This window comes from Nocardia carnea, assembly GCF_029868855.1.
Classification (GTDB): Bacteria; Actinomycetota; Actinomycetes; order Mycobacteriales; family Mycobacteriaceae; genus Nocardia; species Nocardia carnea_A.
This window is the reverse complement of record NZ_JARWOV010000040.1, coordinates 1-57,671: the sequence shown is the minus strand read 5'-3', so window position 1 is coordinate 57,671 and position 57,671 is coordinate 1. Positions and strand designations below refer to the sequence as shown.

45 protein-coding genes (1 of these 45 running past the window's edge) are annotated in these 57,671 nt (G+C 68.3%); 22 read left to right on the top strand and 23 right to left on the bottom strand.

Annotated elements, in window-relative coordinates; translation table 11 throughout:
* From QH195_RS03420 to QH195_RS03410, 3 genes are all read left to right on the top strand, one after another.
* Nucleotides 1-353 carry the 3' portion of a hypothetical protein gene (locus tag QH195_RS03420; RefSeq protein ID WP_280422830.1) on the top strand. The gene continues 103 nt to the left of window position 1, outside the view, so 353 of the gene's 456 nt are visible here — the last part of the coding sequence; its start codon lies off the left edge, out of view; its stop codon occupies nucleotides 351-353.
* Between the two features lie 67 nt (nucleotides 354-420).
* Nucleotides 421-1,305: an SAM-dependent methyltransferase gene (locus tag QH195_RS03415; protein WP_280422831.1), complete on the top strand. Its 885-nt coding sequence runs from the start codon at nucleotides 421-423 to the stop codon at nucleotides 1,303-1,305.
* Between the two features lie 246 nt (nucleotides 1,306-1,551).
* A complete protein-coding gene (locus QH195_RS03410) occupies nucleotides 1,552-2,394 on the top strand; it encodes an SAM-dependent methyltransferase (RefSeq protein ID WP_280422832.1) in 843 nt (280 codons plus the stop codon).
* A gap of 130 nt (nucleotides 2,395-2,524) precedes the next feature.
* On the opposite strand, the gene QH195_RS03405 is transcribed toward QH195_RS03410, so the two are convergent.
* On the bottom strand, nucleotides 2,525-2,851 hold the full coding sequence (locus tag QH195_RS03405; RefSeq protein WP_280422833.1) for a histone-like nucleoid-structuring protein Lsr2: 327 nt from the start codon (nucleotides 2,849-2,851) through the stop codon (nucleotides 2,525-2,527).
* Nucleotides 2,852-3,058: 207 nt separating this feature from the next.
* Here QH195_RS03405 and QH195_RS03400 point away from each other — a divergent pair, with 207 nt between their 5' ends.
* The 3 genes from QH195_RS03400 to QH195_RS03390 all read left to right on the top strand — a co-directional run bounded on the left by QH195_RS03400 (nucleotide 3,059) and on the right by QH195_RS03390 (nucleotide 6,206).
* Nucleotides 3,059-3,991 (top strand): alpha/beta fold hydrolase, encoded by a 933-nt coding sequence (locus QH195_RS03400; RefSeq protein ID WP_280434291.1) that lies wholly within the window; start codon nucleotides 3,059-3,061, stop codon nucleotides 3,989-3,991.
* A gap of 161 nt (nucleotides 3,992-4,152) precedes the next feature.
* Entirely contained in the window at nucleotides 4,153-4,635 is a 483-nt protein-coding gene (locus QH195_RS03395) for a MarR family winged helix-turn-helix transcriptional regulator (protein ID WP_280422835.1), read from the top strand.
* Nucleotides 4,632-6,206 carry a DHA2 family efflux MFS transporter permease subunit gene (locus tag QH195_RS03390; RefSeq protein ID WP_280434290.1) on the top strand — a complete coding sequence of 525 codons (1,575 nt, stop codon included), beginning with the start codon at nucleotides 4,632-4,634 and terminating at the stop codon, nucleotides 6,204-6,206. The genes QH195_RS03395 and QH195_RS03390 overlap by 4 nt, the downstream gene beginning before the upstream one ends.
* Before the next feature lie 43 nt (nucleotides 6,207-6,249).
* Here the strand turns inward: QH195_RS03390 and QH195_RS03385 are convergent, their stop codons facing one another.
* Nucleotides 6,250-7,455: an alpha/beta hydrolase gene (locus tag QH195_RS03385; RefSeq protein ID WP_280434289.1), complete on the bottom strand. Its 1,206-nt coding sequence runs from the start codon at nucleotides 7,453-7,455 to the stop codon at nucleotides 6,250-6,252.
* A 101-nt stretch (nucleotides 7,456-7,556) separates the two neighbouring features.
* On the opposite strand from QH195_RS03385, the gene QH195_RS03380 reads away from it, so the two are divergent.
* The 3 genes from QH195_RS03380 to QH195_RS03370 all read left to right on the top strand — a co-directional run bounded on the left by QH195_RS03380 (nucleotide 7,557) and on the right by QH195_RS03370 (nucleotide 9,458).
* On the top strand, nucleotides 7,557-7,763 hold the full coding sequence (locus QH195_RS03380) for a hypothetical protein (protein ID WP_280434288.1): 207 nt from the start codon (nucleotides 7,557-7,559) through the stop codon (nucleotides 7,761-7,763).
* Between the two features lie 61 nt (nucleotides 7,764-7,824).
* Complete coding sequence (locus QH195_RS03375; protein ID WP_280434287.1) at nucleotides 7,825-8,832, top strand: hypothetical protein; 1,008 nt, start codon at nucleotides 7,825-7,827, stop codon at nucleotides 8,830-8,832.
* Between the two features lie 248 nt (nucleotides 8,833-9,080).
* Nucleotides 9,081-9,458, top strand: a complete 378-nt coding sequence (locus QH195_RS03370; RefSeq protein ID WP_280422840.1) for a hypothetical protein — start codon at nucleotides 9,081-9,083, stop codon at nucleotides 9,456-9,458.
* A gap of 34 nt (nucleotides 9,459-9,492) precedes the next feature.
* On the opposite strand, the gene QH195_RS03365 is transcribed toward QH195_RS03370, so the two are convergent.
* Nucleotides 9,493-9,993: an SRPBCC family protein gene (locus tag QH195_RS03365; RefSeq protein WP_280422849.1), complete on the bottom strand. Its 501-nt coding sequence runs from the start codon at nucleotides 9,991-9,993 to the stop codon at nucleotides 9,493-9,495.
* 274 nt (nucleotides 9,994-10,267) lie between these two features.
* Here QH195_RS03365 and QH195_RS03360 point away from each other — a divergent pair, with 274 nt between their 5' ends.
* From QH195_RS03360 to QH195_RS03345, 4 genes are all read left to right on the top strand, one after another.
* Nucleotides 10,268-11,356 carry an alpha/beta hydrolase gene (locus tag QH195_RS03360; protein ID WP_280434286.1) on the top strand — a complete coding sequence of 363 codons (1,089 nt, stop codon included), beginning with the start codon at nucleotides 10,268-10,270 and terminating at the stop codon, nucleotides 11,354-11,356.
* Between the two features lie 200 nt (nucleotides 11,357-11,556).
* Entirely contained in the window at nucleotides 11,557-18,444 is a 6,888-nt protein-coding gene (locus QH195_RS03355) for a type I polyketide synthase (RefSeq protein WP_280434285.1), read from the top strand.
* Nucleotides 18,441-19,880, top strand: coding sequence for an MFS transporter (locus tag QH195_RS03350; protein ID WP_280434284.1), 1,440 nt, complete (start codon nucleotides 18,441-18,443; stop codon nucleotides 19,878-19,880). The genes QH195_RS03355 and QH195_RS03350 overlap by 4 nt, the downstream gene beginning before the upstream one ends.
* 10 nt (nucleotides 19,881-19,890) lie before the next feature.
* Complete coding sequence (locus tag QH195_RS03345; RefSeq protein ID WP_280434283.1) at nucleotides 19,891-21,285, top strand: condensation domain-containing protein; 1,395 nt, start codon at nucleotides 19,891-19,893, stop codon at nucleotides 21,283-21,285.
* Nucleotides 21,286-21,292: 7 nt separating this feature from the next.
* Here the strand turns inward: QH195_RS03345 and QH195_RS03340 are convergent, their stop codons facing one another.
* The 3 genes from QH195_RS03340 to QH195_RS03330 form a co-directional block, all read right to left on the bottom strand.
* A complete protein-coding gene (locus tag QH195_RS03340; protein WP_280434282.1) occupies nucleotides 21,293-23,788 on the bottom strand; it encodes an ABC transporter permease in 2,496 nt (831 codons plus the stop codon).
* Between the two features lie 295 nt (nucleotides 23,789-24,083).
* The gene (locus QH195_RS03335) at nucleotides 24,084-24,311 is read right to left on the bottom strand and encodes a hypothetical protein (protein WP_280422846.1); all 228 of its coding nucleotides are present in this window, start codon (nucleotides 24,309-24,311) and stop codon (nucleotides 24,084-24,086) included.
* Between the two features lie 29 nt (nucleotides 24,312-24,340).
* Nucleotides 24,341-25,339, bottom strand: a complete 999-nt coding sequence (locus QH195_RS03330; protein ID WP_280434281.1) for an alpha/beta hydrolase — start codon at nucleotides 25,337-25,339, stop codon at nucleotides 24,341-24,343.
* Nucleotides 25,340-25,607: 268 nt separating this feature from the next.
* Between QH195_RS03330 and gndA the strand changes: the two genes are divergently transcribed.
* Nucleotides 25,608-27,053 carry an NADP-dependent phosphogluconate dehydrogenase gene (gene gndA / locus QH195_RS03325; protein WP_280434280.1) on the top strand — a complete coding sequence of 482 codons (1,446 nt, stop codon included), beginning with the start codon at nucleotides 25,608-25,610 and terminating at the stop codon, nucleotides 27,051-27,053.
* Nucleotides 27,054-27,134: 81 nt separating this feature from the next.
* Nucleotides 27,135-28,880: an N-acyl-D-amino-acid deacylase family protein gene (locus QH195_RS03320; protein WP_280434279.1), complete on the top strand. Its 1,746-nt coding sequence runs from the start codon at nucleotides 27,135-27,137 to the stop codon at nucleotides 28,878-28,880.
* 22 nt (nucleotides 28,881-28,902) lie between these two features.
* On the opposite strand, the gene QH195_RS03315 is transcribed toward QH195_RS03320, so the two are convergent.
* The gene (locus tag QH195_RS03315) at nucleotides 28,903-29,859 is read right to left on the bottom strand and encodes an oxygenase MpaB family protein (protein ID WP_280434278.1); all 957 of its coding nucleotides are present in this window, start codon (nucleotides 29,857-29,859) and stop codon (nucleotides 28,903-28,905) included.
* Between the two features lie 132 nt (nucleotides 29,860-29,991).
* On the opposite strand from QH195_RS03315, the gene QH195_RS03310 reads away from it, so the two are divergent.
* Nucleotides 29,992-30,615, top strand: a complete 624-nt coding sequence (locus QH195_RS03310) for a TetR/AcrR family transcriptional regulator (protein WP_280434277.1) — start codon at nucleotides 29,992-29,994, stop codon at nucleotides 30,613-30,615.
* A gap of 11 nt (nucleotides 30,616-30,626) precedes the next feature.
* Here QH195_RS03310 and QH195_RS03305 read toward each other — a convergent pair whose 3' ends face one another.
* From QH195_RS03305 to QH195_RS03285, 5 genes are all read right to left on the bottom strand, one after another.
* Nucleotides 30,627-32,828 (bottom strand): molybdopterin oxidoreductase family protein, encoded by a 2,202-nt coding sequence (locus QH195_RS03305; RefSeq protein ID WP_280434276.1) that lies wholly within the window; start codon nucleotides 32,826-32,828, stop codon nucleotides 30,627-30,629.
* Between the two features lie 307 nt (nucleotides 32,829-33,135).
* Nucleotides 33,136-34,188 carry a Gfo/Idh/MocA family oxidoreductase gene (locus QH195_RS03300; RefSeq protein WP_280424742.1) on the bottom strand — a complete coding sequence of 351 codons (1,053 nt, stop codon included), beginning with the start codon at nucleotides 34,186-34,188 and terminating at the stop codon, nucleotides 33,136-33,138.
* Nucleotides 34,189-34,215: 27 nt separating this feature from the next.
* Nucleotides 34,216-34,629: a secondary thiamine-phosphate synthase enzyme YjbQ gene (locus tag QH195_RS03295; RefSeq protein WP_280424743.1), complete on the bottom strand. Its 414-nt coding sequence runs from the start codon at nucleotides 34,627-34,629 to the stop codon at nucleotides 34,216-34,218.
* A gap of 271 nt (nucleotides 34,630-34,900) precedes the next feature.
* A complete protein-coding gene (locus QH195_RS03290) occupies nucleotides 34,901-35,794 on the bottom strand; it encodes a Sir2 family NAD-dependent protein deacetylase (protein WP_280434275.1) in 894 nt (297 codons plus the stop codon).
* Between the two features lie 103 nt (nucleotides 35,795-35,897).
* Entirely contained in the window at nucleotides 35,898-36,128 is a 231-nt protein-coding gene (locus QH195_RS03285; protein WP_280424745.1) for a hypothetical protein, read from the bottom strand.
* Nucleotides 36,129-36,558: 430 nt separating this feature from the next.
* Between QH195_RS03285 and QH195_RS03280 the strand changes: the two genes are divergently transcribed.
* The 3 genes from QH195_RS03280 (at nucleotide 36,559) to QH195_RS03270 (ending at nucleotide 39,548) form a co-directional block, all read left to right on the top strand.
* Nucleotides 36,559-37,329 carry an MHYT domain-containing protein gene (locus QH195_RS03280; RefSeq protein ID WP_280434274.1) on the top strand — a complete coding sequence of 257 codons (771 nt, stop codon included), beginning with the start codon at nucleotides 36,559-36,561 and terminating at the stop codon, nucleotides 37,327-37,329.
* 220 nt (nucleotides 37,330-37,549) lie between these two features.
* Nucleotides 37,550-38,620, top strand: a complete 1,071-nt coding sequence (locus tag QH195_RS03275) for a nucleoside hydrolase (protein WP_280434273.1) — start codon at nucleotides 37,550-37,552, stop codon at nucleotides 38,618-38,620.
* Nucleotides 38,621-38,645: 25 nt separating this feature from the next.
* Nucleotides 38,646-39,548, top strand: coding sequence for an amidohydrolase family protein (locus tag QH195_RS03270; RefSeq protein WP_280424748.1), 903 nt, complete (start codon nucleotides 38,646-38,648; stop codon nucleotides 39,546-39,548).
* Nucleotides 39,549-39,681: 133 nt separating this feature from the next.
* On the opposite strand, the gene meaB is transcribed toward QH195_RS03270, so the two are convergent.
* From meaB to QH195_RS03255, 3 genes are read right to left on the bottom strand one after another with little or no spacing between them, the layout of a single operon-like run.
* Nucleotides 39,682-40,674 (bottom strand): methylmalonyl Co-A mutase-associated GTPase MeaB, encoded by a 993-nt coding sequence (gene meaB, locus QH195_RS03265; RefSeq protein WP_280424749.1) that lies wholly within the window; start codon nucleotides 40,672-40,674, stop codon nucleotides 39,682-39,684.
* Nucleotides 40,671-42,956 (bottom strand): methylmalonyl-CoA mutase, encoded by a 2,286-nt coding sequence (gene scpA / locus QH195_RS03260; RefSeq protein WP_280434272.1) that lies wholly within the window; start codon nucleotides 42,954-42,956, stop codon nucleotides 40,671-40,673. Before scpA ends, meaB begins: the two co-directional genes overlap by 4 nt.
* Nucleotides 42,956-44,830: a methylmalonyl-CoA mutase family protein gene (locus QH195_RS03255; RefSeq protein WP_280434271.1), complete on the bottom strand. Its 1,875-nt coding sequence runs from the start codon at nucleotides 44,828-44,830 to the stop codon at nucleotides 42,956-42,958. The genes scpA and QH195_RS03255 overlap by 1 nt, the downstream gene beginning before the upstream one ends.
* A gap of 319 nt (nucleotides 44,831-45,149) precedes the next feature.
* Here QH195_RS03255 and QH195_RS03250 point away from each other — a divergent pair, with 319 nt between their 5' ends.
* On the top strand, nucleotides 45,150-45,872 hold the full coding sequence (locus QH195_RS03250) for a TVP38/TMEM64 family protein (RefSeq protein ID WP_280434270.1): 723 nt from the start codon (nucleotides 45,150-45,152) through the stop codon (nucleotides 45,870-45,872).
* Between the two features lie 151 nt (nucleotides 45,873-46,023).
* Here QH195_RS03250 and QH195_RS03245 read toward each other — a convergent pair whose 3' ends face one another.
* The 5 genes from QH195_RS03245 to QH195_RS03225 all read right to left on the bottom strand — a co-directional run bounded on the left by QH195_RS03245 (nucleotide 46,024) and on the right by QH195_RS03225 (nucleotide 52,822).
* Nucleotides 46,024-47,820, bottom strand: coding sequence for a tetratricopeptide repeat protein (locus tag QH195_RS03245; protein WP_280434269.1), 1,797 nt, complete (start codon nucleotides 47,818-47,820; stop codon nucleotides 46,024-46,026).
* A complete protein-coding gene (locus QH195_RS03240; protein ID WP_280434268.1) occupies nucleotides 47,817-49,724 on the bottom strand; it encodes a hypothetical protein in 1,908 nt (635 codons plus the stop codon). The genes QH195_RS03245 and QH195_RS03240 overlap by 4 nt, the downstream gene beginning before the upstream one ends.
* On the bottom strand, nucleotides 49,721-51,004 hold the full coding sequence (locus tag QH195_RS03235; RefSeq protein ID WP_280434267.1) for an ABC transporter substrate-binding protein: 1,284 nt from the start codon (nucleotides 51,002-51,004) through the stop codon (nucleotides 49,721-49,723). The genes QH195_RS03240 and QH195_RS03235 overlap by 4 nt, the downstream gene beginning before the upstream one ends.
* Before the next feature lie 118 nt (nucleotides 51,005-51,122).
* The gene (locus QH195_RS03230) at nucleotides 51,123-52,391 is read right to left on the bottom strand and encodes an SPFH domain-containing protein (RefSeq protein ID WP_280434266.1); all 1,269 of its coding nucleotides are present in this window, start codon (nucleotides 52,389-52,391) and stop codon (nucleotides 51,123-51,125) included.
* On the bottom strand, nucleotides 52,391-52,822 hold the full coding sequence (locus QH195_RS03225; protein ID WP_280424761.1) for an NfeD family protein: 432 nt from the start codon (nucleotides 52,820-52,822) through the stop codon (nucleotides 52,391-52,393). The genes QH195_RS03230 and QH195_RS03225 overlap by 1 nt, the downstream gene beginning before the upstream one ends.
* 101 nt (nucleotides 52,823-52,923) lie before the next feature.
* On the opposite strand from QH195_RS03225, the gene QH195_RS03220 reads away from it, so the two are divergent.
* A complete protein-coding gene (locus QH195_RS03220; RefSeq protein WP_280434265.1) occupies nucleotides 52,924-53,751 on the top strand; it encodes a DUF3097 domain-containing protein in 828 nt (275 codons plus the stop codon).
* A 64-nt stretch (nucleotides 53,752-53,815) separates the two neighbouring features.
* Nucleotides 53,816-54,631: a hypothetical protein gene (locus QH195_RS03215; RefSeq protein ID WP_280424763.1), complete on the top strand. Its 816-nt coding sequence runs from the start codon at nucleotides 53,816-53,818 to the stop codon at nucleotides 54,629-54,631.
* A 101-nt stretch (nucleotides 54,632-54,732) separates the two neighbouring features.
* On the opposite strand, the gene QH195_RS03210 is transcribed toward QH195_RS03215, so the two are convergent.
* The 3 genes from QH195_RS03210 to fabG1 form a co-directional block, all read right to left on the bottom strand.
* Nucleotides 54,733-55,800: a ferrochelatase gene (locus tag QH195_RS03210; RefSeq protein ID WP_280434264.1), complete on the bottom strand. Its 1,068-nt coding sequence runs from the start codon at nucleotides 55,798-55,800 to the stop codon at nucleotides 54,733-54,735.
* 24 nt (nucleotides 55,801-55,824) lie between these two features.
* Nucleotides 55,825-56,658, bottom strand: coding sequence for an NADH-dependent enoyl-ACP reductase InhA (gene inhA / locus QH195_RS03205; RefSeq protein ID WP_280424765.1), 834 nt, complete (start codon nucleotides 56,656-56,658; stop codon nucleotides 55,825-55,827).
* Nucleotides 56,659-56,772: 114 nt separating this feature from the next.
* Nucleotides 56,773-57,489, bottom strand: coding sequence for a 3-oxoacyl-ACP reductase FabG1 (gene fabG1, locus QH195_RS03200; RefSeq protein WP_280424766.1), 717 nt, complete (start codon nucleotides 57,487-57,489; stop codon nucleotides 56,773-56,775).
* Nucleotides 57,490-57,671 lie beyond the last annotated feature (182 nt).

Here is a 57,671-nt window from a genome sequence, read left to right as displayed (position 1 = left end):
CGACCAGCGCGTTCTTCGCCAACCTCGACGAAGACCTCTTCCGCCTCACACTCATCCTCGAGAACAGCGGACGCACGCTGGATCAGCTCAGGGCCAACCCCAACGTAGGGGTGAAGGTCGTGCCGGGCGGTATCGCCGATCCGTTCGCGCAGGGCCTCGGCACGGTGACCCTGCGCGACGACAGCGAGCGCGACGAGACATTCCAGGCACTGCTGCGTAAAGAACCACAGGTCGAACCGTTCTTCGCCGCTCCCGTCACCGCGATCGTCATCGATATCGACTGGTGGCGGGTCACCCACCTGGGGGGCGGCTGGCTGCCGGGCAAGGTACTCGAACGCGGTAACGGAGCCTGAGCGCACGCCCGCTGCCGCACGGTCCTACCATCACGCTGTTCGATCGATAATGCAGAGAGAGGTTTTCATGGCCGAACCGGCTCCTCGGACGGGGGTTCGCGCACCGGTCGGGGTGGACACCACCCGGCCGAGTATCGCCCGCGTCTACGACTACAGCCTCGGCGGCAAGGACAACTACGACGTCGACCGTGCGGCGTTCGAGCAGATCCTGGAATACGCCCCGCGGCAGGGCGATGTCTCCCGGATGAACCGGCGCTGGCTGCATCGGGTCGTCAGATACCTGGCCGGGCCGGCCGGAATCGACCAGTTCCTCGATATCGGCGCCGGACTGCCGACCGTGGGCAACACTCATCAGATCGCGCAGCAGGAGAATCCGGAAGCCAAGGTTGTCTACGTCGACAACGATCCGGTGTGCAACGCGCACGGACGAGTCCTGCTCGAGCAGAACGAGAACACCCATTTCGTCTCCGGCGACGTCCTCGAAAAGGGCACTCTGCTGGAGAACAAGAACGTTCTGCAGTACCTCGATCCGGACCGGCCGATCGCAATCATCCTGTGCGGGCTGCTGCACCACCTCGACGACGACCTCGACCCGCCGGGGGTCATGCGTGAATACATTTCCCGGCTACCGGCCGGATCGTATGTCGCGATCACCAATTTCTGGGATCCGGCCGACGAGAACCCCGAACTCCACGCACTCGCGAAAAAACTCGAGCGAGCCTTCACCGAAATGGGGCTGGGCTCGGGGTGGTATCGCACCCGGGAACAGCAGCTCGAATACTTCGAGGGCCTGGAGCTCATACCGCCGGGGTTCACCGAGCTCGAGGATTGGTGGCCGTCGGGACCGCCCACCCGGCAGCGGCTGCCGGAGGAACGGGTCGTGATCGGCGGGGTCGGGTACAAACCCGGCGCTCCCGCTGTGCGGCTGCACAGTATCGACGGAGACGGGTAGCCGGTCCGGGTGCGGCCGAGCCGCGCTGCGGTAGCGTACTTCTCGAATCGGGTTGACCGGCACAGCTTTCCGCGGCCCGCCCAGGGGCACCTACCGCAGCACAGCACCCGCTCCGCAGCGCAACGATGCGAAGTACGTTGCCGTGCACGGTGTCACGACATTGCCCACCACGCGGCGACGTTCTACGCTGAGTGATCCGACTCACACTTCGTTCGTCTTGTTCATTTCGTGTAGAGAGAGGTCGATATGGCCGAGCCGGCTTCCCGGATCCGCCCCCGCAAACCCGTCGGGGTGGACACCACCCGCGCCAGTATCGCCCGCGTCTACGATTACAGCCTCGGCGGTAAGGACAACTACGACGTCGACCGGTCCGCCTACCAGCAGATCCTGGAAGTCGCGCCGCGGCAGGGCGATGTCTCCATCATGAATCGCCGCTGGTTGCATCGCGTGATCCGGTATCTGGCCGGGACTTCGGGTATCGACCAGTTCCTCGATATCGGTGCCGGACTGCCCACGGTCGCCAATACGCACGAGATCGCCCAGCAACTCAACCCCGACGCACAAGTGGTCTACGTGGACAACGATCCCGTGTGCAATGCACACGGGAGGGTGCTGCTCGAGCAGAACGAAAACACTCATTTCGTCTCGGCGGACCTGCTCGAAGAGGGCACGTTGCTGCGCGCAACCGAAATCACCAAGTTTCTGGATATGGACCGGCCACTCGGGCTCATCCTGTGCGGCTTACTGCACCATATCGACGAGCAGTTCGACCCGGTCGGCTTGATGCGCGAGTACGTCGAACTACTCCCCGCAGGCTCCTATCTGGCGATCAGTCATTTCTACGACCCCGGCCCCGAGGACCCCGAACTGCACGCGCTGGCCCGTGAACTCGAACGGCGGTTCACCGAAAAGGGGCTGGGCTCGGGGTGGTATCGCACCAGCGAGCAAATCCTCGAATACTTCGGCGGTCTCGAACTCATGGCGCCGGGTCTGGTCCAGCTGGACGATTGGTGGCCCGCTGGCCCACCGCTGCGTGAACAGTACCCAGAGGAGAAGGTCATGGTCGGCGGTATCGCCTACAAACCCTGATGCCCCGGCGTAACTCTGCGCCGGGGCTGGTGACTTCGATCAGGCACTTCGAAATGTAGCGCGAACCCGGCCGCGGACCATATACGACCGGGTGGAAACGCAGCCCGCTCAGCTGTTCACGGCCAGTAACTCAGCCGTTCACGGCCTGGAAAGCAGCGAGCACCGCGGCCGGGATACGGCCGCGTGCCGATACCTCGTGACCGTTGCGCTGGGCCCATTCCCGGACCACCCTCGCCGAGGCCGACCGGCCCGGCCGTTCCCGTTTGGTTCGCCCGGCTCGTCCGGCCCTGCGGGCGAACGGGGTCCATTTTCCGAAGACTGCGCGCAATTCCCCCGCGTTGGCTTCGGTCAGGTCGATCTCGTACGTCACGCCCTCGAGTGCGAACACCACCGTTTCGGCTGCGGGTGATTCGCCGTCGAGGTCATCGATCAAACTGATGACGACCTTGCGCGCCATGGGCCTGTTCCTCCGATCCCCGAATACATTGCCACCTATGACATCAACAACCCCGCGGCTGTGCGAAATCCGGGCCTGCCCGCAGCACCGGCACCGCTACCCCACCCGGGGGATGTGAGCATACCGCTATGGTCGAACGCCCCGACGCCGGGGCGGAATTCGGGCCGGCGGACTACGGTGACGGGCAGACCAGAGAGGATCGGCCGGATGAACACACACCGCGAGGACGAACCCGAGACCCTGGAGTTCGGGCTCCCGCACCTGGCGATGACCGCGCTCGCCTGGGGCGCTCCGGACGGCCGGCTCGCGCTGTGCCTGCACGGTTTCCCGGACAGTGCGTGGACCTGGCGCCGGCTCGGGCCCGCGCTCGCCGACCGCGGTTTCCGCGTGATCGCCCCCTTCACCCGGGGGTACGCGCCGACGGCGGTACCGGCCGATGGTGTCTATCACCTCGGCGCCCTCGCCTACGATGCCCTCGCGGTCCATCGCGCGTTCGGCGCTCCGGACGATGCCGTGCTGATCGGCCACGACTGGGGAGCGTTGACCGCCAATACGGTTGCCGCAGATCCGGACTGCCCGTTCCGGCGGGTGGTCTCGCTCGCGGTTCCTCCGGTACCCGGTATGCGGCCGCGGCGGGTGGCGACCCCCCGGTCGGCGGGGGCGTATCTGCGTCAGCTGCGGTACAGCTGGTACATCGTGTTCAACCAGCTGCCCGGTGTCGCCGAACGCGCACTCGACCGGCTGGTCCCCCGGCTGTGGCACGACTGGTCCCCGGGCTACCCGGCGGCCGCCGATATCGCCCATGCGCTCGACGCCATGCCCACGGGTGCCCATCGGACCGCCGCACTGTCCTACTATCGCGCCTTCCTGCGGATGACCGCGAAGGTTCCCGAACCGTATGCCGGGCCACACCGGTTCTGGGATCAGGCACCTCGGGTGCCGATGCTGTATCTGCACGGTTCCGCGGATACGACACTGCATCCGGCATTCACGGCCGGGGTAGCCGATGTTCTTGCTCCGGCAGGCGGGATCGTCGATATGGTCCCGGAGACCGGGCACTTCCTGCACCTGGAGCAGCCCGATACGGTCGCCGGGCTGATCGGTGACTTCCTCACCGACGGTTCCGCGCCGCGGGGCTGATCGGTTGCGGTGTCCGGGTGCCGGCCACCGCGGGATGTTCCGGCCGCCGATCTCCGCCGGCTCGCATCGTCCTCGATGTGCACGCGGGCCGGATATGTTTCCCATCACAGACGCGATAATCCCGCTTCCGCAACTATCACGGGAGCCCATATCATCGCGCGGTGGCAAGTGAGGTGGAAACAGGCACGCTGATCGAGCGCTTCGTGCTCGCGGTCTGCGATCCAGGACGGTGGAAAGGGGTGGACCGGCTCGCCGAGCTGGATTTGACCCTGGCCCAGGCCCGAGTGCTGTTCAGCGTCGTCCGGCGCAGCGAGCCGCAACCGATCCACACCATCGCGGGTGAACTCGGCCTGTCGATGACTGCCGCCGGCCGCAATGTCGACCGGTTGGTGCGCCTGGGGCTGCTCACCCGAGAGGAGAGCCCCACCGACCGGCGGGTCAAGCTGGTCGGCCCGACCGAACACGGGCGTCAGCTCGCCTGGGACCAGATCGCCATCCACCGCGCGACGATCGACCAGGTTGTTCACCACCTGCCCGAACCACTGCGCGCCGACCTCGTCCGGGTCCTCACCGCCGTCCTCGAGTCCGGGGCCGTCCACAACGTCGTGGCGTGCCCCCCAGCATCTTCAGGAGATAATCAGTGAACGCAAGTCCAGCCCCCGCGCCCGCCGCGGGGGCCTCGGAGAGAATCGACGCATCGGTGCTGAAACTGGCCGGTGTCGTCGTTCTCGGATCCATCATGTCCATCCTGGACATCACGGTGGTGAACGTCGCCATGCCGACGTTCCAGTCCGAATTCGACGTCGCCAACTACTCCACGGTCGCGTGGACGGTCACCGCCTACACCCTCGCGCTTGCCACCGTGATCCCGCTGACCGGCTGGGCGGCGGATCGCTTCGGTACCAAACGCCTCTACATGATGGCGCTGCTGCTGTTCACTGCCGGATCGGTGCTGTGCGCGCTGTCCTGGAACATCGGCGCGCTCATCGGCTTCCGCGTGATCCAGGGTCTCGGCGGCGGTATGCTCATGCCGCTCGGTATGACCATCATGACCAAAGCCGCCGGGCCCGAGCGGATGGGCCGGTTGATGGCCATCCTCGGCGTACCGATGCTGCTGGGCCCGATTCTCGGCCCGATCCTGGGCGGCTGGCTGATCGAGGATGCGTCCTGGCACTGGATCTTCCTGATCAACCTGCCGCTCGGCGCGATCGCCATCGTCTACGCCTGGTTCGCCCTACCCAAGGACGAGGCCCAACCCACCGAGAAGTTCGATTTCGTGGGCATGCTGATGCTGTCGCCGGGACTGGCGCTGTTCCTGTACGGCATCTCCTCCATCCCGGAGGAAGGCACCGTCAACACCCCGAAGGTGTGGGCGACCATGCTGGTCGGCGGCGCGCTCGTGGCCGCGTTCGTCGTCTATTCGTTCAAGCCGAAGAATCCGCTGTTGGATCTGCGGCTGTTCCAGAACCGCGATCTGACCGTCGCCACCATCACCATGTTCCTGTTCTCGGCGTCGTTCTTCGGCGGTCTGCTGCTGATCCCGACCTACTTCCAGCAGGTTCGGGGTGAGAGCGCGCTGATGGCGGGCCTGCTGGTGGCGCCGCAGGGACTCGGGTCACTGCTCACCATGCCGATCGCCGGCATGCTCGTGGACAAGATTCCGGTGGGCCGGGTCGTCCCCGTCGGTCTGGCGATTCTCGCCGCGACCATGTTCGGGCTGACCCAGATCGGCGCCGAGAGCTCCTACTTCTACGTCCTCGGCGTGCTGTTCGTCATGGGTCTCGGTATGGGCCTGACGATGATGCCGCTGATGACCGCCGCGCTGCGCACTCTGAAGGAGGCGCAGGTGGCCCGCGGGTCCACGCTGCTGAACATCATCCAGCAGATCGCCAGCTCGGTGGGTGTAGCGGTGATCTCGGTGGTGCTCACCAACCGGATGCAGAGCTCCGAGGCGGTCTCGGCCGGTCAGGCGATGATGGAGGCGCAGAAGGCCGGCGCACAACCGGATCCTTCGGTGTTGCAGTACCTGGCGGGCCTGGGGGACCAGTTCGAGGAGGTCATGCTGGGCGAGATGGCGGATGCCTACGCGACCAGCTTCTGGGTCGCCTTCGTGCTGTGTGTCGTGACGGTCGTCTTCTCGCTGCTGCTGCCGCGTAAGGCGAGTGCGGTGCCGGAGTCCGGCGAGAACGCTCCGGCGCCGGTGCTGATGCACTGATTCCGCCGGTACCCAGCGCACCGCCCGCCCGAACCCAGCCGGTTCAGGCGGGCGGTGCCGTATTCCGGAACCAGTCGAGGATCTGCGGAAGCGCCGCGCGTACGGTGCCGCCGTGGTCGAGATCGCCGAGTTCGATCAACTCGGTATCGGCGCCGAGCTGGGATTTCGTACAGCGCTGCGCATTCTCGAACGGCACGCTGCGGTCACCGAGGGCGGCGTACAACCGGACCGGAACCCCGGCCGACCAGTCGCAGACCGCATCACTGTCGGCCATGGCCCGCAGCGCGGCACCGGTGGGATTCAGCGCCAGGGACAGGAATTCCGGGGTGAGCAGTTCCTGGGGCGTCCGCGGGAGCCCCGCCCCGATCCTCAGTAGATCGTGGCGGCCGTCGAACAGTTCCTCGACGCGCTGCGCGTACGGTTGCCGGAACGCCTCGGCCGGGCGGTCGTACAGGTGGTAGATACGGTTCATCGCCGTGATCCAGTACGCGAGGTAAACCACCGCCTGCCGGGGATCCACCCGCCCGTCCAGCGCGGCCGGCGCTTGGACTTCCTGCACGGCGTAGGGCCCGCTCACGGCGGCCACCGCGCGGAGACCGAAACCGTCCACGTCTCCTTCGCGCAGATCGCGGGCCAGGGCGAGTGCGGCCTGCCCGCCCTGTGAGAAGCCGGTGACCAGGATCTCGGGGTGGAGGCCACGACCCTGCCGGTCGAGCAGTTCGCGGGCAGCGAGCAGCAGGTCGGCGGAGGCGGTGGCCTCCGACGGCGCGTGCGCATAGGGATGCGGTCCGGGCCCGGCGCCCAGTCCGAGGTAGTCCGGTGCCACGGCAAGATAGCCGGCGGCGGCGAACAGGGTCGCCTGGGCGCGGTCGGTTTCCCCCGCGGCGCTCGGTGCCTCGTCGCGGCGCACGATCGTGCCGTGCGCATAGGACACCGCACGCAGGCGCGGATCATCGGTATCGGGTACCACAACCAGCCCGCTGGCGGTGGTGGGGGCGCCGTCCGGGGTGATCGTCCGGTATTCGACCTGATACCGGCGTACGCCGTGGGCCTGCGGCAGTGGGTATTTCCACTTGTCGAGGTAGGCGCTGGTTTCCGGTCCGTTCATCGCCGGCATCGGGGTCGCCGATACGACCGCCCCACGGTCCACCGAAGCGGTCGGCTGCCGGTCGTCGGAAGAACCGCAAGCGGCGACCGGCGCCACGAGCACAGCAGTCAACAGCGTCAGCAGTACCCGGCCTGCGTGCACCGTTTCACCTCCCGGCGGGTAGACAGACAGTGGGGTGGACGCTACCGAAGCGATGCGCGACAACGCGAAACGACTACCGCGCCCGAGGCGATGACATCTTCGTGGATGCAGAAGTCATACCGGCGGACGAGCGGCGGGATATGGTGCGGCGCTTGATCGCGCTGTGCCATGTCGTCAACGAACTCGTAGATCTCGCCGAATCCGAACCGGCCCTGCACGGTCGCGCGGTGCGCGTCCAATCCGTGCTCCGCGATACGGTCGTGGATTTGGTCGCCAACGGCCGTGCGGGCCGGTCGGAAGCCGCCTGACGGCGAAGGCCGCGGCAATTACCGGAATTCCCAGTGGTGAATGCAGAAATAGACTGGAGTTGTGACCAAACCGACCCCATGGGGCGCGAGCACTGGGCACGGCGACGAACCGGCCGGTGAGGTGCGCACCGCCTCCGCAACGGCCTCCGGGAGCACGGCGGCCGGGAATTCCGCCGAGGCCAGGGCCCGGCGCTGGAACGAACGGCGCGCGACGGCCGCCCTCGTGCTCCAGCGTGCGCGTGATCGCGCCGGGGAGATCCGCACGGCGCCCCGGCTCGTCGGGAAATGGGGCTATATCTTCGCGGCCGGCGGCGCGATCATCACTTTCGTCCTGATGTTCCAGTACTGGATCATCGCGGAGGGGCCGGACGGGACGGCCGCCGCCACTCCGTTCGGCAAGATCGATTCGACGACCCGGTACCTGTCGGTGTGGTCGTCCCAGGGTCCACAGCCCACCGCCAACCTCACCGGCTGGTGGGCATTGCTCGCGAGCACCGCCATCGCGGTCACCGTCGCCGCGGTGGCCATCCATATCGTCACCGATTCACCGAAGTTCGCCCGGATCGCCACCGGTGCGTCTGCGCTGTCGGCGGCGCTCGTCGTGATGTCCGTGCTGTATCTCGCGCTGCGGCAGAAGAACCTCAAGGCCATGACGAACCGCCGCTGGGATCTGGGCGGCCAGGTCGGATCCTGGATCAACTGGGCATTCAACGACGGCACCAAACCGGTGGCGGGCCTGAACCAAGTCGAATACGTGGCTTCGGGTACCTTCACCACCGCCGCCATCGTCGCGGTGATCCTTGCCGTGAGTTCGGCGGTGGTCGCGATCGCCGCGCTGCCGCGCGATAGCGCGGGGTCGACCTGGATACCATTGCGCGTCAGCATTACCCGCACGGCAACATCGACCTCCGCGGACTCGCGGGCCGACGCCGCCGGTGCGCCCGCCGCTACGGACTCGCCGGCGACTTCTCCGCCTGCCCCGCCTACGGAAGCGGATTCACCGACGGGAGCGGATCGGCCCGAGGCCGGTGATCCGCCGTCGGCCGCGCCGGATACATCGCCACGCTAGGCGCGATCTGCCGGTGCGATTCGGCCTCGGCCGGCACAGCGACAACGTGCCGGCTCGGGATGCCAGGCCGGCGCGGCTCCCCCCGACCGCATGATCCGGGTTCACCGTGTGCGGGAACTGCCGCGTACCGGCCGCGCAGTGTAGTGTCGCGCGCGTGCCGGATCAGTTGCGGCACAGGCACGATTCCCGAATACCAATCAGCGGCCCTGTCGGCTCGAGCGATCGCGAGGCATATGTTCCCGAACCAGATGTCCACCGACTACCCTGTCGCCCCCATCCCGGACGAGGCCTACGGCCGGGGTGCGCCGCTACCGCCGCCCCGCGAACGCGATCTGGTGATCACCGCACTGCTGTGGTTCCTGCTCGCCACGCTGGCCATCGTCTCGGTGGTCATCTCCCCGTGGTTCCTGCTGGCGATGGGCGTCTGCGAAGGACGTACCGGCTGCAGTACCGATCCGAGTACGGGCAACTGGATCATTGTGCTGGGCGGCTGCTTCGGCTTCCTGCTCGGCGCGGCCACCTCGGTGAACGCGGCCCGCAGCGGGCGAGCGCTGTATCCGGGCGCGCTGATCGGGGTGGTATTGGTATTGGCCGCCTGGCTGGCCGGCTCGCTGCTGATGGGCTGAACCGGGGTGGATCGCGGACCCACCCCGGTCGCGCTCAGGGTCGCGCGGTGGCGAACCGGCGGTCGGTGTAGCGGCGCAGGTTGGCCAGGAACCGGCGGAACGCGATATTCATGAACGGTGCCGCCGCAAACGCGGTGAAACGCGCGGGACCGGCCAGCCGCTGCGCCAGGGTCCAGGTGAGCCGGCATCCTTCGGGTGTCGGCTCGATCCGGTAATCCTCGGCGAAGGCCGCCAGGGCGCCGGTGGAAGAACTGTTGAACCGGAACGCCATCCGGGTATTCGGTTCCCAGACCAGGAACTCCTCGTCACCCACCAGCCCGCCGCGCATATCGACCATTCGGGTAGTCCCGACACCGCGGGGTTCCGGGCTGGTCCAGGTGACCTTGGTGATCACGCTCGCCCACTGCGGCCAGGATTCGGCATCGGCCAGGACCTCGAACAACTGCGCGGGGGTGATGGCCAGATCCACGCTGTTACTGCACCGCACCGGCGCGTTCTCGATGAATTCGAGCCCGACCCGTTCACACGGACGCATCGTGCTCATCGCCGGCCACCGCCGATCCTGTGCTCCGGTCCCCGATTCGCACGCATTTCCATGCGCCTGTTCCTCTCCTCGCTCGGCACAGCCACGTAATACCGGCTGCGCACCGATGGTGACACCTGTCCAGTCGTATGTCCATATACGCCGGCCCGTCCGGTCGGCCGGACGGTTGGGACCGGTGGCAGGGAAAACCACCGCGTACTGGCCCGTGTCACAGAGTTGGGCGGAACAGTGCCCGCCGGGCCACCACGCGCAATAGCTTCCGGCGATGCGACACCCACGCCGCACGCACCGGATACTGCTCGCCACCGTGGCCACGCTCACCCTCGCACCCGTCGCGGTCTCCCCCGGCGCCCCCGCGCCCGGACACCCGGCTCCGGCCGCACCCGCCGCGCCGGAGCAACCGGGAACACAGGAAACGCGGATAACCGGGAGCCGGGCACTCGGTGGGCGAGCGGTCGAACTGGTCGTGCACTCGGCCGCGATGGGCCGGGAGATCCCGGTACGGGTACTGCCCGCCGCGGATCCGGCGGCCGCGGCCCCGGTGCTGTACCTGCTGAACGGGATCACCGGCGGCGGCGACGGGGGCAACTGGTTCGACCGCACCGATCTCACCGAGTTCTTCGGCCCTGAACAGGTCACCGTGGTCAATCCGATCGGCGGGGCGGGTAGCTATTTCACCGACTGGCGGGCCGACGACCCGGTGCTGGGCCGCCAGCGCTGGACCACGTTCCTCACCGCGGAACTGCCGCCGCTGATCGACGCCACGTACCGCGGCAGCGGGGCCAACGCGCTCGCCGGGGTCTCGATGGCCGCGGCGTCGGTGTTCCAGCTCGCTCTCGCCGCGCCCGGCCGGTACCGCGCGCTCGGTTCCTACAGCGGCTGTGTCCGGACCGGTGATCCGCTAGGCCGCGCGGTGGTCGAGCTGGTGGTGCGCAGTAACGGGGGCAATCCGTTCAATATGTGGGGTCCGCCGCAGGATCGCGCGTGGTCGGACAACGATCCGTTCCTGCACGCCGAGGACTTGCGCGGACTCGCCCTGTACATATCCGCCGGAACCGGCGAGCCCGGCGCCCTCGACACCATGGAAGGCCCGGGGATTCGGCGGAATCCGGGCAAGCTGCTCGACCAGCTGCTGATCGGCGGACTCCTGGAGACGGTAGCGGCGGGCTGCACGACCCGGCTGGGTACACGCCTGCACGAGCTGGGAATCCCGGCGACCGTGGCGTTACGGGCCGACGGCACGCATTCCTGGGGGTACTGGCAACGGGAACTGCACGATTCGTGGCCGATGTTCGCTGCGGCACTGAGCGTGGGAACGCAACCACACTGGGGTCCCTCACAATTCGGCCGGTAGGCCCTTGTGTGGTGACGGAAGGTTGTCCGGAAGCCATTCCAGACGACCGAATTACATCGGTAGCATCGGCACCGATGTCGTAGCGGCACCGGATATTTTGCGAACATTTGGCACTTCGGCCGGACTTTCATCGCAACTGATGTTTCCGGCGGCGTCGGCGGCGCACACCGCAGCTCACCCGGATCCGGGAGGACACATAGATGTCGGACATTGCGATAGTCGGTATCGGCTGCCGATTCGGAGGGGGTATCGACTCCCCGGAATCGTTCTGGGATTTCGTGGTCGACAAACGCGATGCCGTCGTCGAGATCCCGGCCGACCGCTGGGATTACCGGCGCTATTACGACCCGGAAAAACGCACACCCGGCCGTAGCTACACCAAACGCGGCGCGTTCCTCACCACCGACCCCTGGGAATTCGACCCCGATTTCTTCGGTATCTCCCCGCGCGAGGCCACCGGTCTCGACCCGCAGCAGCGCCTGCTCCTCGAAGTCGCCTGGGAAGCACTGGACGACGCCGGGGTCGCCGGTAAGGCCGGCGGGGAATCGGTCGGCGTCTACATCGGCGGATTCGTGGTCGACCAGTCCGTGGTCGGCGTGGTGGGCCCGGCGCTGGCACATGTGGATATGCACACCGCGGCGTCGGCCTCGTACACCATGCTTTCGAACCGGATCGCGTATGCCCTCGACCTGGTCGGGCCCGCGCTGACGATCGATACGGCCTGTTCCTCGTCGCTGGTGGCGTTCCATCTGGCCTGTCGGGCGCTCGAGAACGGCGACTGCACGATGGCCCTGGCCGGCGGTGTGAACGTCATGCTGCAGCCGGAGACCTTCGTCATGATGTGCAAGGGCGGATTCCTGGCGGCCGACGGGCGCTGCAAATCCTTCGATGCGGCCGGGGACGGCTACGGCCGCGGCGAAGGCGGCGGCGTCGTCGTGCTCAAGAAACTCGACGAGGCACTGCGTGATGGTGACCGCGTCTACGCGGTGGTCAAGGCAACCGGTTCGAACCAGGACGGGCGCACCGCGGCCATCACCGTGCCGAACGCCGATTCCCAGGAGGCGCTGGCGCGGGCGGTCTGCGCGCGGGCTGGACTCTCGCCCGAAGAGATCACCTATGTCGAGGCGCACGGAACCGGCACACCAGTGGGCGACCCGATCGAGCTACGGGCGCTGGGGACGGTATACGGCGCGGCCGGGGGCCGCTCGGCTTCGCTCGGCGTGGGTTCGCTGAAGGCCACGCTCGGGCATACCGAGGCCGCCTCGGGGATCGCCGGTGTCATCAAATCGGCGCTCGCCCTGCACCATCGCACCATTCCGCCGCAGGGTTGGCTCGACGAACCCAATCCCGATATCCCGTTCGCCGAGCTCAATCTGCATATCCAGCTCGAGCCGAGGCCGCTGCCGGCGGAGGCGGGCCCGATGACGATCGCGGTGAACGGCTTCGGCTACGGCGGCACCAACGCACACACCATCCTGCAGGAGTTCCGGCCGGTCGCCGGGACTCCCGCGGACCGCGACCGCCATCATCTCGGGGTGCTGCCGCTCTCGGCGCGTAGCGCACCCGCGGTCCGTGCCATCGCCGGCCGGTTTGCCGATCTGCTCGAAGCCGGCGCGGACCCCGATCATCTGGCCGAAGCCGCTTGGACCCGGTTGGCGCACCACCAGTTCCGGACCGGAGTACCGCTGCGGGACCGCGATGAACTCGTCGCGGAACTGCGGCAGTACGCGGGTGGGGAGGGCCGCGATGCCGTACGCACCGTCTCGCAGCGCACCGAGGAACCGGTGTTCGTGTTCGCCGGGATGGGGCCCCAGTGGTGGGGTATGGCCCGCGACCTGCTCGCGGCCGACGGTGTTTTCGCCGCGACCGCACGCACTGTGGACGCCGCGTTCGCCGAAGTGGCCGGCTGGTCCATCATCGAGGAATTGTCACTCCCGGAGGAGGAATCCCGGGTCACCGCGACCGAGGTCGCGCAGCCCGCGAATTTCCTGGTGCAGGTCGGGTTGGTGGCCGAACTCGCCCAGTACGGGATCACCCCCGCCCGCATCGTGGGCCACAGCGTCGGTGAGGTATCGGCCGCGTATGTGGCCGGGATGCTCACCCTGCGCGAAGCCGTCACCGTCGCTCATCACCGTTCCCGGCTGCAGGCCACCACCGCGGGGACCGGTGGGATGCTCGCTGCCGGCATCGGCGTGGAGAAGGTCCGCGAGTATTTCGGCGACGACGATGCGGTGGATATCGCGGCCGTCAACAGTCCCGGGTCGCTCACGCTGGCCGGTGATGTGGATCGCCTCGACGAAATCGCCGAAAAGCTCACCGAGGACGGCGCCTTCGCCCGCGCGCTGCGGGTCGAGGTGCCCTATCACAGCCGGTTCATGGACCCGATCCTCGGCGAATTGCGCACCGCGCTCGCCGATCTGGCCCCGCGGGCGCCGCGAATCCCGCTGGTGTCCACGGTGACCGCACAGGCGGTGGTGGAGGCCGCGGACGGTTTCGACGCCGAATACTGGTGTGCCAATGTCCGGCGGCCGGTGCGATTCGCCGACGCGATCGCCGGCCTGGTCTCCGCCGGGCACCGGGTGTTCGTCGAGGTCGGGCCGCATCCGGTGCTGTCCGGCAACATCCGTGAGGTACTGCTCGCCGCCGGTGAGAACGGTGCGACGGTCGCGACCCTGAACCGAAAAGAACGCGACGCCGACAGTATCCGCCGCACGATCGCCGGTGTGTACGCCGCCGGTGTCCTCGATATCGCGGCACTGTTCCCGCCGGATCGCCCCGCCACCGAACACCTGCCGCTGCCCCGGTATCCGTGGCAGAACACCCGGCTGCACAATCCGCTGCCACTGTTCGAACAACTGCGCCTCGGCAGCCCCGGCACCTACACGATGCTCGGCGACCCGGATATGGAGGGCCGGCCCGGCTGGATGCTGCAGGTCGGGACCGAACTGCTGCCGTGGCTGCCCGATCATGTCGTGGGCGGGCTGCGGATCATGCCCGGCGCGGCGTACCTGGACGCGGCGCTGAGTGCGGCCGCCACCCGTTCCGGTGACAAACAGGTCGCCCTCGAGGATGTGCGGTTCGTGGCGCCGCTGGTCATGGGGCAACCGGATGTGCCGTTCCTGGAGCTGGGAATCGAAGACGCCAGCGGGCGGTTCCTGATCCGGTCGCGCAGCGCCACCGGATCGGTGTGGACGGTGCATTCCACGGGCCGCATCCTCAACGGCAGTTACGAGACGATCGTGGATACGGTTCCGGAACCGGAGTCCGCGGTCGAGTTCGAACCCGAACTGTTCTATGCGGCGCTGGCCTCGCGCGGGCTGCAGTACGGTCCGGCTTTCCGGCGGGTCACGTCGGTGCGTGCCGGACGTGAAGCGGTGGTCGCCACCGTCGACGCGTCCATCGCCGCCGGCTCCGGGCATCTGGCGCATCCCGCGGTGGTGGACGCCGCCATGCAGACCGTGGCGCTGCTGTTCGCGCAGGACCGGCTCGGTGACGGCGCGCTGGTTCCGGTCGGGGTCGAAGCGGTGCGGATGTACCGGGAGCTGCCCGAGGAGGTGACCGTTGTCGCGCGGCGGGAACCGGAATCGGGACATCTCACGGATGTGCGGTTGCTCTGCGCCGACGGCACGCTGTGCCTGCATCTGATCGGGGTGCGCCTCGGCGCCCTCACCCCCGGCGGCAGCCCACTGCAGCGAATGGCCGATTTCTACTATTCGGACACCATGGAGCAGGCCGAACCGATCGATGCGGCGGCACTCGGCGAGACCGGCACCCCGGCGACTGTCGTTCTCGCACTCGGTGACAGCGACCGTGCCCGGGCACTCGCCGAGACACTCCCCGGTGCCCGGTACCGGCTCACCGCGGGGGACGATCCCGAGCTCGAAGCCGACCTGACCGGCCTGCTGCGGGCGGGCGCGGATGATCCCGGTACCGACCGGGTCCATCTGGTCGTCGTAGCGGGCCGCATCGAGGACGATCTGGCCGATCTGTGGACCCTGAAACGGATCGCGGTCGCCACCCACGAATTCGTCGCGCCCGGTGAAGGCGATACCCCGATCGTCGGTATCGGCGACGGATCCTGCCATGTCACGCTGGTGACCGAACTCGCCTTCGCCCTGCCGGACACACCCACACCACCGCTTTCGCACCAGGCCGCGCTGGCCGGCGCGCGCCGGGTCCTGCTGAACGAACAGCCGGCGCTGCGCTGGCGGCTCATCGATACCGAGCCCGGTACGCCGATCGACGACCTGGTCGCCGAACTGGGTGTTCCCGGCGCGTTCCAGTACGACAACTCCGACGAGGTCCTGCTGCGCGCCGGCGCTCGCTGGCTGCCGCGGGTCACCACCCCGCTGCAGGAACGTATCGACCTCCTGGAGACCGCCGAACCGCTCACCGACCCCGAGGCGGATTTCGAACTCGAGATTCCGAAATCGAAACTGCTGTCCGCGCTGGCCTGGCGGCGTACCCCGCGACGGGACCCCGGGCCGGGCGAGGTGGAGGTCGGGATGCGGATCATCGGTCTCAACTACAAGGACCCGCTCAAAGTCATGGGTATCCTCGGCGAACGCGAACTCGCCGCAACCTTTTTCGGCACCAGCCCCGGGATGGAAGGCGTCGGGGCCGTCACCCGGCTGGGCGAAGGGGTCACCGATATCGCGGTCGGCGATCTGGTCGCACTGGCCGCGAAGGGCATGATGCGGCGATATCACATCGTCGACCGCGCGGCCGTCATCCCGCTGCCCGCCGGTACCGATCCCGCGGTGTGCACCAGCACCACCGCCTTCGGCACCGCCGAATACTCCCTGCTCGACCTCGCCCGCCTCGAACCGGGCGAAACCGTCCTCATCCACGGCGCCGCCGGCGGTGTGGGTTCCGCCGCGATCCAGGTGGCCAAGGCACGTGGTGCACGGATCATCGGAACGGCGAGTACCGAGGAGCGGCGGGCGCATATCCGCGAACTCGGCGCCGACCATGCGTTGAATTCGCGGTCGCTGAACTTCGCCGACGACGTACTGGCCCTGACCGACGGCCTCGGGGTCGACGTGATTATCAGTTCGGCACCGGGTGAGGCCCTGCGGCAGAACTTCAAGGCGATCCGGGAATTCGGGCGCATCGTCGAGGTCGGCAAGGCCGACATCTACACCGGCGGCCTGCTCGAACTCGCCGTATTCGACAAGAACCTGTCCTACTTCTCGATGGACCTCGACCGCATGTGCCGGTTCCGGCCTCGGCAACTGGCGGATCTACTCCGCCGGGTGGTGGAGAAGTTCCGGACCGGCGAATACCGGCCGCTGCCCTACGAGTTGTACGGGACGCACGAGGTCGCCAAGGCGTTCGACGACACCATCCGGTCGACCAAGATCGGCCGGATCGCCCTGTCGATATCCGATGAAGCGCCGCCGGTCCGGCCGATGCTGCCCGAGCTCGATATCGACCCGGCCGGCACCTATCTCATCACCGGTGGATTCGGTGGTTTCGGTATGGCCACCGGAACCTGGCTCGTCGCCGAGGGCGCGCGCCGGCTGGTGCTGGTGGGTCGCAGTGGTGCCGCCACACCCGCGGCCCGCCGGCAACTGGCCGCCTGGCGGGCTGCCGACGTCACTGTGATCGAGGAACGGGCCGATATCACCGACGCCGAAGCGGTCACCGCCTTGGTGACCCGGGCGCACGATCCGCGGTATCCGCTGCGCGGCGTCTTCCACGCCGCGGGGGCGGTCGCCGACAACCGGGTCGAGCATATGGATGCCGGACAACTGGCGCGGGTCTACCGGTCGAAAGTGCACGGCGCGCGGATACTCCACGCGGCGGTCACCGGTGCCGGCGTGCGGCCGGATATGTTCGTCCTGTATTCCTCCGGCGGGTCCATGTTCGGGATCTTCGGTCAGTACAACTACACCGCCGCCAACCTGGCCGTGGAAGCCCTCGCCGAGGAATGGTCGCGGGCCGGGGAACGGGTGCTGTGCGTGGGCTGGGGCCATATGTCCGGCGCCGCCGGCGGTATGGCCGCCGACGAGAAGGTCGCGAAATACCTGGAACTGGCCGGTTTCGGGCCCATAGACATGGCCGACGGCACCCTCTACCTGGAACAGGCCCTGCGGCTGGGCGTCACCCGGGCCGCCGTCATCCCCACCGACTGGTCGAAACTGACTGCGGCGTTCCCGCAGATGGGTCGCACCGGGCGGCTGGCCGCGCTGGTGGCGGCTTCGGTCCAGGACAATTCGATGCTCGCGAAACTGAAAGCCGATCTGATCGCGCTCGACGAAGGTAAACGTGGACAGGCCATGGCCCGGATGCTCGCCGATCAGCTCGCCGTGGTGATGGGAGTACAACCCGACACCATCGACCTGACCGTTCCGGTGACCGAACTGGGCCTGGATTCGCTGATGGCCGTGGAATTCGGCTCCCGGGTCAGCAAACAGCTCGGCATCGAGCTCATGTCGTTGCAGATGGGGCGATCGTTCACCCTCGAACAGGCGGGTCCGAAAGTGGCCGAGTTGATTCAGGCCACCGATCCGGCGGCCGGTTTCGCGGCGTCCCTGCCGGGTGCCGCACCCGGCCCCGGGGGTGCTGGGGATGCCACGCCCGGTTCCTCCGGCAACGTGGCGGCCGCCACCCGGAATCCGGAAACCACGACCGGCAACGGAAACAGTGCTTCGCGCGGCAACGGCACCGGCACAGCAGCCGGATGCACCGGTACGGCGGACCGAGACGGTGCGACCGATCGGACGAACAGGACTGCACCGCAGGAAATTACAGGCAACGGCAGCGTGGGCGATCACGCCTCGATACCAGGCAGTGGAAGCGAGGTGACCACGGTCGGCAGCAACGGGGGTGCGGCGAGCAGCGACGGCGAGCCGCCAGCGGGCACCAGCAGCGAGCTGCCGGCAGACAACCACGGCGGGCCGGAAGCAGACAACGATGGCGGGGCGGCAGCACACAGCACCAGCGAACCGGCAGCGGGCAACAACCAACGAGCGGCAACAGGCGCCGAGCCGGTAGCAAGCAACAGCAGCCAATCCGGCGCAGGCAACGGCGCCGAGCCCGTCGACGGCGACAGCGTGTTGCTCGGGAACGAGGCACGTCAGTGAGCAACGGCGCCACCGTGGCCGCCCGGCCGGAGGCGGGCGCGTGGGCGGCCTTCGCCGGCTGTCTGCTCTCGGTGTTCATGCAGATGATCGATGTGACGATCGTCAACACCGCGCTGCCCGAGATCACCGCCGACCTGCACGCGAGTTCCGCACAGCAATTGCTCATCGTGTCCGGCTACTCCCTGGCGTTTGCCTGCACCCTGCTCGCCGCCGCCCGGCTGGGCGCCCGTATCGGGCGGCGGCGGATGTTCCTGTTCGCCGTCGTCGCCTTCACCGCGGCATCGGTGTGGTGCGGGACGGCGGACAGCGCGAACGAACTCGTGCCGGCCCGGATCGTCCAGGGCGTGGCCGGCGGGGGGATGGCGGCTCAGACCATCGCGATACTCACCGCCCTGTTCCCGCGCCGGATGCATACCCGGGTGTTCGCGCTCTACGGCGCCACCTCGGGTTTCGCGGGACTGCTCGGGCCTGTACTGGGCGGTGCCCTGGTGACTGCCGATATCGCCGGGCTGGGCTGGCACAGTATCTTCCTGATGAATCTGCCGCTGGGCGTCGTGGCTTTCGCCCTCGCCCGGCGTTTCCTGCACCTGGACACACCACCGCAGCGGGTACCGATGGACCTCCCGGGCGTAGTGCTCTGCGCGGCAACGCTGTTCGCCCTGCTGTATGCGCTGTCGGAAATCCATCTGCGCGGCTGGCGCCCGATTCCGTGCCTGATCGTCGTGATGGCGCTCGGCCTGGGCACACTCACCCTGCTGCACGAACGCGCCGCGGCCCGGCGCGACAGCGGGCCACTGATGCGATCGGACCTGTTCGCCGACCGCGGTTTCGCGGTCGGGTCGATCGTGATCACCGGGTTCTTCGGATTGTTCACCGCATTCGTATTCGCCATCTCCATCACCTTGCAGGATGTGCTGGAGTTCTCGGCGCTGCGCACCGGTATCGCGATGACCCCGTTCGCCCTCGGCGCGGGCGCCGGTGCCCTGCTGTCTCCGGTCCTGGTGAAACGGTGGGGGGTACGGGTGCTCGCGGGCGGGCTCGTGCTCTACGCGGCCTGTGTACTCGTGGGGGTGGTGTATGTGAACATCACCGGCGGACAGGTGAATATGTTGCTGTGTGCCGCACCGGTTTTCCTGTGCGGGTTCGGCGCCGGGGTTTTCGCGGTACCGCTGCAACCGCTCATGCTGGCCGGTCTCGACGATTCGCAGATGGCCGAAGCTTCCGGCCTGGTACCCACCATCGAGCAGATCGGCAACGGAGTCGGTCTCGCCGTGCTGGCGACTGTGTTCTTCCGCGCCCATACGCTCGGCGGCAGCACCGTGATGCTGTCGGCGATCGCGGTGGTCGCGCTGGTGCTGGCCGCCGTCACGCTGGCCCTTCCCGAACCGGCCATGCCGGACAACTCCGCCGCGGCGCCCGCGCCGGCGGTGCACTGAGGAACGAAAGATGGTCGATTTCGGTCTCATCGACGAATGGAATCCCGCACCCGGGCGGGTGGTGAGCTGGGAGGCGACCCCCGCCGCACGGGCCGCTGCCGCCGCGGCACCCGCGCACAGTGCGCCACCGTCGCATCAGCAGGAGCATTATCTGCGGCAGGTGTACCGTAACGCCGGAACCGATTACCGGAGTTCTGGGTTGTGCCTGGTCACAGCGGAGGTACCGGCCGTGCTCGACCGCGTGGCGATGACCCGTGCGGTCAACGAATTCCTCACCCGGCACGATACTTTCCGCAGCCGGTTCGAGCTCGAGCCCGACGGCACGCTACGACGGCATCTGATGGATCCCGGCGAGATCGATTTCACGCCCATCGATCACGGCCCGCTCACCGATTCCGCCGCGATCCGAGCGCTCGCCCAGGCGCGTACGCCCGCCCCCACCCGGTGGGACTGCTTCACCTTCTGGGCCGTCGAACACGACGAATCCACCACCGTGTTCATGGCGATCGACCATCTGCACACCGACGGTGTGGGCCAGCACATCTCGTCGTTCGAATTGGCCTGCCTGTACGCGAAACACGCCTGGGATCAGGCCCCGCCTATTCTGCAACCCGCAAGTTACACCGAGTACTGTGCCCGTGAACGCGCCGCCTCGGCGCGGTTGACCCTCGCCTCCCCCGAGGTCGGCGCATGGTTGCGGCTGCTCCGCGGCAACGACGGCGAACTGCCGTCGTTCCCGCTGGATCTGGGTCTGCGCGAGGGCGATACGCATCGCAGCGCGCATCGCACGATCACCTTGTTCGGCGAAGACGCGGCGGCTCGCTTCGAGAAGGTCTGCCGGGACAACGGTGGCGAGTTCGCCGGCGGGGTGTTCGCCGCGGCGGCCCTGGCCGAACGCGAACTCGCCGACAGCGACTACTATTTCGGCATCACACCGCTCAACACCCGGGCCACGTTCGAGGAGATGGCTTCCATCGGCTGGTATGTGGCCCTGGTTCCGGTCGCCTTCCCGATCGGGATGCGGTCCTCGTTCGAACGGACGGTGGCGCGGGCCCAGCGGGCCTACGAGAACGGGATGCGGCTGAAAACCACCACCATCCACCGGGTGCTCGAACTGGCCCCGGCCGACAGCGGTATCGCGGTCGGGCCGAACTGGTCCAACCCGATGATCTCCTATGTCGACGCCCGTGATTTCGCCGGTAGCGAGTTCTTCGATATCGCCCGCAGCGGTCTGTACGGTAATCGCGCGGCCAGCGAGGAAGCCCTCGTCTGGATCAACCGGTTGCCGAACGAAACCACGATCAGCGTGATCTACCCGGATAATCCGGTCGCCCACGATTCGGTGCGGCGCTATCTGGACACCTTGGGCGGAATCCTCCGGGCAGCCGCGACCGGGCGAGAGTAGGTCGCCCTCAGTCCACCGCGAGGGCTTCCACGATCGGCATCCGCGCCGCACGCAGCGCCGGCGGAACGGATCCGAGTAGCGCAAGCAGCAGAGCCACCACCCCGTAGACCACCAGTAGCGGGCTCGGTTCGTAGACGACGTCGATGGTCATCGCATGGCCGATGGCGATCGCGGACAGGTACTGTACCGCGGCGCCGACGAGCAGGCCGAGCACCGCGCCGATCAGGCCGATCCCGGCGGCCTCGGCCAGCACCGACCGCAGCAGGAAACGGCGGCTGGTACCCATCGCCCGCAACACCCCGATCTCGCGACGGCGATCCAGGACCGACAGCATCAGGGTGTTCAGTAGCGCGATGGTCGCCACCAGGACGACGATCCAGAGGATATTCGTCGCCAGCGCGGTCCCCTGGCGCAGACTCGCGGAGGTGGCGGCGACGGCTTCGCGGCCGGAATCGATATAGAGCTCCGGCGGCACCACCCGGCGCAATTCGGCGCGAACGGTATCGGGATCGGCGCCCGGAGCCAGATCCACGGCCAGGGTGGTCTCCCCCGGCCGCTGGTACCAGCCGCGCATCCGGTCGAGATCCATCATGATCACACCCGCGATCGCGGAGAAGTACGGGATCACCTGCAATACCCGGACCTCGTGCCGGCCCGTCGGCGTCGGCAGGGTGAGGGTATCGCCCGCGGCGACATGTAATGACCGGGCGACGTCCCGGGAAACCACCACGCCCTCACCGGTGACGAGCAGCCGGGCGGTTTCCGGGCTCATCTCCGAGCTCAACCTCGTGTTGTCGGAACCCGCCGGAAACCCCTGCAGCAGTACCCGCCCGGCGCCGACACCGGCGAACGCCAGCTGCGCCGGATTCACCGCCGCCACACCGGGTACCGCCTCGAGCTGTTCCTCGAGACCGTCGGGAAGCAGCGGGCCGGTCGGGAACTGTGCCATGGACCCGGGGGTGACCCAGAAGTCGGTCGCGGCCAGATTCTCGAAACTCACGGCCGCCGAATCGACGACGTTGCGGGTCGCGCTTCCGGTGGACACCACGGCCGCCACTCCGATCAACACCGTCATCGCCGTCGCCCACACTCGGCGTGGGGCGCGTTCGAGGGTGGTGGCGCCCAATGCGCCCGGACCGCCGAACAAGCGGGCGATCGCGCCGGCCGTGCGCACGATCGGGCCGGTCGCGGCGAAACACAGCACGATCGCGGCACCGAAGGACAGCGAGATCGAGGCCAGCGACCAGATCCCGAAATCCGTTTCGGCGAGGTAGATCGCGGCTCCCACCATGATCAGACCGAGGACCACCGCTGCCCGGCGCAGCGCCGGGCGCACGGTATCGGAGGCCGCCGCGCCCACCGGCACCAGCGCCTCGATCGGCTGTACTCGGTATACCGCCCGGGCCGCGAACGCAGATGCCGTCACACTGGCGAGCACACACAACGCGATCGCGACGGGTATCGCGTAGCCGGGCACCTGGTATTCGGTGCGGGCCTCCACCGATTGCAGGATGGCGGCGGGCAGCTGGTCGATCGCGATACGCCCCATCAGGATCCCCGCGCCCGAGCCGAGAATTCCGCCGAGCATGCCGACCAGCACCGACTCGGCCAGCAGATCGCGCACCATGGGTGCGCGGCGGCCGCCGATCGCGCGCAGCAGCGACAGGGTGGGGCGTCGCTGGGCGATAGCCATGGCCATGGCGTTGTAGATCAGGAATGCCGAGACCACCAGTGCTGCCGCGGCGGCCATCAGGGTGGAGTAGCGGATGATCATCACCGCGCCACCCGCCTGGGCGGCCCGCAGGCCCGGGTCGGCGACCACGGCACGGCCGGCCACGGTATCGGTCAGCGCGGTACGCAGCCGGTCGATATCGGTGCCGGGCTCGGCGATGATCTGGATCGAATCGAGCTGCCCGGTGCGGCCGGTGAGCTTCTGCGCGGTCGGCAGAGTGGTCGCGATCAGGTATCCGCCGTTGAGTTGCCCGGCGCCGTCGGCGTCGAGTATCCCGGCCACGGTCGCCGTGCCGGAACCGAGCGGAAACGTCTCTCCCACCCCGTATCCCATGGCCGCGCCGGTCAGCACGCCGTTGGGTACGGTCAACAGTTTCGCGGCGTCCGAGCCGAGCGATCCGGTGAGCGAACTGCCGAGTTCGGCGATCCGGGGGTCCGCACCCACCAGTAGTGCCCGGTCCTCGTCGGCACCGGTCTGGGCACGCAGCATCGGTACCGCCGTGCGCACCCCCGGGGTCGCCGATACCGCGCCCAGCAGATCCTGACCGAACCCCGCGTCGGTGATGCCGCTGATCTCGAGCTGGGCGTCGCCGCCGAGACCGGCGACGAGCTTGTCCACCGAACCGGTCACCGAACCGGAGATACTGAACACCGCGACCAGCAGCGCCGCCGACACAGCCATGACGATCAGCGACATGAGCGACCGGCCCCGATGGACCAGCAGATCACCGATATTGAACAGCCGGAACCGGTCCCACCCCGCGGCGATCATCGCACTCCCCGGTTGCCGGGCTCGGCCACGCGACGCACAGCCCTGATTCGCCTCACGTCTACTCTCACACCCCGGTTCCTGTCCCCGCCCGCACGTCCCCGATGCCGTCCATCCTGGTGCATCCGGGCTCCGTGCGCCATACCTCGAACAGGTTCGGCAGTGGCTCCGGATCCGCTACCCGGGTGTCATACCGCTCCGTGCCCACCGGGCCTACACAGCCGGGAGTGATACACAGATTCCGGCCGTGGCCTACGACAATCCCGATCCTCGTGGCGCCCGGCAGTACCGCCCCGCGCTACTCGCGTTCGGCGCGGGCGAACATCTCGAGATGACCGCAGCGCACGCACCGGTAGGTGTCGACCGCGCGCCGTGGCCGGCCGAAACGTCTGGCACCGCCGAAAATTCCCCGCTCCAGGGCGCCCTCGATCCAGCGAACATGCCCGCCGGACCCTTCCCCGCGATCCTCCAGGAATCCCGGTTCCAATTCCGTTCCGGCGCAGTAGGTGCACCGCAGTTCCTTCATACGACCATGATCGTCGATCGGCGCGGGTCTCACGCTCCGATGGCTCGCGCGATATGCGGCCAGGAATCGTGCAGGTCGTATTCGAACTGTCCCCAAGTGTGCGCGCCGGCCGGTCGGTCGATGTGTACGGTACCGACGCCGAGTTCGGCCAACCGGCCGGCGAAGGCCGAGGTACAGGCACTGGCTACGGCCTCGACGGGCGGGAAACCCCAGCCGCGGTCGATGGCGCCCGGGATTCCCGAGGCCGCGGAGAGGTACACCGTTTTGCCCGCGAGCCGCGAGGCGTGCCGGAAGGCGTCGTGCGCCTGCCACCCGGGACCTCCGGGCGGGCCCCACATATTGCCGGGGTGACCGCCGCCACGGACCACTTGGGCGGCCACCATCGCGACCCCGGCCGTATCCGCGGACCACGGACAGCCGCTGTAGGAAGCGACCGCCCGGTACCGGCCGGGCGCCTGGATCGCCAGGTCCACCGCCGACCCGCCGCTCATCGATACACCGGCTATCGCGTTGCGGCCGGTCGTCGCGAACCGGGCGTCCACCACCGCGGGCAGTTCCGCGGTGAGGTAGGTCTGCCAGCGGGCGCGGCCCAGCGCCGGATCGTCGGTATGCCAATCGGTGTACATGGTGTACGCGCCACCGATCGGCATCACCACGTTGACGTTCTTGTCGGCGAAGAAGTGCCGGACATCGGTATCGTCCCACCAGGAGATACCGTCTGTCCCGCCGCCGATACCGGTGAGCAGGTAGATCGTGGGAGCGGGCCCGCCACCGGCCGCCGGGATCACCCGATTGGTGATCACCCTGTTCATCGCCGGGGAGAACACGTCCAGCTGGATCGCGCGGCCGCCGAGTGGTCGTTCCGCGTCCACCCGCGGGCTCGGCGCGGCCGCCGCGGACGGGACGAACAGTGATATTGCGGCGACACACACCGCACTCGATACCGCAATCAGATATTTCCACCGCACTCCTCCCTTGTACCCGTTCTCGCGGCGCAGCAACGTCCCGCGGCGTTCCCATGTCGGCATCAGTTGCCTTGCGCGGGAACCGAGTCCGGCACGGTGGACAGGCTCGAGGCCGCCCGCCGGATCCCTGCCGCCGCCGGACCACCGGGCTCCCGGCGGCCACGGCGGCAGGGCCCCGGGCCCGCATCGGCGGGTCCGCGCGCACGGTCCGGGGGGCACCCGGTAGAAAAGAACAGAGGCAGTCAGCCGTGCTCGCGAGCGAACCGCACCTGTTCGCGGACGCGGCGCGACCGGCCGGAATGGTAAAACTGTCGAACGAAAGAGCAGGTTCATGGCGTCCTCCACAGCGCGTGCCCAGATCGGGGTCACCGGCCTGGCGGTGATGGGCAGCAATATCGCCCGAAACTTCGCCAAGCACGGCTACACCGTGGCCCTGCACAATCGCAGCGTCGCGAAAACCGACGCACTGCTCGCCGCGCACGGCGGCGACGGTGATTTCATCCGCACCGAAACCGTCGCCGAGTTCGTCGCGGCCCTGGAGAAACCGCGCCGCGTGCTCATCATGGTGAAGGCCGGTGACGCCACCGACGCGGTGATCGAAGAGCTCGCCGCGGCCATGGAGCCCGGCGATATCATCATCGACGGCGGTAACGCCCTCTACACCGACACCATCCGCCGGGAGGCGGCGCTGCGCGAGCGCGGCCTGAATTTCGTCGGCGCCGGTATCTCCGGTGGTGAGGAAGGCGCGCTCAACGGACCTTCCATCATGCCCGGTGGCCCGGCCGAATCCTACGAATCGCTGGGTCCGCTGCTGGAGTCGATCGCCGCGCAGGTGGACGGCACACCGTGCTGTACCCATATCGGCCCCGACGGCTCCGGGCATTTCGTGAAGATGGTGCACAACGGTATCGAGTACGCCGATATGCAGTTGATCGGCGAGGCCTATCATCTGTTCCGCGCCGCCTTGGACCTGGACCCGAAGCAGATCGCCGATATCTTCACCCAGTGGAACTCCGGCGATCTGGAGAGCTATCTGGTGGAGATCACCGCCGAGGTTCTCGGGCAGGTGGATGCGAAAACCGGTAAACCGCTGGTCGATGTGATCGTCGATGCCGCGGAGCAGAAGGGCACGGGACGCTGGACGGTGAAATCGGCCCTGGATCTCGGGATCCCGGTGACCGGTATCGCCGAGGCGGTGTTCGCCCGGGCGCTGTCGGGGTCGCGGGCCCAGCGCGCCGCCGCCAAGGACCTGGCCGCGGGCGAACTCGCCGCCAAGCCCACCGATATCGTGCAGTTCACCGAGGATATCCGGCAGGCGCTGTACGCCTCCAAGGTCGTCGCCTACGCCCAGGGCTTCGATCAGATCGCCGCGGGTAGCGCGGAGTACGGATGGGATCTGACGCCCGGCGATCTGGCCACCATCTGGCGCGGCGGCTGCATCATCCGGGCCCGCTTCCTGAACCGGATCAAGGAGGCCTACGAGACCGATCCGGCCCTGCCGAGCCTGATCTTGGACCCCTATTTCCGCAGCGCTATCGAAACCGCGATCGACAGCTGGCGCCGGGTCGTCGCCACCGCGACCCTGCTGGGTATCCCGGTGCCGGCGTTCGCCTCCTCGCTGTCGTACTACGACGCCCTGCGCGCGGAGCGGCTCCCGGCCGCGCTCACCCAGGCCCAGCGCGATTTCTTCGGCGCGCACACCTATGAGCGGGTGGATGCCGAGGGCAAGTACCACACGCTGTGGAGCGAGGACCGGTCCGAGGTCCGGACCAGCTGATCATGCGGTGCCGGGCGGATCGTTCTGCCCGGCACCGGCCACCCCTTGACTCCGGTCAGGTGACCAGTTGCAATGGGATGTGTGAGCTACGACACGATCATCAAAGGCGGCCGCTGGTTCGACGGCACCGGCGCACCCTCGGCGATTCGCCACCTGGGGTTGGACGGCGACCGGGTCGTGGCCGTATCGGAGACCCCGCTCGACGAAACCGGCTGCCCGGACGTGGTGGACGCCCGCGGCAAATGGGTGCTGCCCGGGATGATCGATATTCATACCCACTACGACATCGAAGTGCTCGAGACACCGTCGCTGTCGGAATCGGTGCGGCACGGTATCACCACGGTGCTGCTCGGCTCCTGTTCACTGTCGACCGTCCATATCGATCCCACCGGAGCCGGCGATATCTTCGGCCGGGTGGAGGCCATCCCCCGCCGCCACGTCATCGATACCCTCGACGAGACCAAGACCTGGACTTCGGCCGGCGAATACATCACGGCACTCGAACAGCTGCCCTTGGGCCCGAATATCGCGGCGATGCTGGGCCATTCCGATATCCGCACCGCGCTGATGGGCCTGGACCGGGCCACCCGTAAGGATGCGCGGCCCACCCCCGCCGAGCTCGCGGATATGGAAGCGGCACTGTGCGAGGCGCTCGACGCCGGGTTCGTCGGGATGTCGGCGCAGCAACTGCTGTTCGACAAGGTCGACGGCGAAACCTGCCGCTCGCGCACCCTCCCGTCGACCTATGCGAAGGCCCGGGAACGCCGGCGGCTCAACGCGATCCTGCGCCGGCGCGGACGTATTCTGCAGGGCGGACCGGATATCACCTCGCCGCGCAGTCTCGGGGCGATGATCTTCAGCAGTCTGGGGATCGCGCGCAAACGGTTGAAGACCACGCTGCTCTCGGCCGCCGATATCAAGGCCAATCCGTTCGCGGTCGTGCTCATCGGCACCCTGGCTCGCCTGGTCAACGGCCTCGGCGCGGATTTCCGCTGGCAGCATCTGCCCGTTCCGTTCGAGGTATACGCCGACGGAATCGATCTGGTGATCTTCGAGGAATTCGGGTCCGGCGCCGCGGCACTGCATCTCGCCGATCGGGTGGAACGTGATGCGCTGCTGGCCGACCAGAATTACCGTCGCCGGTTCCGCAAGGACTACGACGCGAAGTTCGGGTTGCGGGTCTGGCACCGCGATTTCTTCGATGCCGAGATCGTCGACTGTCCCGACGAGGCGGTGATCGGGAAGACGTTCGGTCAGGTGGGAGTGGACCGGGGCGGTGTGCACCCCGTGGACGCCTTCCTCGATCTGGTACTCGAGCACGGGACGAAACTGCGCTGGCGCACAACTATTTCGAACCACCGCCCGGAGGTCCTGGACCGGTTCGCGGCACATCCCGGAATCCAGCTCGGTTTCTCCGATGCGGGTGCGCATCTGCGGAATATGGCCTTCTACAACTTCGGTCTGCGTTTCCTGCGCCGGATGTATCAGGCCGAGCAGGCAGGACATCCGGTGATCCCGCTGGAGCGCGCGGTGCACCGCCTCACCGGCGAACTCGCCGACTGGTACGACATCGACGCCGGACATCTGCGGGTGGGCGACCGCGCCGATCTGGTGATCGTGGATCCGGCCGGGCTCGACGATTCGCTGGACGCCTACGCCGAGAGCCCGGTCGCCCAGTACGGAAATCTGCCGCGAATGGTCAACCGCAACGATGCGGCGGTGGCGGCGGTGTATATCGGGGGGCGTTTCGTTTTCGGCGGCGGAGCCGCCGATCCGGTGCTGGGTACCGAGCGCACCGGCCGATTCCTGCGAGCAGGGCAGCGCTGACCGTGAGGACGGCCGGCGCGGATCAGCGCCGGTCCTCGGGTACGGCGAAGGACTCCAGGCCGAAACTGCGGAGGGTCCGGATCAGCTTCTCGTACTGGAGCCGGTTGTATGCCAGCGGCTGGAGTAGCAGGCGGTCGGGAAGGTTCTGCCAGGCCCAGCGCAGCAACCGGACGTAGACTGCGAATTCCTGGTCGTGCCACGGCTTCAGTTCGAACCCGGTCAGCTCCTGGACCCGTGGATGCATCGCTTTGGACGAGCACACCTGGATCACATGACCCGCGACCGGCCGCACCACCAGCCATATCGGGGTGAGCGCTCGCCTGACCGGCGACGGCAGGCCCAGGGTGGGCAGCGGCAGTTCGGTGAGTCCGGCGAATTTCTCGACGAGGAACGGATTGGCGCGCAATTCCTCGGTCGCCATCGTGTCGTAGTATTCGCGGGCCTCCCCGAGATCGGCGGGCAATTTGCCTGCGGCACTGGGAAGTTCGAGTTCGGAAAAGGCCTCGCGCAGCATCCGGTAGGCCGCTTCTTCCTCTTCCGGGCGCAGTTCGGTGCCGGTGCAGTACGTGAAGGTGTTGAGGACGACGAAGATGCCGCTCACCGCGATCCACTTCCACGTGAACGGGCTCAACGCACTGTATTTCACCTCCCCGAAATCCCCGGCACCGGTGCCGCGGACATCCCGGTGACGGAGTTTCAGCCAGTCGGCCTCGGCGCGGCGGTCGTCGGAATCGCCCCACAGCGCGATCATCGCCGACGCACCGCTGCGCACCCCCCGGTCGGCGAAATTGTCGGCGAACCGGCCGGTGCGGTCCACCGAGGCGGCCACCGGCACCAGCGCGACCTGGTCGAAGGCCGCCCCCGCGAAAACCCCGGTCAGGACGCTGCCGGAATGTTTACGGAATTCACGCAGGACTTCGGGTCGGATCCCGGAATCGGTGGACTCTTCGGCGGTGCGCACCCTTGCGTTGTTCGCCATCTCGTCACCTCGGCAGAGTGATAGTTTGACCAGCCCAAGACTATCACCGATGGCGGTACGCGCACTACTGTCGGCGTAAGCCGGGGCTTCGGTGATGATCCCGCCGCGTGGCGGGCCGGTAGGCTGGTGCGAATGGACACCACCGCTGCGCCGTGGACCGAACTGCAGCAGTTGGACACCAGAGCACGCGGAATCGTCGACGCGGCCCGCGACTGTTTCGCCGCACACGGATTCGAAGAAACCACCATGGTCCGGATCGCCGAAACCGCCGGTGTCGGCGTCGCCACCGTGTACCGGCGGTTCGGCACCAAATCGGCCATCCTGCGCTACGCGCTGATGGCCGAATCGCAGCGGGTCTCGACGATCGTGGCCGATGCGATGCACCGGTCGGCCGACCCGGTCGGCGCGCTGGCGGAGATGTTCGCTGCGTTCGTCAGCGAGGCCACGGCGCCCCGGCTGCTCACCCGCAGCCTGCGGTCCTCGGGCGGCGCCGGGCCGCTCACCGATTTCCTCACCGGTGACGATGCGGTCGCACAGGGACGCGACCTGGTGGCCCGCTTCCTGACCTACTGGCAGCAGCGCGGGGAACTCGGCAGTTTCGATCCGGAGGTGGTGGCCGAACTGTTCGTCCGGCTCACCATTTCGTTCATCGCCAACCCGCGCGGCGTACTACCGCTCGGCGATACCGAGGCCGCGCGCGAATTCGCCCGGCGCCACCTCGCACCGCTGATGTACCCATACCCCGGCGGCGGCTGAGCCGGCCCAGGTCAGGCCGGTGACAGGGAGACGGGGACTCCGTTGAACACCGCGTTGCCCGAAGGTACGTCGAGGATCGAATCATCGGTCAGTGTATTGGCGTTCACGCCGGGGTTCTCCGCCGCAACCTGCTGCGTGCTGCCGGCGTGGCCCCATCCGTGCGGCAGGCTCACCACACCCGGCATGATCGTATCGGTGGGTTCCAAGGGGACGGTCAGCGAACCGGCGGCCGATTTCACGATCGCGTGATCACCGAGCCCGAGCCGGGCGATATCGTCGGGATGGATCTGCAGCGTACAGCGATTGGTGCCGCCGACCAGCCGATCCACATTGTGCATCCAGCTGTTGTTCGAGCGCAGGTGACGGCGTCCGATGAGCACCAGATCCGCCGGCGCCGAACCGGCACGCAGTCGCTCGATATCGGCCAGTAGCAGCTCGGGCGCGAGTTCGACCTTTCCGGAAGCTGTCCGCAGCACCTCGGGAAGGCGGCGCCGCAGTGGACCGAGATCGAGGCCGTGCGGGTTGTCCAGCAGGGTTTGTAAACTCAGCTCGCCGCCGTTCCAGGCCCCGTAGGGTCCCAGGCGGAGCATCAGGTCCAGGCGCTGTTCGGTCGTGGTGGCTCCGAGGAGATCCGGGCGGCGTTCTGCGAGCCCCGCACGCTGCAGCGTATCGCCGATGACGAATTCGTCGAAGACGGCGAGCGGGTCGAAATCCGCGGTGGGATTGTGCGGTTGCCCGCTCACCGCCGCGCCCAGCCGCACGTAGACGGCGGCCTCGGAAGGCCGGTCGTCCAACGGCACCAGCGGCGGCGAGTACCGGGCGTAGTTACGCACCGCGAACTGCAGCAGCGCGAAATCGTAGTGCGGGGACTGCACCGGACGGGGTGGCGGCAGGATCACATCGGCGTGCCGGGTTGTCTCGTTGAGGTAGCGATCGACGCTCACCATGAAATCCAGACCGGCGAACGCCTCGTCCAGCCGCGGGCCGCTCGGGGCGGACAACACGGGGTTTCCCGCCACGGTGATCAGCGCTCGGACCTGACCTTCACCCGGCGTGGTGATCTCGTCGACGAGGGTGGCGACCGGCAGCTCCCCCATCGCTTCCGGCAGCTGCCGGACCCGGCTGCGCCACCGGCCCGGCCGGAAGGGTTTGGTGCGGACGATGCCGCGTGCGGCCGCGGTGGCGAACATGACCCCGCCGGGGCGGTCGAGGTTGCCGGTCAATGCGTTCAGTACGTCGACCAGCCATTGCGTCAGGGTCCCGAATTCCGCTGTGCAGGTTCCGATCCGGGCATACACCGCGGCGGCGGGGGCGGCGGCCAGCTCCCGCGCCAGCCGGCGCACTGTCTCGGCCGGCACACCGGTACGCTCGGCAACCAGTTCCGGCGGGAAATCCGCCGCCGCGGCCCGCACCTCCTCCACCCCGTTCGCCTGGACGGCGATCTCGGTGAGGCCCTCGGCGAACAAGGTGTGCACGATGCCGAAGAGCAGATAGGCATCGGCACCGGGCCGGATGAACAGATGCTCGTCGGCGACGGCCGCTGTCCGGGTACGGCGCGGATCCACCACGACCAGCCGCCCACCGCGTTCCCGCAATGCGCGTAGACGACCCGGGAAATCCGGGGCGGTACAGACCGAACCGTTGGATTCGAGCGGGTTGGCACCCAGCATCAGCAGATAGCCGGTCCGATCGAGATCGGGCACCGGCACGGCCAACGGGTCCCCGAACAGCAGACCGCAGGCCAGCTGTTTGGGCATCTGATCGGCGGTGCTGGCGGAGAACAGGTTCTTGGTGCCGAGGGCGCGGATCAGCGCCGGGGCGTACAGGGTGCCCGCGACGGTATGGGCGTTGGGATTGCCCAGATACAGCGCAACCGCCTGGTTGCCGTGCGCGGACTTGATCGCGGGAATGCGGTCGGCGATGAGGTCGAAGGCTTCGTCCCAGCTCGCGGTACGCCAGGTATCGGTCATCCGATCCCGGATCATCGGCTCGGTGAGGCGATCGGGGTCGCCGTCGAGGCGGCCGAAACTGGCGCCTTTCGGGCAGAGGAAACCGGCGCTGAACGGGTCCTGTTCATCGCCGCGGACCGACGTCACCCGGTCGTCGGCGTCCAGGGTGATTTCGAGGCCGCATACCGCCTCGCACAGCGGGCAGGTGCGCAGCAGATTCCGGGAACCGGTCACGGAATCGATAGGAGACGTAGGTCGGGCCATGACTCCATCATGGCCCGGCGGCCCGGTGCTCGAGTAGTGTTCCGCCGTTTCCACGGATATAACTGCGGCGCTCCGCCCTCAGTCCGCTGCGCCCCAAAGCCCCAGGGCCGGGGCTCGGCCGTCAACCGGCCGGTAGTAGGTCCCGGCGTCTCCCGGCCCAGGCCTCGATTCCCGCCCTTGTGTAGCCGCAGCAATACCCGGGACTCATCGCGGTCCGCCGGTGGCCGGACGGCTGCACCGGCACCTTCCGGCCGCCGGTCAGCGCCTTCCCACTGACGGGCTTCGGTACGAGTTGCCGGACATGCTGTCAGAGGTGCACCACACTGCCCGAACCGGCCGACTCCCGGGCCGCCTCCAGGATTCGCAGGCCGGCCATGGCGTCGTGCGGGTCGACCGGTACCGGTGTGCCGTCGATTACCGCGTCGGCCAGAGCGCGGTAGAAGGCAAGATAATCGCCGGGCAGGGTGGGGATCACCGACTCCTCCGGATCCGCGCCGAGGATTCCGTACCGTTCGGGTTCCACCGTTCCCCAGGGTTTCCCGTCATCGGGGCGCCGTCCGCTGCGCAGCGCGGCCTCCTGCGGATCCAGCCCGTAGACCTCGTAACCGGCCTTCTCCCCCAGCACCCGAAAACGCGGGCCGAGCCGCGGCGCCACCGCACTGGCCCACAGATGCGAACGCACGCCGCCGGTGTGGGTCAGTGCCAGGAATACGTCATCGTCGGTGCTGACCCCGGGACGCCGGGAATCGAGCTCGCAGTAGACGGCGCCGACCGGACCGAACAGGGTCAGGGCTTGATCTACGAGATGGCTGCCCAGATCGTAGAGGGTCCCGGCGGCGTCCGCGGCGGTGCCGGTCTCCCGCCAGCCGCTCTTGGGCACCGGCCGCCACCGCTCGAACCGGGATTCGAACCGGCGAACCCGCCCCAGCCTCCCCGACGCGGCGAGTTCGCCGACGGTCCGGAAATCCCCGTCCCACCGGCGATTCTGGAACACCGTCAGTACCCGGCCGGCTTCCTCGGCGTACCGGATCACCTCGGCGGCCTCGGCCGCTGATACCGCGAACGGCTTGTCCACCACCACGGCGACCCCCGCCGCGAGCGCCCGCACCGCCAGCTCGGCGTGGGTACGGTTCGGTGCCGCGACGACTACGACATCGATCCCGGAGAGGTCCGCGAACAGAGCATCGGCATCCGGCACGACTCGGACGCCCGAATGCTCGCGCCGGGCCTGCTCGCCCCGATCCCGCGAGCCCGTCACCACCGCGGCCACCCGCAGCCGCGGTTCGGCGGCGATCAACGGTGCGTGGAAGACCGCACCGGCCAAGCCATATCCGATGATCGCGACGCCGAGACTGCTCATACTCGCGACGTTACCCGGTGCCGGCACTCACCCACCGGAGGTCAGGAACGACAGCCGCACCTGTCGATCGGGATTGTCGACGTTCACGTCGACCAGGGCGATGGACTGCCAGGTCCCCAGCGCGAGTTCGCCGTCGAGTACCGGAACGGTCGCATACGGCGCGATGAGAGCCGGCAGTACATGGGAGCGCCCGTGTCCGCGCGACCCGTGCGCATGCCGCCAGCGGTCGTCGGCCGGCAGCAGATCCCGCAGCGCGGCCAGCAGGTCCTCGTCGCTATGGGCACCGAGCTCGATGATGGCCACACCCGCGGTGGCATGCGGGACGAAGACGTGTAACAGCCCGTCACCACCCGCCTGCTGCACGAATTCCGAGCATTCACCGGTGATATCCCGGACCGTCTCGGTGTTCCCGGTGCGTACCGCGATCAGTGTGCTCCGCATATCCCGCAGCGTACGCGTCGGCGGATCGGCGCCTGCCGGTGTGCGCGCGGCCCGCCGCGTCGCGCCGAGCAGGTGTTTCCGGCCGCCGCGGCAAGTCGCGGCCACACCCTGTGCGCGCGACTCGACGAGCATCGCAGTTTTCCGGATGGCCCGGCCGTCACGGTCCCGCACCTCCGTCCGCGTCGCGTGAGCCCCGCTGACGGTTACCTCGGCAGGCAGGGTCCGCGAGCCCCGGAGGAGAACGAGCGATCGGGCGAGGACCGCGCCGGCATCACCTGGTGCCGTGCGGCGTCGCGTTCCGGCGGTTCGCGAAGTGGTCTGCGAGCCGGCTCAGGATCGGCGAGCAGCCGGCGTCCACCGTGCGCGTGGCCAGGCCGTCGCTGCGGGTGGCGCCCCGGTTGACGATCAGTACGGTGCCGCCGCGGCGGGCGACGCGGTGGACGAAGCGGCGGCCGGACCACACGGTCAAACTGGAGCCGGCGACGAGGACCACCTCCGCCGAATCCACCAGTTCGTAGGCCGCGGCGACGCGCTGCGGCGGGACATTCTCGCCGAAATAGACGATATCCGGCTTCAACAGTCCGCCGCAGCGTATGCAATCCACCATGCGGAAACCGGCGATATCCTCGACCACCGCGTCCGCGTCCGGTGCGACCTCCAGGCCGGTCACCGAGGGGACGGCGAAACCGGGATTGACCCGTTCGAGGCGCTCGGCGAGCGCCATCCGGGAGATCCGGTCACCGCAGGCCAGGCACCGGACCTGTGCGTAACTGCCGTGGAGGTCGAGCACCCGCCTGCTGCCCGCTTTGGTGTGCAGGAGGTCGACATTCTGCGTGATCACACCGGCTACCACGCCGCGACGCTCCAGTGCGGCCAGCGCACGGTGCCCGTCGTTCGGCCGGGCGGCGTCCATATACCGCCAACCGACGTGATTACGTGCCCAGTACCGTCGGCGGAATTCCGGATCGCCCACGAACTGCTGGTAGGTCATCGGGTTGCGTGGCGGCGAATCGGGCCCCCGGTAATCGGGGATACCGCTGTCGGTCGAGATACCGGCGCCGGTGAGCACGACCACACGGCGGTCTCCGATCGACGCGACCAGATCGTCGACCGGATCCACGTCGCGGACCGGGCGATCATCACTGAGCAGCGCCGTATCGGACATGCTCCCGAGAGTACGGGTGCTCCGGCATCCTCACATCACCCCCGCGGCGGCAGGTGCGGCCTCCCGGCGGCGAATCGGCGGTGTAACGCCGGCCGGCCCGGAATCAGGTCTGGAGACCGGCGAGCTTTCCCGCCTCCGCATCGAGGCCGAGCATGGCCAGCAGATTCCGGCAGTCGGCGGCATCGGTGGAGTGTCCCGCGACGATCCGGGCGGCGACGGCGCTGCGACGGGCGACCTCGGCCCGCTCGGCGCTGCGGATCTCGGCGAATTCGGCCAGTTCGACCTCGGGTAGCGCGTGATCGACGGGGGTGGGGCGGCTGGATGTGCCAGGCATGGGTCTCCTTCGAGGTTGCTCGAAGCCTACGCTGCGCACGGGTGCGGCACAGCCCAACCGGAAAACCTCCGGGTGCCACCCGGTGAGCCTCGACGGCGCGCCGGGGTGCCGGCAGCTGCCCGTGCACCCCTTCCCGAGGGGCCGCTACCGGAGTACGGTGCGGCGATATCCGGCAGCCCTATCGCGGAATTGCCGATTCCGGCGAGTGCCGATCGATTGCCCGAATCGCCGTGGGGATCGAACCCGGGCGCGGAGAATCGACACCGGCGCCATCCGAAACCGGATTGTCTCGAATACGCCTATGTCGCTTCTGGGGCCCTTGTTTTATACGACATACCTCCTCTAAATTCACTTCCTGCACGTTCACGTTCTGGAATGCCCGCGTTCCGCAGTCGCGCGGTCGGGATTCCGTCCAGCGAGGAGGTCCCCGGTGGAGATCGACCACTTCAGCCACGGCTGGCTCACCCCCGTGGTCGCGTACGTCATGTCGTTCACCGGGTCGTTGCTAGGGCTACGGTGCATGAGCCGGGTGCGCGGCGGTTCGATTTTCGACGGCTGGCTCATCGCCGCGGCCGTCGCGATCGGCGGCACCGGGATCTGGGTTATGCATTTCATCGCCATGCTCGGCTTCCGGATCGATGGGGCCGCCATCAAATACGATGTCCCCGTCACGCTGGCCAGCGCGGTGATCGCGATGATCGTCGTCTGGATCGGACTGTGCCTGGCTCGGCAGAGCCGGCTGGGCAACCGGGGTCTGCTGATCGGTGGCGTGGTGACCGGTCTCGGCGTGGGCGCCATGCACTACGCCGGGATGTACGCCATGAAAACCGATGTGCAGCTCGGATACGACTGGCCCACCGTAATCCTGTCGATGATCATCGCGGTACTGGCCGCGACCGCCGCACTGTGGTTCACCCTCAATGTGCGCGGTACCCTCGCCACTCTCGGCGCCGCGCTGGCCATGGGGGTGGCTGTGGCCGGAATGCACTACACGGGGATGTTCGCCATGCATATCGGCGATCAGCAGCACCATATGCCGCCGTCGGGCGCCGGAGCGGCCCAGCTGCTCACGCCGCTCATCGTGAGTGTCAGCCTGGTGACCGTCGGCATGCTTTTCCATCTGGGTCTCACCGAAGTCGGCGGCGCGGCACCACTCACCCGGCGTCCCGCCACCGACAACTACTGGCCCACTCGGGACTGAACCCGGGGCGCGAGTGACCGAAGTGCGTCACGTGACGTGACCGAGCCATCGAAAGTCTCCGGCGGCACCGTTCGGCGCTGGATTGCCACGACCTGACAGCACCGTGATCCGGTGGCCGGCGGGCACTCCGCTACCTGTAGGCGGTCGAGCGGCGCACCGTGCCGCCGGGTGATACGAGGCACGAACTCGGGCACGCCGTGACGCCCACTAGGCTCGGGGAGTGCGGCAGCGGATCATCGTGGATGTGGATACCGGCGTGGACGATTCCCTCGCCCTGCTGTATCTGCTCGCCAGTCCGGACGCCGAGATCGCGGGCATCGCCGCCACCGCCGGAAACGTGCCCGCCGGCCAGGTCGCAATCAACAACCTGGCGTGGCTGGATCTGGTCGGCGCACCGGATATCGAGGTAGCGCTGGGCGCCACCGACCCACTCGAGGTGCCGCTGCGCACCACCGAGGACACTCACGGACCACAGGGCGTCGGCTATGCCGAACTCCCGCCTCCTACCCGGCGGATCTCCGACCGCAGCGCGGCACAGATGTGGGCAGACCTGGCGCGAGCACATCCCGGTGAACTTCTCGGCCTGTGCACCGGACCGCTCACCAACCTCGCCCTCGCGCTGCGGATCGAACCCGAACTCCCGCGGCTGCTGCGCCGGCTGGTGATCATGGGCGGGGCGTTCAACCATCCGGGTAACACCACCCCCACCAACGAGTGGAACATCCACGTCGACCCGGAAGCCGCGAAAATCGTTTTCGACGCCTTCTCTGCCGCGCCCGCGCACCGGCGTCCAGTGGTCTGCGCACTCGATATCACCGAAACCATCGAGATGCGGCCCGCACATCTCGCCCGGCTGGCCGACCGGGCCGGAAGCTTTCCGATCGAGACGGTTTCGCCGGCGGACCCGCCCTCAGCCCGGTCGGTCGCGAGCAATCCGATCATCCGCCACGTCACCGACGCCGTCCGCTTCTATTTCGATTTCCACCACGGCTACGACCTCGGCTATCTCGCCCATATGCACGACCCGTTCGCGGCGGCGGTGGCACTGGACCCGGCGCTCGCCCGGACCCGGCCCGCGACGGTGGACGTGGAGCTCGCCGGTACCCTCACCCGGGCCACCACCGTCGCCGACTGGGCGGGCATGTGGGGCCGCCCGCCCAATGCCGATATCGTCGTCGCCACCGACCCCGACCGGTTCTTCGACCGGCTGGTCACCCGGATCGGCGACTATGCTCGCGCGCGGTTCCCCGCGGCCGGCGGTGAACAACGGCTCACCGCCGAATCGAGTTGACCCGAGACCCGAGGAGAACCTGCCCGTGACCACACCCGGTGGCTCCGAGATCCCGGCCGACGAGGCGTACCTGGCGCAGTTCCGGCAGCGGCTGGGGCTGCCCGGATTGATCGATGTGCACACCCATTTCATGCCCCACCGGGTGATGCGCAAGGTTTGGGCATACTTCGATTCGGCCGGGCCGCTCACCGGGCGGCCCTGGCCGATCACCTATCGGGACGAGGAAGCGGTCCGCCTCGAAGCGCTACGCCGATTCGGGATCCGCGCCTTCACGGCACTGGTGTACCCGCATCGCCCCGATATGGCGGCCTGGCTCAACGACTGGACCGCGAAATTCGCGGCCGAGGTGCCGGAATGCCTGCACACGGCGACGTTCTATCCCGAACCGGCCGCGGCCGAATACGTACCGGCCGCACTGGAACAGGGCGCGCAGGTCTTCAAAGCACATATTCAAGTGGGCGCCTACGACCCCCGCGACCCTCTGCTGGAACCGGTGTGGGGCGCGCTCGCCGACGCACAGGTCCCGACGGTGATCCACTGCGGTTCGGGACCGGCGCCCGGTATTTTCACCGGCCCCGAACCGGTCGAAGAGGTACTTCGCCGCTTCCCCCGGCTACGCCTCATCGTGGCGCATATGGGAATGCCGGAATACCGCGAGTTCCTCGACTTGGCCGACCGCTACTCCGGTGTCCACCTCGATACCACCATGGCGTTCACCGATTTCGCCGAGGAGGGCAGCCCGTACCCGCCGGATGCGCGGAAGCGGTTGTCCGATTACGGCGACCGGATCATGTTCGGCAGCGATTTCCCGAATATCCCCTACCCCTACCGCCATGCCGTGCAGGCCCTGGAACGCCTCGACCTCGGCGACAACTGGCTGCGCGCGGTCTGCTACCACACTGCCGCAAAGCTTTTCGCTCTCGATTGAGCCCCGAACGACCGGCCACACAATCCGTTCCGGTGGGCCCACGCCGCATACTCGAGTGCGCATATCCCGGCGCCGCCATCGCCTGTTCAGACCGGAAGAGGCCCGGCAGTGCTGTGCACCGCCGGGGCCCCGGTCAGCTGTCGAACGCGTCCAGTAACCGTTCCGCGGCGAGCGCCGCAGTGAGCGCACCCGCCCGCACCTGCGCCTCCACGTCGCCGCGGATCGATTTCACGTTCGGATTGTCGGCCAATCGGCGCAGCAGTTGATCGTGCACCATGGTCCACGTCCAGTCGACCTGCTGGCGGCGCCGCTTCTCGGCGAACTCCCCCGCCTCGGTGAGCACCCGGCGATGTTCCAGCACGGTCTGCCAGAACTTGTCCAGCCCCGTGCCCTCCAAACCGCTCATGGTGAGCACGGGCGGTTTCCACAGCGCATCGTGCGGATGGATCAGCCGCAACGCACCGGACAGTTCCCGGGCCGCGCTCTTGGCCTCGATCTCGTGTTTACCATCGGCCTTGTTCACCGCGACCAGATCGGCCAGTTCCAGCACACCCTTCTTGATGCCCTGCAACTGGTCGCCGGTGCGGGCCAGGGTGAGGAAGCAGAAGACGTCGACCATATTCGCCACCGTCACCTCGGATTGGCCGACGCCGACGGTTTCCACCAGGATCACGTCGTAACCGGCCGCCTCGAGCAGCGCGATGGTCTCCCGGGTGGCCTTGGCGACCCCACCGAGCGTCCCGGCGGTCGGCGAGGGCCGGATGAAAGCGTTCGCCTCCACCGACAACCGCGCCATCCGGGTCTTGTCACCCAGGATCGACCCGCCGGTACGGGTGGACGAGGGATCCACCGCGAGCACCGCTACCCGGTGCCCCTGCTGAATCAGGCTCATACCCAACGCGTCGATGAAGGTGGACTTTCCCACGCCGGGCACCCCGGTGATACCGACCCGGTTCGACAGGGCCGCACCGGGTTCCGGGGTCAGTTTCAGCAGCAGCTGCTGGGCCTGCTCCCGATGGTCGGCCCGGGTGGACTCGACCAGGGTGATCGCCCGGGCGAGGGCGGCCCGCTCACCGGAGCGGACCGCCTGCGCGAGCGCGTCGACATCGATGGCTCGCGCGTTCATCCCTGCGTATTCGCCTCGGAACCGGTTGCGCCGGAACCGAGCTCGTGACCGAGCGCGGCGCCGAGCTTACGCAGCAGATCGATCGCGGCGTCCGCGATCACCGTGCCCGGCGGGAAGATCGCCGCAGCGCCCGCCTCGTAGAGCTCGTCGAAGTCACCGGGCGGGATGACCCCGCCGACGATGACCATGATGTCGGGCCGGCCGACATCGGCCAATGCCTGCCGCAGGGCGGGCACCAGCGTGAGGTGACCGGCCGCCAGCGAGGACACACCGACGACATGCACATCGTTGTCCGCGGCCTGGCGGGCCACCTCTTCGGGGGTCTGGAACAGCGGGCCCACATCGACGTCGAAGCCGAGGTCGGCGAAGGCGGTGGCGATCACCTTCTGGCCGCGGTCGTGACCGTCCTGGCCCATCTTCGCGACCAGGATGCGGGGACGCCGGCCCTCGGCCTCGGCGAACTCCTCCACCAGATCCCCGGCGGTGGTGATGTTGGTGACCTTGCCGGCTTCGTCGCGATACACACCGGACAGGGTACGGATCTCGGCCTGGTGCCGGCCGTAGACCTTCTCCAGGGCGTCGGAGATCTCGCCGACCGTCGCCTTCGCCCGGGCCGCATCGATCGCGAGCGCCAGCAGGTTGTTCGCCATCCCGCCGCCGGACGACGCGGCGGCACGGGTCAGTTCGGCCAGTGCCCGCTCGACAGCGCCCTGGTCGCGGTCGGCGCGCAGTTGCCGCAGTTTCTCGAGCTGTTCGGCGCGCACCCGCGAATTCTCGACCTTGAGGACCTCGACCTCGTGATCCTCGGCGACCTGGTACTTGTTGACGCCGATCACCGGCTGCTGGCCGGTATCGATACGGGCCTGGGTCCGGGCCGCGGCTTCCTCGATCCGCAGCTTCGGGATGCCCTCACCGATGGCCTGCGCCATCCCGCCGTGCGCCTCCACCTCGGCGATATGCGCGCGAGCGCGTTCGGCGAGCTGATGGGTCAGCCATTCGACGTAGTAGGAACCACCCCACGGGTCGATCGGGCGGGTGGTGTTGGACTCCTGCTGGATGAGCAGCTGGGTGTTGCGCGCGATCCGGGCCGAGAAATCGGTCGGCAGCGCGAGCGCCTCGTCGAGTGCGTTGGTGTGCAGCGACTGGGTGTGCCCCTGGGTCGCCGCCATCGCCTCGATACAGGTCCGGGCGACATTGTTGTAGGCGTCCTGCGCGGTCAGCGACCAGCCCGAGGTCTGCGAATGGGTCCGCAGCGACAGCGATTTCGGGTTCTTCGGATCGAATTTCGCGACCAGTTCACTCCACAGCAGCCGGCCGGCACGGAGTTTCGCGACCTCCATGAAGAAATTCATGCCGATGGCCCAGAAGAACGACAGCCGGGGCGCGAACTTGTCGATCTCCATCCCGGCGTCGATACCTGCCCGCAGGTACTCCACGCCGTCGGCGAGGGTGTAGGCGAGTTCGAGATCGGCGGTCGCACCGGCTTCCTGGATGTGGTAGCCGGAAATCGAGATGGAATTGAACTTCGGCATCTTCGCACTCGTGTAGGCGAAGATATCGGAGATGATCCGCATCGACGGTTTCGGCGGATAGATATAGGTGTTACGGACCATGAACTCTTTCAGAATATCGTTCTGAATCGTTCCGGCCAGCTGCTCCGGCGCCACGCCCTGTTCCTCCGCCGCCACCACATACAGCGCCAGGATCGGCAGCACCGCGCCGTTCATCGTCATCGAGACGCTGACCTGGTCGAGCGGGATCTGGTCGAAGAGCTGGCGCATATCGAGGATGGAATCGATGGCCACGCCCGCCATTCCGACATCGCCCTGTACGCGCGGATGATCGGAGTCGTACCCGCGGTGGGTGGCCAGGTCGAACGCCACCGACAGACCCTTCTGACCGGCCTGCAGGTTACGGCGGTAGAAGGCGTTGGAATCGGCCGCGGTGGAGAAACCCGCGTACTGGCGGATGGTCCACGGCTGGTTCACATACATCGTCGGATACGGTCCGCGCACGAACGGCGCGACACCGGGGACGCTGTCGAGCGGGAATCCCGCCGCGGCGACGGCATCCCGATCGGCCTTGGTGAAGACCGGCGGCACATCGATCCCCTCGGGGGTCGACCACACCAGCTGCTCGGGGGCATAGTTGTTCGCCGTCGCCGATTCCTGGACGAAGGCAACGCGTGCGCTCTCATCGGCCGCGGCGGGGGTGAAACCCGGCTCGGTGAGCGGTACGTCGGCGAAACTGCCGACCACCTGCTCGATTCGCTGTGTCGTCATCAGGCTCCCACCTTCTCCAGCAGGGCGGTCAGGGCGGCGACCGCGTCGATCCGGGCCGCCAGGAAGCCGTCCGGCCGCCTGGCCTCGTCGATACCGGCCACGACCTTCTCGGGTCCGGCCAGCAGTACCGTTTCGACACCGGCGCCGCGCAGTTGTTCCACCGCGCCCGCGGCGTCGGTGCCGTACCGGGCGTCGGTGCCGCAGAGCACCGCGATCGTCGCCCCGGATTCCTGTGCCGCCGCGGCGATCTCGCCGTCGGCCAATGGTCCCGGATTGATGGATTCGATCCCGCCGGAAGCCAGCAGGTTGGCGATGAACGTGACCCGCACATTGTGCTCGGCCACGGTTCCCAGCGGCACCAGCAGCGCCTGCGGGCGGGTGCCGTGCGCCGCCAGGTAGGTATCCGACCGGTCACGCAGCGCTTCGAACGCGGCGCCGTACCGCTGTCCCGGCCCCGCCGTACGAGCCGCCTCCGACAGCGGCGCCTCGGCCAGGTTCGGGAATTCGTTGACGCCGGTGACGGCGGTCCGGCGGTGGGCGATATCGCTGTCCCGCCGCGTTTTCGTCGCACCGATCCGGGTACCGAGCAGTCCGGAGTCCAGCGCCGCACGGTAGCCGCCGGCGGCCTCGAGTTCCTGCATGAATTCCCAGGCGGCCGCGGCCAGATCGGCGGTGTACTGCTCGACGTACCACGAACCCGCGCCGGGGTCGTGCACGTGCCCGAGATGGGACTCCTCGAGCAGCAGCAGCTGGGTGTTGCGGGCCATCCGTTCCGAGAACGAGGCCGAGACCCCGAGTTCACCGGCGGGGAGTGCGGAATCGAACGGCAGTACGGTGACGGTATCGGCGCCGCCCACACCGGCACCGAAGGCGGCAAGGGTGGTGCGCAGCAGATTCACCCAGGGGTCGCGACGGCTCATCATCGCCGCGGAGGTCACCGCGTGCTGCGGAGCCGCGCCTTCCGACGGCGCGCCGAGGGCGTGGGCGACCCGCGCCCACAGGCGGCGTGCTGCCCGGAACTTGGCGATGGTGGCGAATTGGTCGTCGGTGGCGGCGAACCGGAACTCCACCTGGCGCAGCGCCTCGGGAACCGATATCTCCCCCGACAGCACGCGCAAGTACTCGAGCCCGGCCGCGACCGCGGCACCCAGTTCCTGGGCGTCGGAGGCACCGGCATCGTGGAAGGCGGTGCCGTCCACGGTGATCGCGCGGACGGATTCCGGCCGCGCACCGGCCGCGGCGGCCAGGGCGGTGGTCTCGGCGAGGCCGAGGTCATCGGTTCCGGCGAACTCGGCGGTGAGCGGGGCCGCACCGAGGGAGATTCGGATCGCGGCACGGTCGGGCGCCGAGTACCGGTCGACCACCTCGTAGACGGCCGCGGCCGCTTCGGCGGTGTCGGTGCCGGCACGCAGGGCCAGCGGTGCCAGCTCGAACAGCAGGCCGTCGAGCGCGGCGGCCAGATCGCCTACCGGCACACCGTGCGCACCGACGCCGAGTTCGACGGCGCTCGCGCCGTTCTCCAGGCCGGCGGTCAGTTCCCGGTTCGCTGCCGCCGCATCGGCGGCGTCGATACGAACGTTGACGAACCAGCCGCGATGGACATCACGGGTGGCGTCGCCGCCGCGGACGAACGGGTAGGCGCCGGGTAGCGGCTGCTCGGGCAGTTCGTCGCGGCGCGTGTACAGCGGTGCGATTTCCAGCCCGTCATAGGTGGACTGGTTCAGCAGCTTTTCGGGTTCCGCACCGAGTTCGGCCGCATCGACCTTGCGGGTCTTGGCCAGCACACCCGCCACACCCTTGCGCCAGGCGGGATATTCGGGCACCGCGGACGAGGACGGATCAGCCCCGGCCGCGGGCTCTGCAGCAATCGGCATACCCTGTTCCCTCTTGTCGTTCCAGTACAAGCGCACCAACTACGTGCGCGGGTACCTTGGCATCCGCCCAGCTCAGCGAATACTTTGGTTAACGGGCATTCAGCCCGCCCCTTCCGATGCTAGCCGGGGCGCCCGTATCGAGCGCTCGGGGCCACCGCTACCAACGAGTAACCTCGCCAGGCCGAGGCATCCGGCCGTCCGGCCCGCTACTGTTCACGGCCGCGCCGACCGATCGCACAACCGCCGCGCGCCGCCACCGCCCGGCCACAGCGTCGGCACCGATTGCCGCGGCACGGTCGGCGCTCGGTAATCTCGCCCGGTGTCCCGCATCCTCCGCGACCGTCGGCTGGTCCTCGTGCTGTGCCTCGCCGCGGTCGTCTGCGCGGCGGCACTGCTCACCCCGCTGCCCGATCCCCGCCAGATCCAGGAATGGGCCGAGGGGGCCGGTCCCTGGTTCCCGGTGCTGTTCTTCGCGGCGCACACCCTGATCATCATCGCGCCGGTGCCCCGCACCGTGTTCACGGTGGCGTCAGGGCTGCTCTTCGGCCCCGTCGTCGGCCTCGGCGTGGCCGTCACGGCTTCCCTGCTGAGCGCCGCGGCGGCCTTCCTGCTGGTCCGCGCGTTCGGCCGGGACCGGGTGGCGCCGTATCTGAACCACCCCACGGTGCAGATCATCGACGACCGACTGCACCGGCGCGGCTGGCTCGCGGTCGGCGCGCTGCGCCTGATCGCGTTCGCACCGTTCTCGGTGGTGAACTACTCGTGCGCGCTGTCCTCGATCCGTTTCTGGCCTTATCTGGGCGCCACGGCCGTGGGAATCCTGCCCGGAACGGCCGCCACCGTGGTGCTCGCCGACGCACTGACCGGCGGCACGCATCCGGTCATGGTCGGGGTGTCGATCGCTTGCATCGCCGCCGGCCTCCTCGGCCTGGTGATCGATCAGCGCTGGAAACCGGTCGCCAACGCCCCGGCCACGATCTCCGGGCCCCCTTCCGGCATATCGCCGGCCACAACGCCGGGCGATATCGTCGCGGACCGATAGCCACAGTCCGGTTACCGTTCACGCGAACTGAGTGGCCGCGCAGACGTGGAGGTTCATCGGTTACTTCCGATCCCCGCCACCGGGTAACCGAGTGGTCGTTCCCATGCGGATCCTCGCCGACGACCCATCGTGATCCCGGAGTGAGATACGCCTACCGGCCGGCAGCGTCCGGCCAGGCATCGCCGGTTTCCCCGGCGCGCAACGGCCGCCGGTCGCACTGCGGTGGCGGTGTGCCCGCCCGCCGCGCCGCGGCTTCGTCCAGCCAGTCCTGGGCGTAACGGTGCACATCCTCGGTGGCCGGTGGCGGATCGTCGCCGAGAACCACGTCGGCGTGCTCGGGCACGACACGCAGCACCGAACCGATATTGTGCAGGCACCCGGCGATACCGCGATCGTCGGCCAGGTCGTCGTAGCGGGTCAACGCCAGCTGCCAGCAGCGCACTGCGCTGCGGGAGTCACCGCGTGCCCAGCACACCGCGCCGGCCAGTTCCTGGACAAGGGCACGGCCCGCGTCGTCCTCCTCGTCGGCGGCGCGCACCGCGGCCAGCTCGAGCCGATCCGCGGCCGCATCCAGCCGGCCCTGTTCGATATGCGCTACAGCCAGATTCGTGAGCACACGTACCTGGTTGGTCACATCTTCGCGCGGTAGCCGCCACCATGCCGCCCGTAAGAGGTGCACCGCGTCCGCCAGATCATCCGGCGTTGCGGCCGCGGTCAATCGCTCCAGCGCCGCGCGGTGCTTCCACCGCGCCGCCAGGCCCGTTGCCCGTCCGCGTATCCCGCAGAGCGGATCGGTGGGCTCGGTGGAATTCTCGCGCCGAGCCAGACTCGGAGGGAGCACCGGCTCGTCGACGGTCTGCGCCCGATGTGTCCGGGCACCGGACCGTCCCGGCTGCTGCGCACTCCCGAGGTCGTGGGGTTGCGGCTGCCGCAACTCCATCGACCGCGTGTACCAGCTCATCGCCGACCGTTCGGTCAGGTTGCTGAGGCTCGCCGCCACCGCGGCGCTCTGGTCGTCCCGGATCCGGACCTGATGCGCATACCAGATATCCAATGCGTCGGCGATCCGGACCAGCTGTACGACCGTGGCCGGAGGTATCGTGCGTACGCCGAGGCGGCCACCGAGCGGTAGATCCTCTGCTCCGGACAGCGCGGAGACTCGTTCCACCAGCGCCACCAGGTAGGTCTCCTCCGCGGCGAACCAGCGCCGGGCACCGGGCGCAAAGGGAATCCTGGTCAACGCGAGTGCCCAGCTCGAGGCCTGATCGGCACAGTGCGCGAGCAAGGCGAACAACGCCGCCGGCCAGATCTCACCGGCGCGGACCTCCGGCGCCGCCGGGGTTTCCGGGACTTTCCCGAGCACATGGTGGTCACCACTGCGGTGCAGGACGCGGCCGTGTTCCAACCACTGCCGGAGACCGGGCGCTGTGCGCGGATCGCCGAGCGGCACGGGCTCCTGTGTTTCGGAGTCCACGGGTCCGGGGAGCGGGCCGGGCAGATCGTCGTGCACAGCCGCTATCGCGGCCAGCACCGCGTGCAGGGTCGCGGTGTCGTAACTGCGTACCGGAAGTTCACGCAGCGCGGCGACAACTTCGCTACGCCATCCCGGGATACCGGGCAGTACAGCCGGCGAGGCCAGGTCTCGCGGCACCGGCGGTCCGGACGGCCGTGTCCCGTCCAGCACCGCGAGCGCGTCCCGGCGGGTGGCGAGCCGGAGCCGCGCCCGCCGCTCCATCGCCAACCGGTAACCGGCGTACACCACCGCGATCAGCACGATCAGCACCGCCAGCCACCGCAACCCCGAAGAGAGCAGCCGGACCCCGTCGCTCTCCCCGAACGAGTTCATCACCAGATTGCGTCCCAGTTCGATCAGCAACGTGGTGGCGATGACCGAGAGACCGCCCAGCACACCCGGTACCACCACGGAACGCGGTAGCGGTTCGTTCATCGCAGCACTCCTCCGGTCAGGCCGGGGATGATCCAGCGCCGCCAGGTCGCCAGCACCAGCGCCACCGGCAGTACGGCCGAGATCAGCGAGCCGGCCGCGAGTTGCGCGGCGTTCTCCCCGAACTGACGTGCCTCGCCCCACAGCAGCAGCGACCACGGCGACGCACCCGCACCGCTGACCAGCAGACCGACGACGAAATCGTTCCAGACCTGGACGAATTCGAGGACCGCCACCGCGACCACAGCAGGTCCGGCCGCCGTGAACAGCCGGCCCGCGATCGTTCCCGGCGCGGCCATCCCGCGCAGCGCGTCCGCGGCGGGGCTACCCCGCGGCGCGACGACCGCGCCGCGCAGGATCAGCACCGCGATCGGCAGACCGGCGGCGACATGGACGAGCACCAGCGGAATCCGGGTACCGGAGAGGCCGTGATCGTCGATGAATGTATCGAGTGGCCCCAGATACGCCTGTACCGGCAGGACGGCGAGCACCACCAGCGCGGTCACCGTGCCGCGGGCCGACCTCCCCTCCGGGGCGACGGCGAGCCGATATGCCAGCGGCGCCGCGGCGGCCACCACGACAACTGTCGCGAGGAAGGCAACCCATAGGGTCGCCTGGATGGATTTCCGCAGCGCCGGATCCGTCCACATATCGGTGAACGCGCTCAGCGACCAGCCACCGGTGCCCTGCAGCGCCACCACCAGTAATGCGATCAACGGCAGTACCGCCGCGATCGCCACCAGCCCGAACCCGGCGGTACGGGCGTATCCGGCGAGCCCGCCGGCGGAATCGGCGGGTCCCGTGTAGGCCACCGCCGGGACCGGGGACACGCCGGGCGGCCGGTCGCGGAGATCGCTCTGCAACGCCCACGCCGCCATCGCGACCAGCACGGTGAGCGGCAGGGCGTACGCGGCGGCCTCGCCCGCGGTGGCCGGATCGGCGGCCAGCCGCCACCAGTGCACCGTGGCACTGTCGAGCCGGTACTGCACCGATCCCGGGACGCCGATCAGCACCACATCGAAAACCCGGGCGGCAGCGACACCGACGACGAGTCCGGCCACCAGCAGCACCGGCCGCTGTAGCGCGAAAAGCCGCCGATACAGGGCGAATCCGGATTCGTTCGTGATCCGGCTGTACCGCACCGGATCGGCGGTGAGAGCGCGGATACTCGCCCGGAACAGCGCGATGAGGAATCCCAGCCACGTCCACAGGAATGCCGAACCGAGCATCATCACGAACCACGCGCGGTAACCCGGGAACCCGTCGAACCCGACGTATGCGCCCGAGTACTGGAAGACGAGCCGGAATGCCACACCGGCGACGAACGCGGAGATCCCGAACGGCACGATCAGCGGCAGCAGCCACAGGCCCCGGGTGTTGCGACTCCACCAGGCGAGCACCATCGCCGCGACCAGCAGTACCGCCGCGAAACCCATCCAGTACAGGCTGCGCGCATACGGCCCGCCGAGCAGATACAACGCAATCACCGCCACCACCGTGATCGACATCGGCGCCGCCCACCGGCGTAGCCGATCCGCGCCCGTATCGGTGCCGGCGGGTACGGCATCGTCCATCTGCCGCGCGTCCGCTCGGCGGGTACGAAGCACCGCGCCCACGAATGCGGCGGCCAGGATCGCGCAGCCCACCACCAGCCACAAACGGGTCCGGACCGCCAGCACCACGGTGACGCCCGCCGGGATCAGCAACATCACCAGCAACAGCACCGCGGGTGTACCGGCGATCCGAGTGATACCCCGGGGCGGCGGGCTGCCCGGCACCAGTGGGCCGCGCAGACGAGCGAGCGGCAGTTCCAGGTCCACACCATGGGCGCGATAGGTCCGCGACAACCGGTCCGCCGCCGGGCGCCGCACCCCCGGGACTCCCGGATCCGGCTCCGCCGATGTCATCGCCACCCCCGTTCGAACCGTGTCAGTGTCGCCACCGCGGTATCGGTGGCAACGCCCACGTCACCGCCGGCATCACCGACGGTGATCAAGAATTCGGTGAGCACCCGCCACAACCCCTCCCGGCCGCCGACGGCGCCGATCCGATCGGACAGGTCGAATGCGGGCCAGGTGGGTAGCGAGGCGGCCGGTTCCGATGCCCACGCCGAATACCGTGCCCGAGTCCGTATGTTCGGGCCGAGGAATCCGCCGATACCCTCGATCCACGGCAACGGCGCCTGCGCATCGGCCAGCGCGCGCACCACGGCATCGGCGCGATCTCCCGCGGCGCGGGTGAGCACCATGACATCGCCACCGACGATGCGCGGTCTGTCCCGGTCCGTGGCCACCGCGGGAAAGGGCACCACGCCCGCCGCGGATTCGGGACGGCCCGCCCTGCGCAATGCGTCGCGCACCACCGGTTCGGCGAAATCGGGGGCCGCCACTGCCAGGGCGCGGCGGTGTTCGAAAACATCGCGCACCGCGTCGGCGAACTGCCGGACCAATGCGGTAGCGACCCCACCGGCCAGTGCCTCTCGCACGCCCCACAGATCCCCGAGCCGGGCGAACGTCTCACGGACCGCCGGTGTATCCCAGGCCCGTTCCCCGGACCCCAGTGATTCGTACACCGCCGGTGATTCGGCCAGCAGCAGATTCTCGAACAGGTCCGTCAGGACCCAGCCGTCGGCCGCGCCCAAGGACAGGAACCGCCGGTTGGTGCCCGCCAATCGCCGCACGCCTGCCGACCAGTCATGCAGTGCCCAACTCGCCGGGTCGCCGGCCCGGAGCCCGGCGACGGCTTCCCGGTCGTACCAGACCAGTGATTTGGCAGTCGCCTTGAACGGCACGCCGTAGGGACGGCCGTCGTGCTGACACAACCGGCGCCAGTGCTCGGCGTACCGCGGTCCCTGCGCATCGAACCAGAGATCCTCCGGTACCGGGCGTAACCGGCCGTCGGCGATCAGCTCGCGAACCAGGCCGGCCTGCGGGAGCATGACGATATCCGGGGCGGACCTCCCGCGCGCGGTGAGCGCGGTGTCGATCTCGTCGCCGAGGGGTACGACCTCCACCGGTTCCGGTAGTCGCGTGCCCGCGAGCACCGACCGGAAGGCCGCCAGTTCCGGACCGCTCCACGACACCGCGATCCGCACCGAACCCGGCGCACCGAGAAGAACATCCGGCGAGCAGGCCGCCAGCAGCGGCAGCACCGCCGCGGTCCGGAGCACGGTACGACGTGTCCTCACCCGGTTCCCCCGATACCCATGTCCAGCAGAGGGTTTCGATTATCCCTCACGCCGTGGCACGGCGGCGTGGTTTCGCCGGATGACCGAGCCGGTCACCCGGCGGGCCGGAACGGGCGAGCTACTGCTGATGCGGTGGCCGCGGCTCCTGGTGGTATTGCTGCTCGGGCATGCCCGGCTGCTGCGGTTGCACGCCGTACGCGGGACCGGGCCGTGGCGGCATCACCGCTTGCGGGGGCTGTTGCCGCGGCGGGGTCTGCGGTTCCGATTTGCTCGTGTTCACGGGCGCCGCCGTATCCACCGGCGTCCGTGCCACGGACTCCGCGGCCCGCACCGCGCGCTCGACGGCCGGATCGGTACTGGTATCGAACCAATCCGCGACCTCGTCGGCATCATCGGCCGGTTTCCCCGCGGCCTCGTCCTCGGCCGGGGGTTCGTACCGGAAGACACCGTCCTCGCCCTTGGTGGCGAAATTCTTGGCGAACCCCTCCAGCGCCTTCCCGAAATCGCTCGGCACCAGCCACACCTTGTTCGCATCGCCCCGCGCGACCATGGGCAGGGTCTGCATGTACTGGTAGGCCAGCAGCTCGGGAGTCGGTTTGCCCGATTTGATCGCGGCGAAAACCTTTTCGATCGCCTTGGCCTGTCCCTGCGCCTGCAAGTAGGAGGCGGCACGCTCACCCTGGGCCCGCAGGATGCGGCTCTGCCGTTCACCCTCGGCAGACAGGATCGCCGACTGTTTGGCGCCCTCGGCGGAGAGGATCTGCGCCTGTTTGGCGCCCTCGGCTGTTTTGATCTGCGATTCCCGGGTGCCCTCGGCGGTGAGGATCATGGCCCGCTTCTCGCGGTCGGCCTTCATCTGCTTTTCCATCGATTCCTGGATCGAGGGCGGCGGATCGATGGCCTTGAGCTCCACCCGGGCCACCCGCAGGCCCCAGCGGCCGGTGGCTTCGTCGAGAACCCCGCGCAGCTGATTGTTGATCTGGTCGCGGGAGGTCAGCGTCTCCTCCAGGGTCATCCCGCCGACCACATTGCGCAGGGTGGTCACGGTGAGCTGTTCGACCGCGGCGATATAGTTGGAGATCTCGTACACCGCCGCCTGCGGCTGCATGACCTGGAAGTACACCACCGAGTCGATCTGCAAGGTCAGATTGTCCTGGGTGATCACCGGTTGCGGCGGGAAGGACACCACCCGTTCCCGCAGGTCGACCTTGGCGCGGATCCGGTCGACGAACGGCACCAGGAACGTCAGCTGCCCCGAGACCGTCCGCGAATACCGGCCGAGCCGTTCGATCACCGCGGCCTCTGCCTGCGGTACCAGCGCGATCGACTTGAAAACCACCACAGCCGCCAGTACCACGAGGGCGGCGACGAGTATCAATGCAGCCATTACGGGCCCTTCCAGACGACCGCGGTCGCCCCGTCGATCTTCATCACGTACACGGTCGCGCCCTCCGGGTACTCCTCCCCCGGGTCCAGGGACCGAGCGCTCCACACTTCGCCGCTCAGTTTCACCCGGCCGCCGTGTTCACCGACCGGTTCCAGCACCAGCGCGGTCTTCCCGGTCAGGGCGTCCACATTGGTCGGCGTCGGTGGCGGAGTCCCGAAGCGCCGCAACAGTGTCGGCCGGACACCGAGCAGCAGCACCACCGCCGATATCGCGAAAACCACCGCGTCCACGACGACGGGGGCATCGGTCAGGAAGCTCACCCCCGCGGTCAGCAGCGCGGCGGAACCGAGCATCAGCAGCGTCAGTTCACCGACGAACATCTCGGCAGCCGCCAGCAGCACGCCGGCGACCAGCCAGACAATAGCGGCCACGCCGCCCAGCCTAGTGGGATATTGCCCGGCTCGGGGCCCGGACCGCGACACCCCGCCCCGGCAGCCGCCGCGAAAACCGCCGATACGCTACTTTCGGGCCGGTGAGCGATCGATACGGCGATATCTTTTCCGGCCACCCGCGCACCGCGAAACGCACCGTCGCACAGGTCGTGGCCGAACCCGACCTCGTGGTGGAGGACGCGGCCAGCGGCTTCTGCGGTGCGGTGGTGGGGTTCGACCGCACATACGACGGCGATTTCGTGAAATTGGCGGACGCCCGCGGCGCGGTACGTCTTTTCGCGTTACGCGAGGCGGCTTTCCTCATCGACGGTGAACCCGTGACCCTGTTGCGGCCGGCGAAAGCGACGTCCGCGAAACCCACCCGTTCGGCCTCCGGTTCGACCCGCGTCGAGGGATTGCGCGCGAAAGTCGCGGCACCCAGCCGCATCTGGGTAGAGGGCGTGCACGATGCAGCGCTGGTGGAGCGGGTCTGGGGTCACGATCTGCGGGTCGAGGGTGTGGTGGTGGAGCATTTGGAAGGACTGGACAATCTCGCTACCCGCCTGGCCGAATTCGGGCCCGGGCCCGGTAAACGTGTCGGCGTCCTGGTGGATCACCTGGTCACCGGTTCCAAGGAGACCCATCTCACCACCGGGCTCGGCGAATTCGTCCTCGTCACCGGGCATCCTTTTGTGGATGTCTGGCAGGCGGTGAAACCCGCGGCCGTCGGAATACCGGAATGGCCGCGCATCCCTCGTAACGAGGACTGGAAAACCGGTGTCTGCCGCCGACTGGGCTGGGGCACACCGCAGGACGGTTGGCGGCGGGTGTACTCGGCGGTGAATTCGTTCCGGGATCTGGAGGCGCCGCTGCTCGGTGCGGTGGAGCGGCTTATCGATTTCGTCACCGAACCGGGGCAACAATTCTAACGCGTGCCGACAGCCTGCGCAGACGCCGCCCGCCGACTGCCGACACCCTTTATGCTCGATGATTATGTGCTCTCCCAGTGCCACCCTCACGCTGTGGGCCGGTTCGTGGCTCGCGGGTCGCAGCGCGCCCGACGACGTCCTCGAGGCGTTGCACGCCTGGGCCCCGCGGCACACCCTGGCCGCCGGTGATCCGGTGACCGGTGGGCGCACGGATGTGCCGTGGACCGCACTCGGGGATTCCGCCGCGACGGCGGTTATGCCGTTGCTCAAGATGATTCGGCAGGCGCTGGCCGAGCCCGGCGCGGAGCTGCGGCTGGTGCTGCCGGTACCCGGCGATGTCCGCGGGCTCCCGGTGGGGACGGCCTTCGCCACCGATGCGATCGAGGCGGGCGAGGGAATTCTCATCGGAGTTCCGGGGGCCGACGGCACCGGCCTCATCCCCTATCACACGGATGATTCCACGCTGCAGTGGACGGTCTACGCCGTCTCGATGCCGCCGGCCGCGGGCCCCGATATGTCGCTGGGCGAGGCCGAGTACGCCATGCGCGAAGCCGTCCGTGATGCCGCCGACGCGCTCATGCGGCTGCACACCACCGGCCTGGGCGCGGGCGACGCGGATCCGCGCGAACTCATCGAGGCCGAACTGGCCGACTACTCCCGGCACACCTACCCCGATTACGTGCCGCTGCGGGCCAAGCGCATTCTCGACACCGCCGACCATGTGGCGGCGATCCTCACCGTCGCCCAGCGCGAGCCCGCCTCCGCACCCACCTCGGCGACCGCCGCCACTGCCCACGAATCCCTGCTCCGCCCGCTCTGGGACGCGATCCGCGCCGCCCGCCTCGTCGCCGTACACACCGCAGCTCCGCAGACACGCTGAACTCATCCCGGCGCGATCCGGCCGACGCGAACCCGGCCCGGGGAGCGACGTAGAGGTGGTGCAATGGCGACACGGTATACACCGGCACGGCGCCTCCGGAATCAGGAGTGCGGACGACCCCCGGGACGCCGGACCGGTTCGCAACAGCCGACGGCACAGAGCGCACCGTCGACCGTGCAACCGTAACCGGGCACCTCGCCGAGGCGACGCGGTGATGTTCCGCGCAACTGCTCGCCGATCAGCTCGACCACCATCTCGGCGAATCGGCCGTCGGTCCCCGGTGTCGCCGCGCGGGCGAAGACGATACCGAGTTCGGCGGCTTTCGCGGCGGCTTCGTTGTCGAGATCCCAGATCACCTCGAGATGATCGGAGACGAAACCCACCGGACAGACGATCACGGCATCGAACCCCTTGTCCGGCAAGGTTTCCAAATGATCGACGATATCCGGCTCCAGCCACGGGACCTGCGGCGGTCCCGACCGCGACTGCCATACCACGTCGTAATCACCGAAACCTGTTGCGGCCGCGCACAACCGCGCGGTTTCGGCTACCTGACGACTGTAGAGGCGGCCACCGTCGGCAGGTGGTCCGGCCGCGTTGTCGGCCGCGACCGGCACCGAATGCGCCGTGAACACCAACCTGGTGCGGTCGAGCCGATCGGCGGGCAACGAGGCCCGGGCCGCGCGTATCGCGTCGGCGAATGCCTCGATCAACAGCGGGTGGTCGAAATACTGCCGGAGCTTCACCAGTTCCGGAGCGCCGGAGCCGACTGCCGCCCGCGCCCGGGCGATATCTTCGTCGTACTGCCGGCACCCCGAATAACCGCCCCAGGCCGAGGTCGGGAACACCAGGACCGAACGCACTCCGTCGGCGGTCATCTGCGCCAGCGTGTCCTCGACCATCGGATGCCAGTTGCGGTTGCCGAAATACACCGGCAGGTCCAGGCCGGCACGCGCCAGCTCGGCCTCCACCGCGGCGATGATCGCGCGGTTGCAGGCATTGATCGGTGACACCCCGCCGAAATGCAGATAGTGCTCGGCGACCTCGGCGAGGCGTTCGGGTGGGACACCGCGACCGCGGGTGACGTTCTCCAGGAACGGCAGCACATCCTCGGGGCCCTCGGGTCCACCGAAGGACAGCAGCAGTAGTGCGTCGGCCACGCGGGCCACGGCGCCTCCTTCCGGGTCCGGTGCTCAGTCCAGCGGCATGTTCTCGGGGAACCAGGTGTTGTGGCTGGCCCCGCCGTCGACATAGACGATCGATCCGGTGGTCGCCGGCAGCCAATCCGACAGCAGTGCCACGATCGATTTGCCGACCACCTCGGCGCCGCCGTCCCAGCCGATCGGGGACGCGCCGTCCCAGTACGTATCCAGCTGTTTGAGCTGTTTCGCGTCGTCGGTCGCGGTTCCGGCGATGGCCTTGGCCGCAAGAGTTTTCACCGGGCCCGCGGCGATCAGGTTGGACCGGATCTTCTTCGCGTACCCGACCTCGCGCGCCACGTACCGGTTCACCGATTCCAGCGCGGCCTTGGCCACACCCATCCAGTTGTAGTACGGCATGGCGGTACGGGGATCGAAATCCATTCCGACGATCGACCCGCGCTCGTTCATCACCGGCAGTACCGCACGCGCCAGCGCCGCATAGCTCCACGCCGAGATCTCGAAGGATTTCGCGGCATCCGCGCTCGGCCCCTCCAGGAACGGTACGGCATCCGGACCCATCAGGGTTTTCGGCGCGAAGGCGATCGAATGCAGCACACCGTCGATACCCTCGGGTGCGAGGCGGCGCAGCTCGTCGGGCAGTTTGTCCAGGTCCTCCTGGTTGGTGACGTCGAGCCCGATGGCCGGCGGCACCTCCTCGGGCAGTCGCTTGGCGATCCGGTCGATCAACCGCAGGCGCTCGGTGAGGCCGGTGATGATCACCCGGGCCCCCTCCTTCTGCGCGATCGCCGCCGCATGGAATGCGATCGAGGCATCGGTGATGATGCCGGTGACGAGGATCGTCTTGCCTTCGAGCAATCCGCCCATGAGTTCTCGGTTCTCCCTGATGTGTGGTGTTGTGTATCGCGCTCGACCGCCGGCGCCGCGCTCACCGTATCGCCGGCGCGGCTGTCGAGATGTGCTCGGTGACCTGTGGACGGGTCAGTGCCCCATACCCATACCACCGTCGACCGGGATCACCGCGCCGGAGACGTAGGCCGAATCCTCCGAGGCGAGGAAGCTGATCACGGCCGCGACGTCCTCGGGTTTGCCGACTCGCTGCAGCGGGATGAACTTCTCGGCCATCTCCCGCATCTCCTGCGGCAGGTCCTTGGTCATATCGGTCTCGATGAAACCGGGCGCGACGACATTGGCGGTGATCGACCGCGAGCCGAGCTCACGAGTGATCGAGCGCGCGAGCCCGACGACGCCGGCCTTCGATGCGGCGTAGTTGATCTGCCCGGCCTGACCAGCGAGACCCACCACCGAACCGAGGAAGATCATCCGGCCCCAGCGGGCACGCAGCATGGCCCGGTTGGCCCGCTTGGCACACCGGAAGGCACCGGCCAGGTTGGCATCGACCACCTTGGTGAACTGCTCTTCACTCATCCGCATGAGCAGCGTGTCGTCGGTGATACCCGCATTGGCCACCAGTACTTCCACCGGCCCCTGCTGCGCCTCGACCTCGGAGAAAGCCCGATCCACCGATTCACTGTCGGTGACATCGCATTTCACGCCGAGCAGGCCCTCGGGTGCGCCCGAACCGCGATGGGTGACTGCCACCTTGTGGCCGTCGGCGTGCAGGCGCTGCGCCACCGCGAGCCCGATCCCGCGGTTGCCGCCGGTCACCAGAACCGAGCGTGCTGTGAAGTTCGACATGGGGACAAACCTACCTGGCGGCAGCGGTACCACTCGCATGGGACGTCCACCCATATTTCCCCCGTGTACTTGTGCGTCTCTAACAAAAACCAGCCATCCGGCACGGGGCGGGGTTCGGTATCGACCCCGGCCCGTGCACGGCGTGCTCACCGGCCCCGGGGAGGGCCGGTGGATCCGGTTAC

Bases quoted from the DNA above. Each gene is read 5' to 3' on its own strand.
- QH195_RS03330 (WP_280434281.1), bottom strand. From the start codon at position 25,339: ATGCCGACATGGGAACGCCGCGGGACGTTGCTGCGCCGCGAGAACGGG.
- scpA (WP_280434272.1), bottom strand. From the start codon at position 42,956: ATGACGACACAGCGAATCGAGCAGGTGGTCGGCAGTTTCGCCGACGTA.
- meaB (WP_280424749.1), bottom strand. From the start codon at position 40,674: ATGAACGCGCGAGCCATCGATGTCGACGCGCTCGCGCAGGCGGTCCGC.
- QH195_RS03340 (WP_280434282.1), bottom strand. From the start codon at position 23,788: ATGATCGCCGCGGGGTGGGACCGGTTCCGGCTGTTCAATATCGGTGAT.
- QH195_RS03295 (WP_280424743.1), bottom strand. From the start codon at position 34,629: ATGCGGAGCACACTGATCGCGGTACGCACCGGGAACACCGAGACGGTC.
- QH195_RS03345 (WP_280434283.1), top strand. From the start codon at position 19,891: ATGGTCGATTTCGGTCTCATCGACGAATGGAATCCCGCACCCGGGCGG.
- gndA (WP_280434280.1), top strand. From the start codon at position 25,608: ATGGCGTCCTCCACAGCGCGTGCCCAGATCGGGGTCACCGGCCTGGCG.
- QH195_RS03400 (WP_280434291.1), top strand. From the start codon at position 3,059: ATGAACACACACCGCGAGGACGAACCCGAGACCCTGGAGTTCGGGCTC.
- QH195_RS03415 (WP_280422831.1), top strand. From the start codon at position 421: ATGGCCGAACCGGCTCCTCGGACGGGGGTTCGCGCACCGGTCGGGGTG.
- QH195_RS03240 (WP_280434268.1), bottom strand. From the start codon at position 49,724: ATGACATCGGCGGAGCCGGATCCGGGAGTCCCGGGGGTGCGGCGCCCG.
- QH195_RS03370 (WP_280422840.1), top strand. From the start codon at position 9,081: ATGTCCACCGACTACCCTGTCGCCCCCATCCCGGACGAGGCCTACGGC.
- QH195_RS03315 (WP_280434278.1), bottom strand. From the start codon at position 29,859: ATGGCGAACAACGCAAGGGTGCGCACCGCCGAAGAGTCCACCGATTCC.
- QH195_RS03300 (WP_280424742.1), bottom strand. From the start codon at position 34,188: ATGAGCAGTCTCGGCGTCGCGATCATCGGATATGGCTTGGCCGGTGCG.
- QH195_RS03255 (WP_280434271.1), bottom strand. From the start codon at position 44,830: ATGCCGATTGCTGCAGAGCCCGCGGCCGGGGCTGATCCGTCCTCGTCC.
- QH195_RS03365 (WP_280422849.1), bottom strand. From the start codon at position 9,993: ATGCGTCCGTGTGAACGGGTCGGGCTCGAATTCATCGAGAACGCGCCG.
- QH195_RS03290 (WP_280434275.1), bottom strand. From the start codon at position 35,794: ATGTCCGATACGGCGCTGCTCAGTGATGATCGCCCGGTCCGCGACGTG.
- fabG1 (WP_280424766.1), bottom strand. From the start codon at position 57,489: ATGTCGAACTTCACAGCACGCTCGGTTCTGGTGACCGGCGGCAACCGC.
- inhA (WP_280424765.1), bottom strand. From the start codon at position 56,658: ATGGGCGGATTGCTCGAAGGCAAGACGATCCTCGTCACCGGCATCATC.
- QH195_RS03410 (WP_280422832.1), top strand. From the start codon at position 1,552: ATGGCCGAGCCGGCTTCCCGGATCCGCCCCCGCAAACCCGTCGGGGTG.
- QH195_RS03360 (WP_280434286.1), top strand. From the start codon at position 10,268: ATGCGACACCCACGCCGCACGCACCGGATACTGCTCGCCACCGTGGCC.
- QH195_RS03355 (WP_280434285.1), top strand. From the start codon at position 11,557: ATGTCGGACATTGCGATAGTCGGTATCGGCTGCCGATTCGGAGGGGGT.
- QH195_RS03215 (WP_280424763.1), top strand. From the start codon at position 53,816: ATGTGCTCTCCCAGTGCCACCCTCACGCTGTGGGCCGGTTCGTGGCTC.
- QH195_RS03230 (WP_280434266.1), bottom strand. From the start codon at position 52,391: ATGGCTGCATTGATACTCGTCGCCGCCCTCGTGGTACTGGCGGCTGTG.
- QH195_RS03285 (WP_280424745.1), bottom strand. From the start codon at position 36,128: ATGCCTGGCACATCCAGCCGCCCCACCCCCGTCGATCACGCGCTACCC.
- QH195_RS03405 (WP_280422833.1), bottom strand. From the start codon at position 2,851: ATGGCGCGCAAGGTCGTCATCAGTTTGATCGATGACCTCGACGGCGAA.
- QH195_RS03305 (WP_280434276.1), bottom strand. From the start codon at position 32,828: ATGGCCCGACCTACGTCTCCTATCGATTCCGTGACCGGTTCCCGGAAT.
- QH195_RS03335 (WP_280422846.1), bottom strand. From the start codon at position 24,311: ATGAAGGAACTGCGGTGCACCTACTGCGCCGGAACGGAATTGGAACCG.
- QH195_RS03310 (WP_280434277.1), top strand. From the start codon at position 29,992: ATGGACACCACCGCTGCGCCGTGGACCGAACTGCAGCAGTTGGACACC.
- QH195_RS03245 (WP_280434269.1), bottom strand. From the start codon at position 47,820: ATGAACGAACCGCTACCGCGTTCCGTGGTGGTACCGGGTGTGCTGGGC.